Source organism: Serratia sp. 4542 (assembly GCF_016805595.1).
GTDB classification, from domain to species: domain Bacteria; phylum Pseudomonadota; class Gammaproteobacteria; order Enterobacterales; family Enterobacteriaceae; genus Serratia; species Serratia nevei.
On record NZ_RXKV01000018.1, the window covers coordinates 1 to 57,671 of the forward strand.

Annotated in this window: 41 protein-coding genes, 1 tRNA gene, 1 rRNA gene and 1 riboswitch (1 of these 44 running past the window's edge); of the genes, 24 read left to right on the top strand and 19 right to left on the bottom strand. The window is 62.0% G+C overall.

Features of this window, described 5'->3' with window-relative positions:
* Positions 1-28: 28 nt before the first annotated feature.
* From EKL15_RS22855 to aceK, 6 genes are all read left to right on the top strand, one after another.
* Positions 29-104 (top strand) — tRNA-Thr (locus EKL15_RS22855).
* Between the two features lie 45 nt (positions 105-149).
* Positions 150-265 (top strand): 5S ribosomal RNA (gene rrf, locus EKL15_RS22860).
* Between the two features lie 381 nt (positions 266-646).
* Positions 647-1,576, top strand: coding sequence for a homoserine O-succinyltransferase (metA, locus tag EKL15_RS22865; protein ID WP_203090423.1), 930 nt, complete (start codon positions 647-649; stop codon positions 1,574-1,576).
* A gap of 374 nt (positions 1,577-1,950) precedes the next feature.
* Positions 1,951-3,549, top strand: coding sequence for a malate synthase A (gene aceB / locus EKL15_RS22870; RefSeq protein WP_049201549.1), 1,599 nt, complete (start codon positions 1,951-1,953; stop codon positions 3,547-3,549).
* 41 nt (positions 3,550-3,590) lie between these two features.
* Positions 3,591-4,898, top strand: coding sequence for an isocitrate lyase (gene aceA / locus EKL15_RS22875; RefSeq protein ID WP_004936630.1), 1,308 nt, complete (start codon positions 3,591-3,593; stop codon positions 4,896-4,898).
* Positions 4,899-4,967: 69 nt separating this feature from the next.
* The gene (gene aceK / locus EKL15_RS22880; protein ID WP_060425122.1) at positions 4,968-6,722 is read left to right on the top strand and encodes a bifunctional isocitrate dehydrogenase kinase/phosphatase; all 1,755 of its coding nucleotides are present in this window, start codon (positions 4,968-4,970) and stop codon (positions 6,720-6,722) included.
* Between the two features lies 1 nt (position 6,723).
* On the opposite strand, the gene EKL15_RS22885 is transcribed toward aceK, so the two are convergent.
* The 5 genes from EKL15_RS22885 to iclR all read right to left on the bottom strand — a co-directional run bounded on the left by EKL15_RS22885 (position 6,724) and on the right by iclR (position 12,289).
* Complete coding sequence (locus tag EKL15_RS22885; protein ID WP_100397033.1) at positions 6,724-7,365, bottom strand: bifunctional 4-hydroxy-2-oxoglutarate aldolase/2-dehydro-3-deoxy-phosphogluconate aldolase; 642 nt, start codon at positions 7,363-7,365, stop codon at positions 6,724-6,726.
* A gap of 54 nt (positions 7,366-7,419) precedes the next feature.
* Entirely contained in the window at positions 7,420-9,234 is a 1,815-nt protein-coding gene (gene edd / locus EKL15_RS22890; protein ID WP_087762607.1) for a phosphogluconate dehydratase, read from the bottom strand.
* 98 nt (positions 9,235-9,332) lie between these two features.
* Positions 9,333-10,670: a gluconate transporter gene (gene gntU, locus EKL15_RS22895; protein ID WP_060425180.1), complete on the bottom strand. Its 1,338-nt coding sequence runs from the start codon at positions 10,668-10,670 to the stop codon at positions 9,333-9,335.
* Entirely contained in the window at positions 10,667-11,206 is a 540-nt protein-coding gene (gene gntK / locus EKL15_RS22900) for a gluconokinase (RefSeq protein WP_038874371.1), read from the bottom strand. Before gntK ends, gntU begins: the two co-directional genes overlap by 4 nt.
* Positions 11,207-11,458: 252 nt before the next feature.
* Entirely contained in the window at positions 11,459-12,289 is an 831-nt protein-coding gene (gene iclR, locus EKL15_RS22905) for a glyoxylate bypass operon transcriptional repressor IclR (protein WP_004936648.1), read from the bottom strand.
* 196 nt (positions 12,290-12,485) lie between these two features.
* Here iclR and metH point away from each other — a divergent pair, with 196 nt between their 5' ends.
* The gene (metH, locus tag EKL15_RS22910; RefSeq protein WP_100397034.1) at positions 12,486-16,181 is read left to right on the top strand and encodes a methionine synthase; all 3,696 of its coding nucleotides are present in this window, start codon (positions 12,486-12,488) and stop codon (positions 16,179-16,181) included.
* A 37-nt stretch (positions 16,182-16,218) separates the two neighbouring features.
* On the opposite strand, the gene EKL15_RS22915 is transcribed toward metH, so the two are convergent.
* Positions 16,219-16,929 carry a UTRA domain-containing protein gene (locus EKL15_RS22915; protein ID WP_089186521.1) on the bottom strand — a complete coding sequence of 237 codons (711 nt, stop codon included), beginning with the start codon at positions 16,927-16,929 and terminating at the stop codon, positions 16,219-16,221.
* A 193-nt stretch (positions 16,930-17,122) separates the two neighbouring features.
* Between EKL15_RS22915 and EKL15_RS22920 the strand changes: the two genes are divergently transcribed.
* The 6 genes from EKL15_RS22920 to EKL15_RS22945 all read left to right on the top strand — a co-directional run bounded on the left by EKL15_RS22920 (position 17,123) and on the right by EKL15_RS22945 (position 23,537).
* Positions 17,123-18,184 carry an ABC transporter substrate-binding protein gene (locus EKL15_RS22920; protein WP_100397035.1) on the top strand — a complete coding sequence of 354 codons (1,062 nt, stop codon included), beginning with the start codon at positions 17,123-17,125 and terminating at the stop codon, positions 18,182-18,184.
* Positions 18,185-18,195: 11 nt separating this feature from the next.
* Positions 18,196-19,005: an alkaline phosphatase family protein gene (locus EKL15_RS22925; RefSeq protein ID WP_100397036.1), complete on the top strand. Its 810-nt coding sequence runs from the start codon at positions 18,196-18,198 to the stop codon at positions 19,003-19,005.
* Positions 19,002-19,847 (top strand): ABC transporter permease subunit, encoded by an 846-nt coding sequence (locus EKL15_RS22930; RefSeq protein ID WP_039569690.1) that lies wholly within the window; start codon positions 19,002-19,004, stop codon positions 19,845-19,847. The genes EKL15_RS22925 and EKL15_RS22930 overlap by 4 nt, the downstream gene beginning before the upstream one ends.
* Before the next feature lie 17 nt (positions 19,848-19,864).
* A complete protein-coding gene (locus tag EKL15_RS22935; protein ID WP_049201534.1) occupies positions 19,865-20,650 on the top strand; it encodes an ABC transporter permease in 786 nt (261 codons plus the stop codon).
* A gap of 4 nt (positions 20,651-20,654) precedes the next feature.
* Positions 20,655-21,647, top strand: a complete 993-nt coding sequence (locus EKL15_RS22940; protein WP_087762604.1) for an ABC transporter ATP-binding protein — start codon at positions 20,655-20,657, stop codon at positions 21,645-21,647.
* A 240-nt stretch (positions 21,648-21,887) separates the two neighbouring features.
* Positions 21,888-23,537 (top strand): Na/Pi cotransporter family protein, encoded by a 1,650-nt coding sequence (locus EKL15_RS22945; protein WP_049201530.1) that lies wholly within the window; start codon positions 21,888-21,890, stop codon positions 23,535-23,537.
* A 47-nt stretch (positions 23,538-23,584) separates the two neighbouring features.
* Here EKL15_RS22945 and EKL15_RS22950 read toward each other — a convergent pair whose 3' ends face one another.
* The 5 genes from EKL15_RS22950 to EKL15_RS22970 all read right to left on the bottom strand — a co-directional run bounded on the left by EKL15_RS22950 (position 23,585) and on the right by EKL15_RS22970 (position 35,117).
* Positions 23,585-28,411: a hemagglutinin repeat-containing protein gene (locus EKL15_RS22950; RefSeq protein ID WP_100397037.1), complete on the bottom strand. Its 4,827-nt coding sequence runs from the start codon at positions 28,409-28,411 to the stop codon at positions 23,585-23,587.
* Positions 28,412-28,460: 49 nt separating this feature from the next.
* Positions 28,461-30,140 (bottom strand): ShlB/FhaC/HecB family hemolysin secretion/activation protein, encoded by a 1,680-nt coding sequence (locus EKL15_RS22955; RefSeq protein WP_100397038.1) that lies wholly within the window; start codon positions 30,138-30,140, stop codon positions 28,461-28,463.
* Positions 30,141-30,525: 385 nt separating this feature from the next.
* Complete coding sequence (panS, locus tag EKL15_RS22960; protein ID WP_049201525.1) at positions 30,526-31,443, bottom strand: ketopantoate/pantoate/pantothenate transporter PanS; 918 nt, start codon at positions 31,441-31,443, stop codon at positions 30,526-30,528.
* A 142-nt stretch (positions 31,444-31,585) separates the two neighbouring features.
* The gene (gene lysC / locus EKL15_RS22965; protein ID WP_100397039.1) at positions 31,586-32,953 is read right to left on the bottom strand and encodes a lysine-sensitive aspartokinase 3; all 1,368 of its coding nucleotides are present in this window, start codon (positions 32,951-32,953) and stop codon (positions 31,586-31,588) included.
* A gap of 108 nt (positions 32,954-33,061) precedes the next feature.
* A riboswitch (Lysine riboswitch) is annotated at positions 33,062-33,256 on the bottom strand.
* Between the two features lie 52 nt (positions 33,257-33,308).
* A complete protein-coding gene (locus EKL15_RS22970; RefSeq protein ID WP_089186514.1) occupies positions 33,309-35,117 on the bottom strand; it encodes a sodium:proton antiporter in 1,809 nt (602 codons plus the stop codon).
* Between the two features lie 229 nt (positions 35,118-35,346).
* Between EKL15_RS22970 and pgi the strand changes: the two genes are divergently transcribed.
* Entirely contained in the window at positions 35,347-36,993 is a 1,647-nt protein-coding gene (pgi, locus tag EKL15_RS22975; RefSeq protein WP_033639258.1) for a glucose-6-phosphate isomerase, read from the top strand.
* 62 nt (positions 36,994-37,055) lie between these two features.
* On the opposite strand, the gene EKL15_RS22980 is transcribed toward pgi, so the two are convergent.
* Positions 37,056-38,492 carry a capsule assembly Wzi family protein gene (locus EKL15_RS22980; RefSeq protein ID WP_049201520.1) on the bottom strand — a complete coding sequence of 479 codons (1,437 nt, stop codon included), beginning with the start codon at positions 38,490-38,492 and terminating at the stop codon, positions 37,056-37,058.
* Between the two features lie 225 nt (positions 38,493-38,717).
* Between EKL15_RS22980 and psiE the strand changes: the two genes are divergently transcribed.
* A complete protein-coding gene (gene psiE / locus EKL15_RS22985; protein WP_004936694.1) occupies positions 38,718-39,125 on the top strand; it encodes a phosphate-starvation-inducible protein PsiE in 408 nt (135 codons plus the stop codon).
* A 155-nt stretch (positions 39,126-39,280) separates the two neighbouring features.
* Here the strand turns inward: psiE and malG are convergent, their stop codons facing one another.
* The 3 genes from malG to malE all read right to left on the bottom strand — a co-directional run bounded on the left by malG (position 39,281) and on the right by malE (position 43,136).
* Entirely contained in the window at positions 39,281-40,171 is an 891-nt protein-coding gene (gene malG, locus EKL15_RS22990) for a maltose ABC transporter permease MalG (RefSeq protein ID WP_100397040.1), read from the bottom strand.
* Positions 40,172-40,182: 11 nt separating this feature from the next.
* Positions 40,183-41,760, bottom strand: a complete 1,578-nt coding sequence (gene malF / locus EKL15_RS22995) for a maltose ABC transporter permease MalF (RefSeq protein ID WP_038874341.1) — start codon at positions 41,758-41,760, stop codon at positions 40,183-40,185.
* A gap of 182 nt (positions 41,761-41,942) precedes the next feature.
* The gene (malE, locus tag EKL15_RS23000; protein ID WP_100397041.1) at positions 41,943-43,136 is read right to left on the bottom strand and encodes a maltose/maltodextrin ABC transporter substrate-binding protein MalE; all 1,194 of its coding nucleotides are present in this window, start codon (positions 43,134-43,136) and stop codon (positions 41,943-41,945) included.
* A 358-nt stretch (positions 43,137-43,494) separates the two neighbouring features.
* On the opposite strand from malE, the gene EKL15_RS23005 reads away from it, so the two are divergent.
* The 4 genes from EKL15_RS23005 (at position 43,495) to malM (ending at position 47,896) form a co-directional block, all read left to right on the top strand.
* Positions 43,495-44,466 carry an alpha-amylase family glycosyl hydrolase gene (locus EKL15_RS23005; protein WP_060425181.1) on the top strand — a complete coding sequence of 324 codons (972 nt, stop codon included), beginning with the start codon at positions 43,495-43,497 and terminating at the stop codon, positions 44,464-44,466.
* Positions 44,459-45,568, top strand: coding sequence for a maltose/maltodextrin ABC transporter ATP-binding protein MalK (malK, locus tag EKL15_RS23010; RefSeq protein WP_038874339.1), 1,110 nt, complete (start codon positions 44,459-44,461; stop codon positions 45,566-45,568). Before EKL15_RS23005 ends, malK begins: the two co-directional genes overlap by 8 nt.
* Positions 45,569-45,597: 29 nt before the next feature.
* Positions 45,598-46,890 carry a maltoporin gene (locus EKL15_RS23015; RefSeq protein ID WP_049288181.1) on the top strand — a complete coding sequence of 431 codons (1,293 nt, stop codon included), beginning with the start codon at positions 45,598-45,600 and terminating at the stop codon, positions 46,888-46,890.
* 100 nt (positions 46,891-46,990) lie between these two features.
* Positions 46,991-47,896, top strand: coding sequence for a maltose operon protein MalM (gene malM / locus EKL15_RS23020; RefSeq protein ID WP_038874335.1), 906 nt, complete (start codon positions 46,991-46,993; stop codon positions 47,894-47,896).
* Positions 47,897-47,951: 55 nt separating this feature from the next.
* On the opposite strand, the gene EKL15_RS23025 is transcribed toward malM, so the two are convergent.
* Genes EKL15_RS23025 through EKL15_RS23035 form a run of 3 tightly spaced genes read right to left on the bottom strand, consistent with a single transcriptional unit; the run spans position 47,952 to position 51,369 of the window.
* A complete protein-coding gene (locus EKL15_RS23025; RefSeq protein ID WP_203090425.1) occupies positions 47,952-48,935 on the bottom strand; it encodes a nucleoside hydrolase in 984 nt (327 codons plus the stop codon).
* Positions 48,936-48,960: 25 nt separating this feature from the next.
* Positions 48,961-49,962 (bottom strand): LacI family DNA-binding transcriptional regulator, encoded by a 1,002-nt coding sequence (locus EKL15_RS23030; RefSeq protein ID WP_197786790.1) that lies wholly within the window; start codon positions 49,960-49,962, stop codon positions 48,961-48,963.
* 24 nt (positions 49,963-49,986) lie between these two features.
* The gene (locus EKL15_RS23035; RefSeq protein ID WP_089186511.1) at positions 49,987-51,369 is read right to left on the bottom strand and encodes an MFS transporter; all 1,383 of its coding nucleotides are present in this window, start codon (positions 51,367-51,369) and stop codon (positions 49,987-49,989) included.
* Positions 51,370-51,761: 392 nt separating this feature from the next.
* Between EKL15_RS23035 and ubiC the strand changes: the two genes are divergently transcribed.
* Both ubiC and ubiA read left to right on the top strand, forming a co-directional pair.
* Positions 51,762-52,277: a chorismate lyase gene (gene ubiC / locus EKL15_RS23040; RefSeq protein WP_038874327.1), complete on the top strand. Its 516-nt coding sequence runs from the start codon at positions 51,762-51,764 to the stop codon at positions 52,275-52,277.
* 17 nt (positions 52,278-52,294) lie between these two features.
* The gene (gene ubiA, locus EKL15_RS23045; RefSeq protein WP_203090427.1) at positions 52,295-53,167 is read left to right on the top strand and encodes a 4-hydroxybenzoate octaprenyltransferase; all 873 of its coding nucleotides are present in this window, start codon (positions 52,295-52,297) and stop codon (positions 53,165-53,167) included.
* A gap of 66 nt (positions 53,168-53,233) precedes the next feature.
* On the opposite strand, the gene plsB is transcribed toward ubiA, so the two are convergent.
* The gene (gene plsB / locus EKL15_RS23050) at positions 53,234-55,699 is read right to left on the bottom strand and encodes a glycerol-3-phosphate 1-O-acyltransferase PlsB (RefSeq protein ID WP_060425184.1); all 2,466 of its coding nucleotides are present in this window, start codon (positions 55,697-55,699) and stop codon (positions 53,234-53,236) included.
* Between the two features lie 149 nt (positions 55,700-55,848).
* On the opposite strand from plsB, the gene EKL15_RS23055 reads away from it, so the two are divergent.
* From EKL15_RS23055 to dinF, 3 genes are all read left to right on the top strand, one after another.
* Positions 55,849-56,217: a diacylglycerol kinase gene (locus EKL15_RS23055; RefSeq protein WP_015379225.1), complete on the top strand. Its 369-nt coding sequence runs from the start codon at positions 55,849-55,851 to the stop codon at positions 56,215-56,217.
* Between the two features lie 102 nt (positions 56,218-56,319).
* Positions 56,320-56,928: a transcriptional repressor LexA gene (gene lexA, locus EKL15_RS23060; protein WP_025160136.1), complete on the top strand. Its 609-nt coding sequence runs from the start codon at positions 56,320-56,322 to the stop codon at positions 56,926-56,928.
* Between the two features lie 101 nt (positions 56,929-57,029).
* Positions 57,030-57,671, top strand: the start of a protein-coding gene (gene dinF, locus EKL15_RS23065; protein WP_203090429.1) for an MATE family efflux transporter DinF. Its footprint extends 696 nt past the window's final position; only the first 642 of its 1,338 coding nucleotides appear in the window; it begins with the start codon at positions 57,030-57,032; its stop codon lies off the right edge, out of view.

Below are 57,671 nucleotides of genomic sequence, written 5' to 3' on the forward strand. Positions count from 1 at the left end.
GGACACTGCCAGGCATCAAATTAAGCGTGCTGATATGGCTCAGTTGGTAGAGCGCACCCTTGGTAAGGGTGAGGTCCCCAGTTCGACTCTGGGTATCAGCACCACTTTATTTAAAGTGGGTTTAGAAGTTCGGCAGAAAAAAGAATTTGCTTGGCGGCAATAGCGCGGTGGTCCCACCTGACCCCATGCCGAACTCAGAAGTGAAACGCCGTAGCGCCGATGGTAGTGTGGGGTCTCCCCATGCGAGAGTAGGACACTGCCAAGCATCAAATAAAACAACAAGCCTCATGCGAAAGCATGGGGCTTTTTGTTTTGTCTGTTATTTGGTGTTCTGCTCGAGCATGGGCATGCGAAAGGCCCGTCGGGAACGGGCCTTAACGCCGCGTGCGGCGGCCCCGCAGGGGAGAGTCTCAGGATGAGACGAATACTGTAGGACACTGCCAAGCATCAAATAAGCCAAGAGGCCATCCGAAAGGATGGCCTTTTTGCTTTTCAGTCCCTTTACTCCCCCTCCTCATATCTTGGCGCAGAGCGCGCAATGAAACATTTTCACCTTTCCGCCGAATGCTCGACATCGACGGAAAAAAACGCTATCTTCGGGCATCTAGAAGTCTAAACGTATAAATGGATGTGTGAGGGTTAAGCAATGCCGATTCGTGTTCCTGATGAGTTACCTGCGGTCAATTTCTTGCGCGGTGAGAATGTCTTCGTGATGACATCCTCGCGGGCAAAAACACAGGAAATCAGGCCACTGAAAATGCTGATCCTCAACCTGATGCCAAAGAAGATCGAAACGGAAAACCAGTTTTTGCGCCTGCTGTCCAACTCGCCGCTGCAGATTGATATCCAGCTGCTGCGTATCGATAGCCGCGAATCGAAGAACACGCCGGCCGAGCATCTGAATAACTTCTACTGCGACTTCGAGGATATCCAGAACGAGAACTTCGATGGTTTGATCGTTACCGGCGCGCCGTTGGGGCTGGTCGATTTCTGCGATGTTGCCTACTGGCCGCAGATCGAGCGCGTGATCGACTGGGCCAAGCACCACGTTACCTCCACGCTGTTCGTGTGCTGGGCGGTACAGGCGGCGTTGAATATTCTGTATGGCATTCCCAAGATGACGCGCGAGGTGAAGCTCTCCGGCGTTTATCCGCACCAAACGCTGCAGCAGCATGCGTTGCTGACACGCGGCTTCGACGAAAGCTTCCTGGCGCCGCATTCACGCTATGCCGATTTCCCGACCGAGGTGATTCGTCAATATACCGACCTGGATGTTCTGGCCGAATCCGAGCAGGCCGGCGCCTACCTGTTTGCCAGCAAGGACAAGCGCCTGGCGTTTGTCACCGGCCATCCGGAATACGATACGCTGACCCTGGCAGGAGAGTATTGTCGCGATAACGAAGCCGGCCTCGATCCCGCCGTTCCACTCAACTACTTCCCCGATGACAACCCCGCACTGACACCGAAAGCCACCTGGCGCAGCCATGGCCATCTGCTGTTCTCCAACTGGCTCAACTATTACGTCTACCAGATCACGCCGTATGATCTGCGCCATATGAATCCGACGCTCGACTGATTTTTTCTGCTCGCCGGCGGCTGAATCGAGGCCGCCGCGCCGTTGATCCTCTGAACGATCCTCTTTTTCTCCGTCACACCTCCTTAAAGTCCATTGTTAAACAAGGCGTTAGCGCATCTTTATCACTCTGATGGAAGCGATTTCCTTACCTGTCATTATTGTTATTTTATCTAACCAATTGATAATAAAGTGTTAATAAAATATTTAATAATAAAATGGAAATGGTTTTTGATTTTTATTTTTTGTTGAGTATTCTTAGAGCTATCGGGATGAGATCTGACCAGTTGAGGATCGTTTCATCCACCCTGATCCACAGTGATTTCTGATGAAAATGCGCCGGTCGCGCGAGCGCAACGATGGGAAGGAGCAAGGTCATGACACAACAGATAGCAGGCACGGAGTTAAGGTTTACGCAGGGTTTCGCCGCAGCGGAGCGCCAGGTGTTGACCGATGAAGCAGTTGAATTCCTGGCGGAACTGGTGGGGAAATTCACGCCGCGGCGCAACGAGCTGCTGGCGGCGCGTGTCCGCTGGCAGCAAAATATCGATCGCGGCGAACTGCCGGGATTTATTTCGGAAACCACTTCCATTCGCGAAGGTGATTGGCAGATCCGCGGCATTCCACAAGATCTGCGTGACCGCCGGGTCGAGATCACCGGGCCGGTTGAGCGCAAGATGGTGATCAATGCGCTTAATGCCAACGTAAAAGTGTTCATGGCAGACTTCGAAGACTCGCTGGCGCCAAGCTGGGACAAAGTCATCGACGGCCAAATTAACCTGCACGATGCGGTTAACGGCACCATTTCCTACACCAATGAAGCAGGCAAAATCTACCAGCTGAAACCGAACCCGGCGGTATTGATCGCTCGCGTGCGCGGCCTGCATTTGCCGGAAAAACACGTGCTGTGGCGTGATGAAGCCATTCCCGGCGGCCTGTTCGATTTCGCGCTGTACTTCTACCACAACTATCGCCAGCTGCTGGCCAAGGGCAGCGGGCCGTATTTCTATCTGCCGAAAACCCAGTCCTGGGAAGAGGCGGCCTGGTGGAGTGATGTCTTCAGCTTTACCGAGGATCGTTTCGATCTGCCGCGCGGCACCATCAAAGCGACCGTGCTGATCGAAACCCTGCCGGCGGTGTTCCAGATGGACGAAATTCTCTACCACCTGCGCGACCACATCGTCGGCCTGAACTGCGGCCGCTGGGATTACATCTTCAGCTACATCAAAACGCTGAAGAATCATGGCGATCGCGTGCTGCCGGATCGTCAGTCGGTGACCATGGAGAAACCTTTCCTCAGCGCCTATTCGCGTCTGTTGATCAAAACCTGTCACAAGCGCGGCGCGTTCGCCATGGGCGGTATGGCGGCGTTTATCCCGAGCAAAGACGCCGAGAAAAATGACTGGGTGTTGAATAAGGTACGGGCGGACAAAGAGCTGGAGGCCAGCAACGGCCACGACGGCACCTGGGTGGCGCACCCGGGGCTGGCGGATACGGTGATGGAGGTATTTGGCAAAGCATTGGGCGATCGCCAAAACCAGCTGGAGGTGCTGCGTGAGCAAGACGCGCCGATCAGCGCCGCACAGCTGCTGGCACCGTGCGACGGCGAACGCACCGAGGCGGGGATGCGCGCCAATATCCGCGTGGCGGTACAGTACATCGAAGCCTGGATCTCCGGCAACGGTTGCGTGCCGATTTACGGTTTGATGGAAGATGCGGCGACGGCGGAAATCTCCCGTACGTCAATCTGGCAGTGGATCCACCACGAGAAGAGCCTGAGCGACGGGCGCCCGGTCACCAAGGCGCTGTTCCGCCAGATGCTGCAAGAAGAGATGTTGGTGGTGCGTGAAGAAGTGGGGGAAGCGCGCTTTAACGCCGGCCGGTTCGAAGAGGCGGCGCGCCTGATGGAGCGCATCACCACGCAAGATGAATTAATCGATTTCCTGACGCTGCCCGGCTATGAGCTGCTGGCCTGAGTTTTCCCAATTAACCCTACACGACTGAAAGGATAAAAATTATGTCTACCTCTCGCTCTCAACAGATCCAGCAGCTGGAACAGGAATGGAAATCGGCCCGTTGGGAAGGCATCACTCGCCCTTACAGCGCCGAAGACGTGATCAACCTGCGCGGTTCGGTCAACCCGGAATGCACCCTGGCGCAAAACGGCGCCGCCAAACTGTGGGCATTGTTGAACGGCAAGGCGCGCAAAGGCTACGTGAACTGCCTGGGCGCGCTGACCGGCGGCCAGGCGCTGCAGCAGGCCAAAGCCGGCGTCGAGGCTATCTACCTGTCCGGTTGGCAGGTGGCGGCGGACGCCAACAGCGCGGCGGCCATGTACCCTGACCAGTCGCTGTATCCGGTGGACTCGGTGCCGAAGGTCGTCGAGCGCATCAACAATACCTTCCGCCGCGCCGATCAGATCCAATGGGCTAACCAGATTGAGCCGGGCAGCAAAGGCTACACCGATTATTTCCTGCCGATCGTCGCCGATGCGGAAGCCGGCTTCGGCGGCGTGCTGAACGCCTTCGAGCTGATGAAAGCGATGATCACCGCCGGCGCCGCCGGGGTGCACTTTGAAGACCAGCTGGCGGCGGTGAAGAAATGCGGCCATATGGGCGGTAAAGTGCTGGTGCCCACGCAAGAAGCGATCCAGAAACTGGTCGCCGCGCGCCTGGCGGCCGACGTGCTCGGCGTGCCGACGCTGGTGATCGCCCGCACCGACGCCGATGCGGCCGACCTGCTGACTTCCGATTGCGATCCGTATGACAGCGCCTTCGTCACCGGCGAGCGCACGGCGGAAGGCTTCTTCCGTACCCATGCCGGCGTCGAGCAGGCGATCAGCCGCGGCCTGGCTTACGCCCCTTACGCGGATATGGTGTGGTGCGAAACCTCAACGCCGGATCTGGATGCCGCTCAGCGCTTCGCCGACGCCATCCACGCCAAATACCCGGGCAAGCTGCTGGCCTACAACTGCTCGCCGTCGTTCAACTGGAAGAAGAACCTCGACGACCAGACCATCGCCCGCTTCCAGCAGGCGCTGTCGGACATGGGCTACAAATATCAGTTCATCACGCTGGCGGGCATCCACAGCATGTGGTTCAACATGTTCGACCTGGCGCACGCCTATGCGCAGGGCGAGGGCATGAAACACTACGTCGAGAAGGTGCAGCAGGCGGAGTTCGCCGCGGTGGATCGCGGCTACACCTTCGCGTCGCACCAGCAAGAGGTGGGTACCGGCTACTTCGACAAGGTCACCACCATCATTCAGGGCGGCGCCTCTTCGGTCACCGCGCTGACCGGTTCGACGGAAGAACAGCAGTTCTGATGCGGCAAGCTTGAAGACGTTTCACCCGGAGCCTGCATGCGCAGGCTTCTTTTTCTGGCGGGGGTAAGGATGGCGGCAAAACTGGAGTTGTTGATCGCACAGACGATCCTGCAGGGCTTCGATGCGCAGTACGGCCGCTTTCTGGAAGTGACCGCCGGCGCGCAGCAGCGCTTCGAGCAGGCGGACTGGCCGGCGGTGCAGCAGGCGATGAAAAAGCGCATCCATCTGTACGACCATCACGTCGGCCTGGTGGTGGAGCAGCTCAAATGCATCACCGGGCAGAAATACTTCGACGCCGACTTCCCCAGCCGGGTCAAAGCGGTCTATATCGACCTGCTACCGGACTATCCGCGTTTCGAAATCGCCGAAAGCTTCTTTAACTCGGTCTACTGCCGGCTGTTCAAGCACCGCGATCTGACGCCGGACAAGCTGTTCGTCTTCAGTTCGCAGCCGGAGCGGCGCTTTCGCGATATTCCGCGTCCGCTGGCGCGCGATTTCACGCCCAATGGCGATCTGCCGGCGATGCTGCGCAGCGTACTGAGCGATCTGCCGCTGCGGCTGCCGTGGGAGGATTTGACGCGCGATATTCGCTACATCACTCAGGCGCTGCAACGCGCCTTCAGCGCACAGCAGCTGGCGGGGGCAACCTTCCAGATCGCCAACGAACTGTTCTACCGCAACAAGGCCGCCTGGCTGGTCGGCAAGCTGCGCCTGGCCGACGGCGTTTATCCGTTCTTGCTGCCTATCCACCACAGCGAATCGGGCGCGCTGTTTATCGACGCCTGCCTGACCGGTAAGGCTGAGGCCAGCATCGTCTTCGGCTTCGCCCGTTCTTATTTCATGGTCTACGCGCCGCTGCCGGCGGCGATGGTGGAGTGGCTGCGTGAGATCCTGCCGGGCAAAACCACCGCCGAGCTGTACATGGCGATCGGCTGCCAGAAGCATGGCAAAACCGAATGCTATCGCGAATACCTGACCTTTATGGCGCAGTCGCAGGAGCAATTTATCATCGCGCCGGGGGTGAAGGGCATGGTGATGCTGGTGTTCACCTTGCCGTCTTTCGACCGGGTATTCAAAGTGATCAAGGACGAGTTCGCCCCGCAAAAAGAGGTGACGCAGGCGCAGGTGATGGCCTGCTATCAGCTGGTGAAAGAGCACGATCGCGTCGGGCGCATGGCGGATACCCAGGAGTACGAGAATTTCGTCGTCGACAAGGCGCGCCTCAGCCCGGCGCTGTTGGCGGAACTGCAGCGCGAAGTGCCGGGCAAACTGGAAGATCTCGGCGATCGCATCGTGATCAAGCACCTGTATATGGAACGGCGCATGACGCCGCTGAACCTGTATCTGGAGCAGGCCAACGATCAGCAGATGCGCGATGCGATCGAAGAGTACGGCAATGCCATCAAGCAGCTGGCCGCCGCCAATATCTTCCCCGGCGACATGCTGTTCAAGAACTTTGGCGTGACGCGCCACGGGCGGGTGGTGTTCTACGACTACGACGAAATTTGCTACATGACCGAGGTTAACTTCCGCGACATTCCGCCGCCGCGTTATCCGGAGGACGAGCTGGCCAGTGAGCCGTGGTACAGCATCGCGCCCAATGACGTGTTCCCGGAGGAGTTCCGCCACTTCCTGTGCGGCGATCGGCGCATTCGGCAGGTGTTTGAGGAGTTGCACAGCGATCTGTTTACCGCTGAGTATTGGCGCGGGTTGCAGCAGCGCATCCGCGAGGGGCACGTGGAAGACGTGTTCGCTTACCGCAAGAAGCAGCGGTTCAGCCAGCGCAGCGGGGCGGCGCTGCCGGCCGCCACCGCTGCGATGTAAATCAGGACTGGGCGCCCGCGACGGCGGCGCGCGCCAGTTCGGTGATGCGGGCGTAGTCGCCGCTTTCCAGCGCGTCCGCCGGCACCAGCCAAGAGCCGCCGATGCACAGCACGCTTTTCAGCGCCAGATAGCTGCGGTAATTGTCCGGTGAGATGCCGCCGGTCGGGCAGAAGCGCACCTGCGGGAACGGGCCGCCGATCGCCTGCAGTGCTTTTACGCCGCCGTTGGCTTCCGCCGGGAAGAATTTAAACTCGCGCAGGCCGTAATCCATGCCCAGCATCAGCTCGGAAACGGTGCTGATGCCCGGAATAAGCGGAATGGACCCGGCGGTGGCCGCCTTGAGCAGCTCGTCGGTCAGCCCCGGGCTGATGGCGAACTGCGCACCGGCCTCGGTCACTTCACGCAGCTGCTGGGGATTGATCACGGTACCGGCGCCGATGATCGCTTCCGGCACTTCTTGGGCGATGGCGCGAATGGCGTCCATGGCGCAGGCGGTGCGCAGCGTCACTTCCAGCACCCGCACGCCGCCGGCGACCAGCGCTTTCGCCAGCGGTACCGCATGTTCCAGCTTGTTGATCACGATGACCGGCACCACCGGCCCCGCCGTCAGGATCTGCTCGGCGCTTGTTTTCCATTGGTTCATGATGACGTTCTCCTCTGTGGCCGCCGCCAGGCGGCGATGCGGCCAGGCTATCGATTAAAATTTGATGCAGCAGGCGCCCTGCTCGGCGCCGGACAGCTGGCTGCGCAGCGCGCCGAACAGCTCGCGGCCGCAGCCGATGTGTTCTGCGCTCAGATCGGGCTGGCATGGCGCGCGCTGGGCCAGTTCGTCGGCGTCGACCAGCACCTGCAGCTCGCCGCTGCGGCCGTTGACGCGGATCGGATCGCCGTCGCGCACTTTCGCCAGCAGGCCGCCGGTATAGGCTTCCGGGGTGACGTGGATGGCGGAAGGCACCTTGCCGGAGGCGCCTGACAGGCGGCCGTCGGTCACCAGCGCCACTTTGAAGCCGCGATCCATCAGCACGCCCAGCGGCGGCATCAGCTTGTGCAGCTCCGGCATGCCGTTGGCTTGTGGCCCCTGGAAGCGCACCACCACCACGCAATCGCGATCCAGCTTGCCGGCTTCGAACGCCGGCACGATGTCGTGCTGGCTGTCGAACACCACCGCCGGCGCTTCGATAATCTGGTTGTCGGCGGGCACCGCCGAGGTTTTCATCACCGCACGGCCCAGATTGCCGGTCATCACTTTGGTGCCGCCGTGATGCTCAAACGGCTGAGCGACGCTGGCGATCACGCTGGCGTCGAGCGAGCCGGCCACGCCTTCACGCCACACCAGCTGGCCATTATCCAGCCAGGGTTCCTGGGTGTAGCGGTGCAGGCCGAAACCGGCCACGGTGTGCACGTCTTCGTGCAGCAGCCCGTGTTGCAGCAGCTCGCGCACCACCAGCGGCACGCCGCCGGCGGCCTGGAACTGGTTGATGTCGGCCGGGCCGTTCGGATAGATGCGGCACAGCAGCGGCACCGCTTCCGACAGCTCCGAGAAATCGTCCCAGGTAATGATGATGCCTGCTGCGCGCGCCATCGCCACCAGATGCATGGTCAGGTTGGTGGAGCCGCCGGTGGCCAGCAGCGAGACGATGCCGTTTACCACCACTTTCTCGTCCACCAGGCGGCCGATCGGCAGGTAGTTGCCGGCGGTGTCGGTCAGTCGCGTCACCTGGCGCGCGGCGGCGTCGTTCAGCGCGTCGCGCAGCGGCGTGTCCGGATGTACGAAAGAGGCGCCCGGCAGGTGCAGGCCCATCACTTCCATCACCATCTGGTTGGTGTTGGCGGTGCCGTAGAAGGTGCAGGTGCCGATGCCGTGATAGGACGCGGCCTCGGCTTCCAGCAGCGCCAGGCGGTCGGCCTTGCCCTCGGCGTACAGCTGGCGCACGCGCACCTTTTCCTTGTTGGGTAAACCGCTGCTCATCGGGCCGGCCGGCACGAACAGCGCGGGCAGGTGGCCGAAGGAGAGGGCGGCCATCACCAGCCCGGGCACGATCTTGTCGCAGATGCCGAGGAACAGCGCGCCGTCGAACATGTTGTGCGACAGGCCGACGGCGGCCGACATGGCGATCACGTCACGGCTCATCAGCGACAGCTCCATGCCGTCCTGCCCCTGCGTCACGCCGTCGCACATCGCCGGCACGCCGCCGGCTACCTGGCCCACGGCGCCCACCGCCTGCAGCGCCTGTTTCAGCCGCTGCGGGTAGTGTTCGTACGGCTGGTGGGCCGACAGCATGTCGTTATAGGCGGTGATGATGGCGATATCGCTGCGCACCATGTTTTTCAGCGCCGTCTTGTCATCGGGCTGACAGGCGGCGAAGCCGTGGGCCAGGTTGCCGCAGGCCAGCTGCGCGCGGTGGACGGTTTGGGAACGGGCCGCTTCGATACGCGCCAGATAGGCGGCACGGCTGGCCTGGGAACGGTGGGTGATGCGCTGTGTGACACGGGACAAGGTTGGGTTAATCATGCCTTCCTCACATTGCTGTTGTTATAGTCGCCGCCTGTGGCGGTGCCCCCGGTGGTGATTTGCAGCCCTGGTGTGCAAGGCCGGGGGCGATTTGGGATTTAAAACATCGTGAATGCCATCATGCCGATAGCGCCGCCGACGCTGCCCAGAATCGTTTCCATCACCGTCCAGGTTTTCAGCGTTTGCAGTTCGTTGGCGCCGGTGAACTTGCCGAACAGCCAGAAACCGGCGTCGTTGACGTGGCTCAGCACGATGGAGCCGCCGGCGATACAGATAGCCAGCGCGGCCAGCTGCCCGCCGTTCAATCCGAGCTGGCTGGTGACCGGCAGCACCAGGCCGACGGTGGTCAGGCAGGCGACGGTGGCCGAGCCCTGAATCACCCGCACCATGGCGGAGAGCGCAAAGGCGGCCACGGCGATCGGCAGGCCGGCGCCGATCATAGCGTCACCCAGCGCTGGCCCTACGCCGGAATCCACCAGGATCTGTTTGAACACCCCGCCGGCGCCGGTCATCAGCAGGATGATCCCGGCCGGTTGCACCGCGGCGGAGCAGATGGCCAGCGTCTGTTCGTTGCTCATGCCGCGCGGTTTCGCCAGGCCGTAAATCACGATCAGGCAGGCCAGCAGGATGGCGGTGAACGGGTGGCCGATAAACTCCAGCCACTGCTGCAGCTGTGAACCCGGAGTGACCAGCCGCGCGCCGATGGTTTTCATGCCGACCAGCACCAGCGGGCACAGCACCAGCGCCAGGCTGAAGCCGAATGACGGCAGATTGCCCTTGGTCAGCGTCGGCTCGTTCTCTTCCGGCGGCATTGGCCAGTTGACGAAACGGCTGATAAAGCTGCCGTACAGCGGGCCGGCGATCAGCATGCCGATCACCGCCGCCACCAGGCCGATGGCGATCATCCAGCCGAAGTCGGCCTTCATCTGCGAAGCCAGCAGCATCGGCACCGGCCCCGGCAGCAGGAAGGAGGCGGCGGCGGCCACGCCGGCGAACAGCGGGATCGCCAGCTTGACGATATTGCCGTCGGTGCGGCGCGCCACGGCGAACACGATGCCGATCAGCAGCACCACCGCCACGTCGAAGAACAGCGGCAGCGCGCAGATCAGGCCGGCGATGCCGAGCGCATAGTGCGCCTTGCTTTGTCCGAATCGTTTCAGCAATTGCGCCGCAATTTGATCGAGCGCGCCGACCTCATGCAGGATCTTGCCGAACATCGCCCCCAGCGCCACCACGATCGCCAGAAAGCCCAGCGTGTCGCCCATGCCTTTTTGCATGGTGTCGGCGATATGGTCCAGCGGCATGCCGGAGAAAATGCCGGCGGCGATGGACACCAGCATCAGCGCGACGAAGGCGTGCATGCGCGCCTTCATCACCAGGAATAACAGCAGTAAAACCGAGCCGACTGCGGTACCGACCAGCGTAACGGTACTCACGCGCACACGTCCTGCGGCAGGAAGCTCTGGATATGGCGCACGGTATCGGCGATCACCGCGTCCAGCGGCTGGTTGATGTCGATCGCCATCACGTCGCTTTCGTCGGCGCCCGGTTGCTCCAGCGCGGCGAACTGGGTGACCAGCATCTGCGGTTTGAAGAAGTGGCCGTTACGCGCCGCCAGGCGGGATTCGATCACCGGGAACTCGCCGTGCAGGTAGATAAACGACAGGTTGCCGTTGCCGGCGCGCAGGCGGTCGCGATACTGCTTTTTCAGCGCCGAGCAGACGATGATCGACACGTTGTTGGTGCGCTGCATGGCGAAGGCGGCATCGTTGAGCGCGGCCAGCCACGGGGCGCGATCGTCGTCGTTCAACGCGTCGCCGGCGGCCATTTTCAGGATGTTGCTGCGCGGATGCAGGAAGTCGCCGTCGAGGAAGCCGGCGGAGAGTTGGCGGGCCGCGGCGGCGGCGACGGCGGACTTACCGCTGCCGGAAACGCCCATAACGACGTAAATGCGATTTTGATTGTTGGTCATGGCTTGGCTCCAAAACACCGGGTGACGTTACCTTCGTTCAGCTTGATTGTTACCGGTAACATGTTATCGGTAACATTGTCGAAGGAAGTGTGAGCGGTTGCAATGGGCTTTCGCCGTGAGGATCGTTAACTGTGATCGGCTTCAAGCTTTTTTCCCGTGTGCTAAACAGGATGCCGATAGCCTGTTACATGCTGACAACAGAGCAAGGAATCGGGAGAGAGGGCGCGCAGGGGCGCCCTCGGAGGGGTAGGATCAGCGCACGCCGCCGTAGGCCAGGCTGATCTCTTTCGCCGCGTGGATCACCAGCGCCCCCAGTTCGATCACGCGATCGTCGGTGATGCGCGACACCGGGCCGGAGATGGAGATGGCGGCGAAGGCTTCACGGTGCTCGTCGAAGATACAGGCCGCCACGCAGCGCAGGCCGAGCGCGTGCTCTTCGTCGTCAAAGGAGAAGCCCTGTTTGCGGATCTGCGCCAGCCCCTCTTTCAGGTTGTGCGGCGTCAGGGTGTGCGGCGTGTAGGTATGCATGCCTTTCTTGTGCAGCAGTTTGGTCACCTGATCGTCCGGCAGGGTGGCGAGGAACGCCTTGCCGGCGCCGGAGGCGTGCATCGGCAGTTTACCGCCGATCGGCGCCGACATGCGCATCAGCGCCGTACACTGCACCTGATCGATGATGATTGCCTGGTACTCGCTGGTATCCAGCACCGCCAGGTTGACGGTTTCGCCGGACTCTTCCATCAGGCGCCGCAGCGTCGGATGCACCATCGCCAGCAGGTTGCGGCTTTGCAGGAAGCTGCTGCCGACCACAAAGGCGTGCGAGCCGATGGTCCACAGGCCGAGATCGCCGACCTGGCGCACGAATCCCTGCTGCTGCATGGTGGTGAGCAGGCGGTGGGTGGTGGAATTCGGCAGGCCGGCCTGCTGCGCCAGATCGGTCAGCGCCACGTTGCCCTGGGCTTCCGAAATGTATTCCAACAGCTTCAGGCCACGGGTCAACGATTGTACCTGGCCGGTCGCCGCACTGGCGGCCGGGGCTGCTGCGCGGGGCTTCTTGCCGCGTTTGGCGGGAGCAGGGGTGGCCATGGGTGAGATTCCTTTTTCCGTATGATGGAATTCATTTTCGTTTTTTGTCGATGAATTGCAAGTCGCCGCCAGCTCATCGGAGGTGTTGGCGCACAACCTGAAAAACTCTCAATTGTCGCCCGGCCCTTTGTCCCTACAAGCTGTGCTAGGATGACTCGTTGGTTTTTGCGGCAGTTGAGCGATGGGCTGGATGGCAATGGAAGGGGTTACAGTGACGAATCGAGTAGAACAACTGCGCCGCCAGTTAGCGCAGCGCATTTTGGTGTTGGACGGCGGCATGGGCACCATGATCCAGAGCTACCGTCTGGACGAGCGCGATTTCCGCGGTGAGCGTTTCGCCGACTGGCGCAGCGATCTGAAAGGCAATAACGATCTGCTGGTGCTGACCAAGCCGGAAGTGATCACCGCCATTCATTACGCCTATCTCGAGGCGGGCGCCGATATCCTTGAGACCAATACTTTCAACTCCACCTCCATCGCCATGGCCGACTACCACATGGAGTCGCTGTCCGCCGAGATTAACTATCAGGCCGCCTGTCTGGCGCGCGCCTGCGCCGATGAGTGGACGGCGCGCACGCCGGAAAAACCGCGCTACGTCGCCGGGGTGCTGGGGCCGACCAACCGCACTGCGTCCATCTCGCCGAACGTCAACGATCCGGCGTTCCGCAACATCTCGTTCGATGAGCTGGTGGCGGCTTACCGCGAATCGACCCGCGCGCTGGTGGAGGGCGGCGTCGATCTGATCATGATCGAAACCATCTTCGACACCCTGAATGCCAAGGCCGCCGCTTTTGCAGTGGAAACCGAATTCGAAGCGCTGGGGGTGGAACTGCCGATCATGATTTCCGGCACCATCACCGACGCCTCCGGCCGCACCTTGTCCGGCCAGACGACCGAAGCGTTTTACAATTCGCTGCGCCACGTTAAGCCGCTGACCTTCGGCCTGAACTGCGCCCTGGGCCCGGACGAACTGCGTCAGTACGTCGCCGAGCTGGCGCGCATTTCGGAGACCTACGTCACCGCGCACCCGAACGCCGGTTTGCCGAACGCCTTCGGCGAGTACGATCTGGATGCAGCCGAGATGGCGCGCCAGGTCGGGGAGTGGGCGCAGGCCGGCTTCCTCAATATCATCGGCGGCTGCTGCGGCACCACGCCGGAACATATCGCCGCGATGGCCAACGCGGTGGAGGGCGTGCCGCCGCGCCGGTTGCCGGAGATCCCGGTCGCCTGCCGCCTGGCGGGCCTGGAGCCGCTGACCATCGACGCCAACACCCTGTTCGTCAACGTCGGCGAGCGCACCAACGTCACCGGTTCGGCGCGATTCAAGCGCCTGATCAAAGAAGAGAAATACAACGAGGCGCTCGACGTGGCGCGCCAGCAGGTCGAGAGCGGCGCGCAGATCATCGACATCAACATGGACGAGGGGATGCTCGACGCCGAAGCGGCGATGGTGCGCTTCCTTAACCTGATCGCCGGCGAGCCGGATATCGCCCGGGTGCCGATCATGATCGACTCCTCCAAGTGGTCCGTTATCGAGAAAGGCCTGAAGTGCATTCAGGGCAAGGGCATCGTCAACTCGATCTCGATGAAGGAGGGCGAAGAGGCCTTTATCCATCACGCCAAACTGGTGCGCCGCTACGGTGCCGCGGTGGTAGTGATGGCGTTCGACGAAGTGGGGCAGGCGGACACCCGCGAGCGCAAGTTCGAGATCTGCCGCCGCGCCTATAACATTCTGACCGAGCGCGTCGGCTTCCCGCCGGAAGACATCATTTTCGACCCGAACATTTTCGCCGTCGCTACCGGCATTGAAGAGCACAACAACTACGCCGTCGACTTTATCGAAGCCTGCGCCGATATCAAAACCCACCTGCCGCACGCGATGATCTCCGGTGGCGTGTCTAACGTGTCGTTCTCGTTCCGTGGCAACGATCCGGTGCGTGAAGCGATCCACGCGGTGTTCCTGTATCACGCCATTCGCAACGGCATGGACATGGGCATCGTCAACGCCGGGCAGCTGGCGATTTATGACGATCTGCCTACCGAGCTGCGCGAGGCGGTAGAGGACGTGATCCTCAACCGTCGCGAAGACGGCACCGAACGCCTGCTGGAGCTGGCGGAAAAGTACCGCGGCAGCAAAGACGGCGAAGCGGCGGTACAGCAGGCGGAGTGGCGCGGCTGGCCGGTGGAGAAACGGCTCGAGTATTCGCTGGTGAAGGGCATCACCGAGTTTATCGAGCTGGACACCGAAGAAGCGCGGCAGCAGGCCGAACGCCCGATCGAAGTGATCGAAGGGCCGCTGATGGCGGGGATGAACGTGGTTGGCGATCTGTTCGGCGAGGGCAAGATGTTCCTGCCGCAGGTGGTGAAATCCGCCCGCGTGATGAAGCAGGCGGTGGCCTACCTGGAACCGTACATCGAGGCCAGCAAGCAACAGGGCACCTCTGCGGGGAAAATCCTGCTGGCGACGGTGAAGGGCGACGTGCATGACATCGGCAAGAACATCGTCGGCGTGGTGCTGCAGTGCAACAACTATGAAATCGTCGATCTGGGTGTGATGGTGCCGACGGAGAAAATCCTGCGCACCGCGCGCGAGGAGAACGTGGACATCATCGGCCTGTCGGGGCTGATCACGCCGTCGCTCGACGAGATGGTCAACGTGGCGAAAGAGATGGAGCGCCAGGGCTTTAGGTTGCCGCTGCTGATCGGCGGTGCCACCACTTCCAAGGCGCACACCGCGGTGAAAATCGAGCAGAACTACAGCGGCCCGACCACCTACGTGCAGAATGCTTCGCGCACCGTGGGCGTGGTGTCGGCGCTGCTGTCCGCCACCCAGCGCGACGAGTTTGTGGCGCGCACCCGCAAAGAGTATGAAACGGTGCGCATTCAGCACGCGCGTAAAAAGCCGCGCACGCCGCCGGTCGATTTGCAGAAGGCGCGCGCCAACGCCATGGCGCTGGACTGGGCCGATTATCAGCCGCCGGCGCCGCGGCAGCTCGGCGTGTTCCCGGTGGCGGCCGGCATCGAGACGCTGCGCCACTACATCGACTGGACGCCGTTCTTCATGACCTGGTCGCTGGCGGGCAAATACCCGCGCATCCTGGAAGACGAGGTGGTGGGGGAAGAGGCCAAGCGCCTGTTCCACGACGCCAATCAGATGCTGGATCGGCTGGCCGCCGAGCGCAGCCTCAACCCGCGCGGCGTTTACGGCCTGTTCCCGGCCAACCGCGTCGGCGACGACGTGGAAGTATACCGCGACGAACGGCGTGACGAGGTGCTGGCGGCGAGCCGCCATCTGCGTCAGCAGACGGAAAAAACCGACTTCCCGAACTACTGCCTGGCGGACTTCGTGGCGCCGAAAAGCAGCGGCAAGGCCGACTACTTCGGCGCCTTCGCGGTGACCGGCGGGCTGGAGGAGGACGCGTTGGCGGCGGCCTACGACGCGCAGCACGACGATTACAACAAAATCATGGTCAAAGCGCTGGCGGATCGCTTGGCGGAGGCCTTCGCCGAATACCTGCATGAGCAGGTGCGCAAGCTGCACTGGGGCTATGCCGCCGACGAGAGCCTGAGCAACGAAGAGCTGATCCGCGAAAACTATCAGGGCATCCGGCCGGCACCGGGTTACCCGGCCTGCCCGGAGCACACCGAAAAAGCGACCATCTGGCAGCTGCTGGACGTCAACCGCCACACCGGCATGGAGCTGACGGAGTCCTTCGCCATGTGGCCGGGGGCGGCGGTGTCCGGGTGGTACTTCAGCCATCCTGAAAGCAAGTACTTCGCGGTGGCGCAGATCCAGCGCGATCAGGTGGAAGACTACGCGGTGCGTAAAGGGATGAGCGTGAGCGAGGTCGAGCGCTGGCTGGCGCCTAACCTCGGCTACGACGCCGACTGATTTCCTCTTTAAGGGCGCAGCGATGCGCCCTTGTCATTTACTGCGCTTCCACGTCGATGTGCAGCGCATCGTAACGCCAATACTCCAGGTCGCAATCGATCACCCGGTCGTGCTGATCGCGGTTCACCCGCGTAATGAACAGCGCCGGGCTGCCGTAGGTCACCTTCAGCATGGCGGCGGCCTGCTGCGGCAGCAGGGTGGGCAGCATGTCGAAACGCACCCGCCCGTAGTGGATGCCGTAGCGCGCGGCGTACAGCGCGGTCAGCGACTGGGTCAGGTCTTCCTCCAGAATGCCGGGGAAATAGGCCGGGTTGAGGTAGTGCTCGCAGTACAGCACCGCGCGCCCGTCGATATAGCGCAGCCGGCGAATGCGATAGGCCTCGGCGCCGGGGGGCAGCGCCAGGCGGGCGGCCAGCGGCGCGTCGAGCGTGACTAGCGCGCTGTCGATCGCCTCGGTATGGGCGGCGCGCCCCTGCTGCTGCGCCATGGCGTGAAAATGGCTGCGCTGCAGCGGGTTGTAGATAAGACGCGGGGGCGAGATGAACCAGCCGCGCCGCACCTGGCGGTAGATGACGCCCTGCGCCTCCAGCTGACCGAGCGCCTCCTGCAAGGTAATGCGGGTCGTGGCGAACTGTTCGCTCAGGGCGCGTTCGGAAGGCAGCTTGCCGCCCACGGCAAACTCGCCTGCGGTGATGCGGGCGTTCAGCGTTTGGCAGATGGTCGCTACGGTCGTCGGTGCTTCACTCATACAGCGGGTGTCCCGTTTCAGTGCGTTTGGCCTCCCTTAAGGTAGACCAGCGTCGCGTTTTCGCCGTTGCAATGGGTGATAAAACTGTCGCTTTTTTAAGCTGACATATAATTATCACATTCGTCCGTTAGATTGGTTTGGTCCTTGCTGGACTAGTCCAGCCATCCCCACACTACCACCTGGAGCATCAGTTATGAAACGTTTGTGCGCTTCTGTGTTAACCAGTGCCATCGTGTTATCCAGCCAGATGAGCTGGGCCGCGGATACCGATCTGGCGGCGCTGGAGCAGGCCGCTAAAAAAGAAGGCGAAGTCAACAGCGTCGGCATGCCGGACAGCTGGGCCAACTGGAAAGGCACCTGGCAAGATCTGTTGAGCAAATATGGCCTGAAGCATGTCGATACCGACATGAGCTCCGCACAGGAGATCGCCAAATTCGATGCGGAAAAGAACAACGCCACGGCGGACATCGGTGACGTCGGCGCGGCCTTCGGCCCGGTGGCGGTGCAGAAGGGCGTAACGCAGCCGTACAAACCCTCCACCTGGGATCAGGTGCCGGACTGGGCGAAAGACAAAGACGGCCACTGGGCGCTGGCTTACACCGGCACCATCGCCTTCATCATCAATAAACAGCAGGTGAAAGATATCCCGCACAGCTGGGCCGATCTGCTGAAGGGCAGCTATCAGGTCACCATCGGCGACGTCGGCACTGCGTCGCAGGCGGCCAGCGGCGTGCTGGCGGCCACCTACGCCATGGGCGGTAACGAGAAAAACCTCAAGCCGGGCCTGGAATTCTTCGGCAAGCTGGCCAAGGCCGGCCGCCTGAGCCTGAGTAACCCGGTGATCGCATCGCTGGAGAAAGGGGAAGTGCAGGTCGGCGTGGTGTGGGACTTCAACGGCCTGAACTACCGCGACCAGATCGACAAAACCCGCTTTGAAGTGCTGATCCCGGCGGACGGCTCGATCACCTCCGGCTACACCACCATCATCAACAAATACGCCAAGCACCCGAACGCCGCCAAGCTGGCGCGCGAATACATCTTCTCCGACGCTGGCCAGATCAACCTGGCGCGCGGCTATGCCCGCCCGATCCGCGCCGAACATCTGACGCTGCCGGACGACGTCAAAGCCAAGCTGCTGCCGGCCGAGCAGTACAAGAACGCGCACCCGATCGCCGATCCGGCGGCCTGGGAACAGAGCGCCAAAGCGCTGCCGCGTCTGTGGCAGGAAAACGTCATTATGTTTATGCAGCAGTGAGTTAACGCACCATGAAAACGATCCTCGTGCTGCTGGACGGCCTCAACTACCGGGTGGCGCACGACGCCATGGGCTATCTGCAGGCCGAATGCGCGGCGGGACGCGGACGGTTGTACCTGCTGGAGAGCGAGCTGCCCTCGCTCTCCCGGCCGCTGTATGAATGCATCCTCACCGGCGTCACGCCGGTGGAGAGCGGCGTGGTGCACAACCACGTCTCGCGCCTTTCTCATCAACAAAGCGTGTTTCATTACGCGCGCGCCGCCGGGCTGACCACCGCCGCCGCCGCGTATCATTGGTTCAGCGAATTGTATAACCGCACGCCGTTCGACGCCGCGCGCGACCGCCATACCGACGCGCCTGAGCTGCCGATCCAGCACGGGCATTTCTATTACGACGACGGCTATCCCGACAGCCATCTGTTCGACGACGCCGAAAGCTTGCGCCAGCGTCATCAGCCGGACTTCCTGCTGATCCACCCGATGAACATCGACGACGCCGGGCACCGCTTCGGCCTCTCTTCGCCGCAGTACCGCAATGCGGCACGCCGCGCCGACGGTTCGCTGTCGCGCTATCTGCCCGAGTGGCTGGCCGCCGGTTATCAGGTGCTGGTCACTGCCGACCATGGCATGAACGACGATCGCAGCCACGGCGGTGTGTTGCCGGAAGAGCGCCAGGTGCCGCTGTTCGTGTTCGGCACGGGCTTCAGCCTGGACGACGCCGATCCGCAGCAAACCGAGCTGTGCGGCACGATTTGCGATCTGCTGCAGGCACCGCACGACAAGCCGCGCTGCCGGGCGCTGCTGGCGCAGGATGCGCGATGAACGGCAAAACCAAATGGATCGCCGCGTTGTGCCTGCTGCCGTTTATCGTGCTGTTCGGCGCGTTTCAGATCGCCCCGCTGGTGTGGATCGCCGTTCACAGCTTTTTCAGTGAGAGCAGCGGCTGGGGATGGGGCAACTATGTCGATATCCTCACCTCGCCGTTCTACCTGCAGGCCTTTCAGTTCTCGCTGGAGATCTCGCTGTGGTCGAGCGTCTACGGCTTGCTGATTGCGTTAGTGGGCAGTTACTCGCTGCGCCAGCTCGGCCAGACCCGATTTCATGACTTCGTGATGTCGTTCACCAACATGACCAGCAACTTCGCCGGGGTGCCGCTGGCGTTTGCCTTCGTCATCCTGCTGGGGCTGAACGGTTGCCTGACGCTGCTGCTGCGCAAATACGGTCTGATGGAGAGTTTCAACCTCTATTCGAAGAGCGGCCTGATCGTGCTGTATACCTACTTCCAGATCCCACTGGGGGTGCTGTTGCTGTATCCGGCGTTCGACGCGCTGCGCGCCGATTGGCGCGAGTCGGCGGCGCTGCTCGGCGCTGGCCCCTGGCGCTACTGGCGGCATATCGGCCTGCCGGTGCTGGCGCCGGCGCTGATGGGCACCTTCGTCATTCTGCTGGCTAACGCGCTGGGCGCCTACGCTACGGTCTACGCGCTGACCACCGGCAACTTCAACGTGATCCCGATCCGTATCTCGGCGCTGGTGGCGGGGGACATCTCCCTCGATCCGAACCTGGCCAGCGCGCTGGCGATGCTACTGGTGGTGATGATGGCGTTTATCACGGTGATCCACCAATGGATGCTGCGCAGGAGCTACCTCAATGCGCGCTCATAATCGGATGGAGAATGCTCATGTCGCGTGCTGAACGCTTGTACCATCGCACGGTGACCGGCCTGCTGCTGCTGATCCTGCTGTTGCCGCTGGCGGCGACGCTGATTTATGCGCTGGCCACCCAGTGGGGCGCCACCATTTTGCCGGACGGTTTTACCCTGAAGTGGCTGACGGCGCTGTGGAGCGACCCGCGCTTTTTGCAGGCGCTGTGGCACTCGCTGTTGATCTGCTTCGGCACGCTGCTGCTGTCGGTGGTGGTGATCCTGCCGGCGATGTTTGTGATCGCTTACTACTTTCCCAAGCTGGACGCGGTGATGAACGTGCTGATTCTGCTGCCGTTCGCCGTGCCGCCGGTGGTGTCGGCGGTGGGGCTGATGCAGCTGTTCGCCGCCGATCCGCTGCCGCTGCTCGGCACTCCGTGGATTTTGGTGGGCTGCTATTTCACCATCGCGCTGCCGTTTATCTACCGCGCCATCAGCAATAACATGCAGGCGATCAACCTGCGCGATCTGATGGACGCCGCGCACCTGCTCGGCGCCAGCACCTGGCAGGCGGCGCTGCTGGTGGTGCTGCCGAACCTGCGCAAGGGCGGAACGATCGCCGTGCTGCTGTCGTTCTCGTTTCTGATCGGCGAGTTCGTGTTCGCCAACCTGCTGGTGGGCAGCCAGTATGAAACGCTGCAGGTCTACCTGTTCAACATGCGCAACGGCAGCGGGCATTTCACCAGCGCGCTGGTCATCTCCTATTTCGCCGTGGTGCTGCTCGTCACCTGGCTGGCGAACCTGCTGAATAAAAACAAGGGTTAACCCGATGGCTTATCTCAACGTCACCCGCCTGAACAAACACTATGGCCAGACCCAGGTGTTTCAGGATATCGATTTCACCGCCGAAGAGGGGGAGTTCGTCACCCTGCTGGGGCCGAGCGGCTGCGGCAAATCGACGCTGCTGCGCTGCCTGGCCGGCCTGACCCCGGTCGACAGCGGGCACATTTTGCTGCAGGGCCAGGATCTGGTGCCGCTGGCGCCGCAAAAGCGCGGCATCGGCATGGTGTTCCAAAGCTATGCGCTGTTTCCCAATATGACGGTGGAAGGCAACGTGGCCTTCGGGTTGAAAATGCAGAAGCTGGCGGCCGGGCAGATCGGCCAGCGGGTGCAGGAGGTGCTGGCGCTGGTGGAGCTGAGCGATCTGGCGAAGCGCTATCCGCATCAGCTGTCGGGCGGCCAGTGTCAGCGCGTGGCGCTGGCGCGATCGCTGGTCACCCGCCCGCGGCTGCTGCTGCTCGACGAACCGCTGTCGGCGCTGGACGCGCGTATCCGCAAACACCTGCGCGAGCAGATCCGGCGCATTCAACGCGAGCTGAACCTGACGGCGATCTTCGTCACCCACGATCAGGAAGAGGCGTTGACCCTGTCGGATCGCATCGTGCTGATGAACCAGGGGCAGATCGTGCAGAGCGGCGATGCGGAAACCCTGTATACCCAGCCGGCGGACGCCTTCGCCGCCGGGTTTATCGGCAACTATAACCTGCTGACCGCCGAACAGGCCGCCCAGCTGACCGGGCGCAGCTATGCCGGCAAGGTGGCGATCCGGCCCGAGTCTATCGGCCTGTTGCCGGCCGGGCAGGGGATCGGCGGGGTGATCCTGGGCCACAGTTTGCTCGGGAATGTGGTACGCTATCGGATTCAGGTTCGCGGTGTAGAATTGCTGGTTGACGTGCTCAACCGGTCGGTGGCCGACCTGCGGCCCGACGGCGCGGAAATTGGGCTACACTTGGAACCTGTTGTATTGCGGGAAGTTGCATGACTTCGCAGCGCGGCGCCGGGGCCTTTCCGCCGCCGCATTAACCCTTCTTTTCTGCGGTCTGCCGCCCGCCCGCTGTCCTGCCAGACCTACGCCCGGCAGGCGGGACCGCGCGCTGTATCCGTCATCTTTTGGCCTACCGGCTGTGGCTAAGGCGAACAGAACCGTTCCGTCCGTCCGCACCGCCTGACAGGCATCGGGTATCAGCCTCCTTTGGCCGGGCGTTAATGGAGCGTATCTTCCGTGCTGACCCTTCTTCACCTGCTTTCCTCCGTGGCGCTGTTGGTGTGGGGTACCCACATCGTGCGCACCGGGATCATGCGGGTTTACGGCGCCAATCTGCGGCGCGTGTTGAGCGACAGCGTTGAGAAAAAGCCGCTGGCGTTCGTTTCCGGCATTGGCGTGACCGCGCTGGTGCAAAGCAGCAACGCCACGGCGCTGCTGGTGACCTCTTTCGTCGCTCAGGGGCTGGTGGGGCTGGCGCCTGCGCTGGTGATCATGCTCGGCGCCGACGTCGGCACCGCGCTGATGGCGCGCGTGCTGACCTTCGATCTTTCCTGGCTGTCGCCGCTGCTGATCCTGGTCGGCGTCTTCCTGTTCCTCAGCCGCAAACAGATGCGGATCGGCCAGATCGGGCGCGTCCTGATCGGCCTTGGGCTGATCGTGTTGGCGCTGGAGCTGATCGTGGCCGCCGCCACGCCGATCACCCAGGCGGCCGGGGTCAAAGTGCTGTTCTCGTCGCTGACCGGCGACGTGATGCTGGACGCCCTGACTGGCGCGCTGTTCGCCATCGTCAGTTATTCCAGCCTGGCGGCGGTGCTGCTGACCGCCACCCTGACCGCGTCCGGCGTGATTTCGCTGAAGGTGGCGCTCTGCCTGGTGATCGGCGCCAACCTCGGCAGCGGCCTGCTGGCGATGATCAACGCCAGCGGCCAGAACGCCGCCGGACGGCGCGTAGCGCTCGGCAGCCTGCTGTTCAAGCTGGTGGGGTGCGTGCTGGTGCTGCCGTTCGTCGCCTATCTGGCGGATGTGATGGCTCAGTTGCCTGGCGGCAGCGAAGAACTGGTGATCTATTTCCACGTGTTCTACAACCTGATCCGCTGCCTGGTGATGATCCCGCTGGCCGGGCCGATGGCGACGCTGTGCGAGCGGCTGATCGTCGACGTGGCGGCCGACGATCCGCGCATGAGGCCGCGCCATCTGGACGCCAGCGCGCTGGACACGCCGACGCTGGCGCTGGCCAACGCGGCGCGCGAAACGCTGCGGATGGGCGACGTGGTGGAACACATGATGATCCTGCAGCGCGAAGTGCTGCACGGCAAGCAAGGGGTGGATAAAGAGGTGCGGCGTCTGGACGACGACGTCGACGTGCTGTACACCGCCATCAAGCTGTATCTGGCGCAGATCCAGAAGGAGGATCTGGGCGAGGAAGATTCGCGCCGCTGGGCGGAGATCATCGAAATGGCGCTCAACCTGGAACAGGCGGGCGACATTATCGAACGCATGGCCGGCGACGTGGGCGCCAAGTCGCACGCCGCGCGCCGGGCCTTCTCGACGGAAGGGCTGGCGGAGCTGGATGGGCTGCACGAGCGGCTGATCGGCAACCTGCGTCTGGGGCTGTCGGTGTTCCTGTCCGGCGACGTTACCAGCGCCAAGCGCCTGCGCCGTTCCAAGCACCGCTTCCGCATTCTGGATCGCCGCTACGCGCACGCGCACGTCGATCGCCTGCACCAGCAAAACGTGCAGAGCATCGAGACCAGTTCGCTGCATTTGGGGTTGTTGGGGGACATGAAGCGCCTGAACTCGCTGTTTTGCGCGGTGGCTTACAACGTGTTGGATCAGGATGCGAAGGACGACGATCGCGACTGGGAAGACACCCCAAGCACGCTGTAAAAAAATGCCCCCGGTTTTCACCGGGGGCATTGCCTAGGAGAGGCGCGTTATTTGCCGCTGAACACGCCGGCTTTGGCGTCCGCCTGTTTCGTTGAGGCATGGCCGCTGGCGAACGGCACGTTGCCGTCAACGCCCTGTTTCGCCGCACCGGCGGCCAGGCCGCCTACCGTGGCCGCCACATCGACGCGGCCGCCGCCCTGATAACGTTGGCCGCTGACGTCCTGCTGGCTGACCTGGCTACCGCCCAGTTCCACCTTGCCCTGCTGGCTGCGGATCTCGCCGCCGGTGAGTTGGGTTTGGCCGCCGACCTGCAGCGCCACGCCGTGCTTACCGGCAATCGCCGATTGCTCGCCGACCGCATTGTTGTTCACCACCTCGGCATTGACCTTGAGCTGCCCCTGGCGGCCCGCCGGCCCGGTGACGCTGTCTTTCACCGCGCCGCCGACGGTGCGTGCACCGCGATCCCACAGCGGGCCCTGCGGTTTCTCGCCGGCCGGCGTTTCCGGCAGCGTCACTTTACCGTCGGCTTTGCTGAAGCTGACCGCGCCGGTGGTGTCCTGCTGCGGATCGAGGCGACGCGCCACGCTGTTGTATTTGTCGGTGGTGGCGTCGGCCACTTTGTTCACCCCGGCGTCCAGTTTCTCTTTCACTTTCCCGGCGTAGCGCGGCGTGCCCACCTTCGACAGCTTGGAGGTGATACTGCTGCCCGGATCGTTGCTGTGGCTCAGACCGGCATCCACATCCACCTTCACGCCTTTCTCGACGTCTTTGCGGCTTTCAACGTGCAGATCGCCGCCCACCTTGCCCTGTACGCTGTCGGCATCGACGCGCGCCCCGGCGAGGCGGGTGTCCTTGCCGCTGTTGAGCGCCACATCGCCCGCGGTGATGCCGGTGTTGGCGTGGGTGGTTTTATCCTGCTGTTCCACGCCGACCTTCAGACCGGCGCCCAGCGTATGGGTGTCTTTGCCGGTGTTCGGATCGACCTTGCCGGCGGCGTCCTTGTTGAACGTTTGGCCGCCTTTGGCGTTGGCTTTAATGCCCAGGCTCCAGTTGTCCTTATGCTGCTCGTTCTTGGCGGACTCCAGCAGGATACCGCCGTTTTTCGCCTCGAGCGCGGCGCTGCCGCCGCTGACCTTGGCGCCCTGCAGATGCAGCGCGTCATCGCCTTTGCCGCCGGCGGACAGGGTGACCTTGCCGTCTGAGGCGAGCTTAGCGCCCTGGCGTTCGGTCGCGGACTCATTCACCTTGGCGATGTCGAACGCGCCGCCGGCGGAGAGACTGCCACCGGTTTTTTCCTTGCTGTCGCTGCTGCCGGCGCCCAGATCGAGATTGCCGGACAGCTGGCTTTCCTTGCGCGTTTGGGTCGATTCCGCCGCCTGCAGCGCGACCTTGTTGCCCGCGCTCAGGGTGATGTCGCCCTGGCTTTTGACGTCGGTGCCTTTAAGCGTCAGATCGCGGCCCGCCTTCAGTTCAACGCCCTGTTGGCCGCTGACGTTGCCGACCTGTGCGGTACTGCCGCTGCTTTCGCCTTTGTTGGTACCGCCGCCGAAGCCGGCGCCGAAGTTTTTACTGTCGGCGGTGAAGCCGCCCTTCGCCGAGGCCTTGACGTTAAAGCCGCTGTGGTTCTCACTCTGTTTGTCGCTGGCCTGATCAAAGCGGATATCGCCGCCGGCGTCGACGGTGGTTTTACCGCTGCCGCCGTTCAGCGCGGTACCCTGATAGACCGCGTCTTTTTTCACGTTGACGTTGATGCCGTTGGCCGCGTCGATCGAGCCGGTCACCGCCTGGCTGGCGCTGCTGTTGCTGCGCTGGGTGCCGCCTTCGCCCTTGGCGTCTACGGTCAGATCGCTGCCGGTGGAGGTGTAGACGCGCACGCCGGCGCTGCCGCGGGTATCGCGGTTCTGCTCTTCCTGGCGGTTCGTTGCAGCTTCGCTGCGGTGGCTGTCCGCCGTCAGCGTGACCGCGCCTTTGCTTGCCTGATATTGCGTGCCCTGATCGCGCACTTCGCCTTTGGCGTTGATGTCGATGCTGCCGGCTTTCACCGAGCTGACCACCGCCTGCGAGCTGCTGCTGCGTTTTTCGCTGCTGCCGCCCTGTGCGCCGATATCCAGGCCGACGTTAGGCGCGCCGATGCCGCCGATGTCGTTGATGACGCCGGTGGCGTCCAGCTTGGCCGCCTTGCCGACCGCGCGCTCGACCGGGCGGGTCACGGCGCTGTAATCGACGTTGGCGCCGATGTTCACGCCGACGTCGGTTTTGGTGGTGGTGCTGCTGGCGGTGTCGGCGGCGGCCAAATGATCGACGCCGGCGGCGTTCTCTTGGTAGGTGCCGCCGACGCTGTGCTGCGCGCCTTGCTGGGTCAGCTTGTCGCGGGCGTTGACAGTCAGGTTGCCTTTGACGTCGCTGCCGGAGGTGACCGCCTTGCTGCTCTGCGCCTGCGTTTTGCTGTTCTCGTAGCCGGCTTCCACGCCGCTGCCGAGCTTGTCGATGCCGCCGGTGTAGTAGAAACCGCCGCCGATCTTGGTCTGCTCGGTGTTCGAGGTGGTTTTATCGTCGGCCGCCAGGAACGAGACCTTGTTGCCGCTGACGCTGGCGTCGCCTTTGTCGGCGACCAGTTTGGAGCCGCTGAAGGTCACGTCCTTCTCCGCCTCGAGCTTCACGCTACCGCCGCTGAGGGTCGAGGCGCGGTTTTCGGTGCGGGTGGTTTTTTCGTTGTCGCGGGTGTGTTCGATGCGCAAACCGGCACGGTATTGCTTGTCGCCGGCTTCTTTGGCGTAGCCATTGACGGTCAGCGCGGTCTTCTGCTCATCGATTTTTTGCTGCTGTTCGGCGGCCTTGACGTTGATGTTGCCGGTCTGCGACGTCACGCTCAGCTCACCGCCGCTGGTGACCTGGCTGCCGATGACGTCGGTATCCTTACGGCTGACCAGCTTCAGGTTGGTATCAGACTTCAGCTCGCTGGCGGTGCTGCTCTGGTAGCTGTTGTCGGCCTTGTGTGAACTGCTGGTGATGTTGAAGGCGGTGCCGGTGCGCGCGTCGATTTTGTCCACGGTGGTGCTCAGCGCGTTGTCGATGCGCAGGCCACCTTGCGTGGCGGTGACCAGGCCGCCTTCCTTGCCGCGCGCCTTGCTGCCGGTGATGGTGACGCCCTGCTGGCCGTTCAGGCGCAGGGTGCCGTCGCTGGTCAGTTCGGAGGCGTGGCTGACCTCGCGACGGTTGCTGTTGTTTTTGTTGTCGCCGCCGCCGATGCCGCCCCAGGAGGTTTTGTCATCGCGCACCGCTTTGGCGTTGGCGGTTTTCTGCACCCCGATCTGGATTTGGTTGCCGGCATTGACCGTCAAATCGCGGCCGGCGTGCAGCTTGGCGCCCTGGGTCGCGACGTTGTTGCCGGCCTCCAGCGTCAGCGCCCCCTGGCTGTGCAGTTCGCTGGCCTTCAGGCTTTCGCTTTCGTCGCTGCTGCTCCAGCTGCCGGTGCGCAGGCTGGAAGTGTGATTGCGCTGGTAGCCGCGTTCGGTGGACTTATCCTTCTCCACCAGTCCGGCGAGGTGCACGTTGCGCGCCGCCTTGACGCTCAGCGCCCGATCGGCGCTGACGTTGGCGCCCAACAGGTTCACGTCTTCCCGGGTACTGACGAGTTTGGCGCTGCCGCTGGCGGCGACGGTGCTGCCTGCCTGCTGCTGCTGCTCGCGCTCACGGGTGACGTCGTATTGCCAGGAGTAGAACCAGCGGTCGTCGGTGTGGCCCTGGGTCTGTTTCAGCTGCTGGCCGTCGAGCGTCAGCTTGCCGCCCTGCAGCGTGATGTCTTCGCCGCGAATATCGGTAGCGGTGAGGTGCGCGTGGTTATCCGCCACCAGGCTGATGTTCTTGCCTTTCAGCTCGGTGCGGGTCAGCTTCTGGCTGCTGCTGCGGTCGTTGACGTAAATGCCGCCGCGGTAGTTCTGGTAGTTGTCGCCGCCGTTGCGGTTGCTGCTGGCGTCGTCAACGCGGCTTTCGCTGCGAATATCGTAGGCCTTCACCTTGAGATCGTCGCGGGCGGCCAGCGTGCCCGCCAGCTTCACGCCGCTGCCCTGCGCGGTGTTGATGATGTTGATGCGTCCGGCCTGCATGCTGCCGAGGTAGTAGCTGTCCAGCGCGGTGGTCGGCTGTACGCTGGCCAGCACCTTGCCGTCGCGCGCCACGCGGTTATGGCCGCTGATGGCGTTGATCGCCGCCGGCGTTACGCTGCCGTTGCGGTGGGTGAAGTCTTGTACGATCACGTCACCGCGGCTGTCTATCTTCGGTGCGATCAGATCCAGCACGCCGCCGGCGTTCAGGGTACCGTTGAGGCTCAGGGTATTGCGGTTGTCCAGGGTGCTGTAGCCCTGCAGCAGGCCGTTCTCCACCAGCGGGTTGCCGACCACCAGCGAGGAGCGGCTGGTATTGATGAACCCGCAGCCCTGGCAGCTGATGCCGTTCGGGTTGGCCAGCACGTAGTCGGCCGCCATGCCGAAGATCTCTTGCTGGCCGTGCAGCAGAGAAGGGTTACGGCCGATCACTTCGTTGAGGATGACGCTGGCTTCGCGCCCGCCCAGATTGGGGTTGGCGCCCAGTTGGCCGGCCAGCTGCGACAGCCCTGCCTCGCGGGAGTTGTTCAGCACCGCGCCGGGCTGGTTGACGTTGAAGTCCTGATACTGGTTGTGCGACAGCCCGTTACCGTTCGGCGCGACGATGTCGACCACCTGCGCGCCGGTTGCGGCGGTGGAAACGCCGGGGCCGTTGGCGCCGTTGGCCGCCACGATCTCCGCGGCATAGGCGCCGGCGGAAGCGGCGAGAATAATCGCCAGCGCGGCGGCCAGTTTGCCCGCTGCTGAAAGCCTGAAGTTATTATTTTTCATCCATGTCTCTCCGTATATTGCCGTGGGGTCCTGCAAAACTGCTGATTAATTAAAAGGTGTAAGAAAAGCGCGCCAGTACCTGAACGGGATCTTCCGGCGTGGCGTGATTTGACAAGATCCAGCCGCGGCTGACCTCGAGATCGACCAGCGCCTGCCGATAGCGCAACGTGGCGCCGCTGCTCAGGCCGGTGCTGCTGCGCCACCCCGAGTTGTCCTGGCGCGGCAAAATGCGGCCGACGTCGGCGCCGAGGCGCGGCGTCAGCGTGGTGGCGCCCAGATTGAAGCTGCGCGACAGCGTGTTCTGCAGATACCAGCCGTTGTCGCCGGACTGGGTGCTGCGGCTAAAGCCGCGCACGGCGCTGCGATCGGTAAGGCTCAGCCATTCCACGCCGGGCAGCGGGTCGCGGCTGTACTGGCCATAGAACAGGTTGTTGAGCTGATAGGTCGCCTCGCCCAGGTGAAGGCGCTGGCTGAGGTTGGCGAACAGCTTGCCCTTGGTGAACTGGCTGTCGAGGTGCACCGAGCTCGGGTGGCGATCGGCCCCCAACCACGGCAGACCCTGTTCGACGCTGAGATTGGCGCTGAACACGCCGTTGGGCAGAATCTGCAGGTGGCTGGCGCTCAGCTCGGCCAGGGTCAGCGTGGGGCTGCTGACTTCGAGGCGCACGCTTTCGAAGTAGTTGTCGATGCGCTTGTAGGTCAACTGGCCGCTCAGGCTGTCTATCTGATCGTGATCGCGGTAAAACACATAGTCGCTGCGCAGCCCGTACTGTTGGGTCTGGCCGTGCAGTTTGACCACGTTGTGCGGCAGCTGCTGGTGGTTCTCATAGGACGAGAAGCTGGCGAACCCGCTGAAGGTGAACGCGCCGTACGGCAGCGAATAGAGCAGGGTATAGGCGCGGTTATAGCGATGAGCCGGGTTTTCCAGCGTGCTGCTGGCGTTCAGGCTGACGAAGTCCGACAGGCCGAACGGGCTGTCCAGCGTGGCGGTGGCGCGCGCCAGCCACTGGCCGGTGCTTTTTTGGCCGTAATTATCCGTGCCGGCGGTAATCAGCCAGGGCTTGGCATGTTGATTGCGCAAACGAATGACCGAACCGCCAACCTGGTGGCCGGGCAATATATCCAGCTTGGTGGTATTCGATTGCAAACGGTTGGCCTGATCCAATCCCTGGTCGAGCTCGGTTAATTTCAACGGCTTGCCTTCCAGCCCCGGAAATAATAAACGGCTGTTGACCCAGCGATCGCCGCCTTCTATTTTCTCGATAAATCCTTCGGTGACGCTTAACCCCAATTCTCCCTGTGAATTAGGGCGAACAATTTGCACGCGCGCGGTGATATAGCCTTTTTGCACATAAAGGCGCGTTAATTCGCGGGTCAGGCGATTGATATCATTGCTGCTGATGCAGTTTTCCGGCAGCGCGCTCAGGGCGGATAAATCGGTCGGCGAGAGCAGGGTGACGCCCTGCAGATAAACGCCGGCGATCGGCAGGCACTGCGCGGACTGCGGCAGGGCGGGCGCGGGCGGTTCCGGCTCCGCCAGCAAGCGTTGCTGCTTCAGCTGCTGGTAGCGGCGTTGCTCAATCAACTGGTTGACTTCACGCGTGCTGTCTTGCAACGCACGGCGCGACTCCCCCATCGACATATCCCGCATCATGTGGGCGTCCGGCAGGGTTTCGGCGGAAAGGGCCGTGCTGACCAACAGCGTCAAGGCGGTTATTTTTTTTATCATTGTAATCCATTATGAGAGGCCGCCGGGGCAGCCCGCCCAATCCATGAGGTTAACCACGGGCGGCCGACGGCCGGCCCGAAATAATGAGCGACGTGCACATTGCGAGGTATCTTGATTTGCCGCGGCAAATAAGACGGTGGGTATAGATCTAAATAATAATTAGGCTGCTTCTTTTATGGTGGGCAACCCTGGTGACTTAATTAATTAAAAAAAGTAGAACGTCTCTTCCTCTTGCCAACATTATCGGCATGGTTAGGAAGAATCTGAATTTTTATTTTTCACGGATGATAGGGGATGAGAGGAATTATGACAATCCGACCAGTGGGAAATACGAAATTTCGCAGAGAAGAACGGGGACGCAATTGTTTGCGTCCCTACAGGCGGTTTATTTTTTCTTGATAGGGCGGCCGGACCAATACCCCGCCAGCAGCGAACCGGAGAGGTTGTGCCAGACCGAGAACAGCGCGCCCGGCAGAGCGGCCAGCGGTGAGAAGTAGATTTTACCCAGCGTGGCTGCCAGCCCGGAGTTCTGCATGCCGACTTCGATCGCCAGCGTGCGGCAGGTGGATTCGTCGAAGCCGAACAGCTTGCCGCCCCAGTAGCCGCTGAGCAAACCGATGCCGTTGTGCAGGATCACCGCGACGATCACCACCAAACCGACCGAGGCGATGTGGCTTTGGCTGCCCGCCACCACCGCGCTGATGATCGCAAGGATACACACCATCGACAGCGCCGGCAGCAGCGGCTCAATGCGTTTCACCGCCTTGGTCAGGGTGTGGTGGACGATCAGGCCCAGGCCGATCGGGATCACCACGATCTGCAGAATGCTCAGCAGCATGCCCATGATATCGACGCTGATCTTGGCGTCGACATACAGGCGGGTCAGCAGCGGCGTGGCGAACACCCCCACCAGCGTCGAGACCGCCGAGATGGTCACCGACAGCGCCACGTCACCCTTGGCCAGGTAGATCATTACGTTGGACGCGGTACCGCTGGCCACGCTGCCCACCAGCACCATGCCGGCGGACAGATCCGGCGGCATGCGGAACAGCATCGCCAGGATCCAGGCCGCCAGCGGCATGATCAGATAGTGCAGGAAGATGCCGGCCGCCACCGGGCCGGGGCGCGCCAGCACGCGTTTGAAGTCGTCCAGCCGCAGCGTGACGCCCATGGCGAACATGATCAGCATCAGCAGCGGGCTGACGTAGGGGCCGATGCCGGTAAAGGAGGTCGGCGTGTAATAGGCGGTGACGGACAGCAGTATCGCCCACAGGGGGAATAAGCGCGTGAAGAGTGCCAACATGCAGGTTTTCCTTAGCCAGATTGAGAACGGTGGGTGTGGTTGTGTTTTTTGCGGGTTCAACATGCTGAACCCCTGCAGGTTTTGAACGAATTTTTTAGACGCAGGGGCGCAGCGTGCTGCGCCCGCAATCAGGGATAATGACTTATTCGAACAGGTTGTGGTGCAGGGCGCGCACCACCTGCTCGGCTTCTTCGCCCGGTACCAGGAAGCACAGGTTATAGCTGCTGGCGCCGTAGCAGATCATGCGGATATTGAACGGATCGAGCACGCCGAACACCTCTTTGCCTACGCCGCAGGCCCGCGACAGCTGGTTGCCGATGATCGCCACCAGCGCCAGGTTCTCTTCCACTTCCACCCGGCACAGCGACGACAGCTCGGTCAGCAGCGAGGTGGTCAGCAGGCTGCCGCCGACGGAGGTGGCACCGGTGGTGTCCATGGTCAGCGCAATGCTGACCTCCGAGGTGGTGATCAGATCGACGGAGATGTTGTGGCGCGCCAGAATATTGAACACCTCGGCCAGGAAACCGCGCGCGTGCAGCATGTTCAGGCTGTGCAGCGTCAGCAGCGTTTGCTTGCGGCGCAGCGCCAGCGCACGGAACAGCGGCGGGTTTTCGGTGGTGTTGCACACCAGCGTGCCGCCGGCCGCCGGATCCTTGCTGGAGCCGACGAATACCGGAATATCGCTGCGCACCGCCGGCAGCAGGGTGGCGGGGTGCAGGACTTTAGCGCCGAAGGTGGCCATTTCCGCCGCCTCTTCGAAACCGATTTTGTCGATGCGCTTGGCCGCCGGTACCACGCGCGGATCGGTGGTGTAAATGCCCGGCACGTCGGTCCAGATATCCACCCGGCCAACGCCGAGCGCCTCGCCGAGCAGCGCGGCGGTATAGTCGCTGCCGCCGCGGCCGAGCGTGGTGGTGCGGCCTTTCGGCTCGCTGCCGATAAAGCCCTGGGTGACCACCAGCGCTTCCTGCAGGCGCGGCTGCAACTGCGCTCGGGCCAGTTCGCTGAGCGCGGCGCTGTCCGGCACGGCGCGGCCGAAGTGATCGTCGGTGCGCATCACTTTGCGCACGTCGAACCATTCGGCCTGCACGTTGCGGGCGCGCAGGATTTCAACGAACAGCAGGGTGGACATCAGCTCCCCATGGCTGACCAGCTCGTCGGTCAACGCCGTCGAGGTGGCCAGCGACGCGGCCTCCGACAGCATGGCGATGTTTTCCAGCAGCCGGTCGATCTCTTCGCGGATCACCGCCGGCGCCGTGAGGCGATCGAGGATGGCGTACTGGATGCGGCGAATTTCATCAAGCTGGTAATTGCGCTTGTCGGCCTCGCAACCCTCGGCCAGGGCGACCAACAGGTTGGTGACGCCCGCCGAAGCGGACAACACCACCAGGCGGACCTGCGGGTTGGCCAGCACGACGTCGGCGCTGCGGTTCATGGCTTCAAAGTCGGCGACGCTGGTGCCGCCGAACTTGGCTACCACGGTGGAATGCTGGGGTGCTGCTTGGTTCATCTAGAAACCTCGTGTCAGGGATGCCCGTTTGGGGGCACTGTAATTCCATAGCCTTGGCACAAGGGGAGAGCGGTAAACAGGGGGCAGGCGTAGAGGTCAGGCTACGATACACCCAGAAGCGCCCCACCTTGTCGATCGCCCTGTGGGCGATCCCCTGGTGACAACCCAGGGGATTCAGCCCCTGTAGTCGATACGATAATGGCCGGCCATTATCGTACCTCGGCGTCGCTCCCCCTCGGGTGCCGTCAACGGAGAAACGGCTCCTCTGACACTCTACCTGGGCGACGCGCCTCTTCTGGCTTGCGCACCGGGTGCGCAAGTAGGCTGTTAGGAATAGCCGGTTATCGCCATTCTGTCAACGTACAGACGGTGAGGGATTTTCATCTTGTACCAGCGCGATAAGCGTACAGGGCATCGCGGGCGTGGAACCGGCGCCAATCGGTTGCAGAGAACCGTCTTCCTTTTGGCTGAATAACGGGATAACGCCCTGATGTTTCTCCAAATACTCCAGCCAACCGAAATTTTCGTTCAATTTGGTCGCCTTGATGGTGGCCCCCTTGGCGAGCAGGCTGCTCAGGCGGCCGTAGGTGGCTTCCTGATTAAATAAAATTTCATGCCGGCGGAAACGCGAACTTTCCGCGCTGGCGCCGCGCCCTTTCAGCGGCGCCCCCGAACGGATGGCAAACACGTGATCCTCGCCGAAGAGATGGCCGAAGTGGTAGACCGCCAGCGCGTTCTGGTGGCGATTGGGCGACAGCGCCAACACCTGGGCGATATTGCTCAGGTCGAGATAGTTCTCGGCGTGTTCGGAGTAGGCGTGGCCATAGTAGGCCGGAATGCCGTCCATGCGCGCCTGGCGGTAGTATTCCCAACTGCTGTCGGTGACGATCACCGGCACGTTCAGCTTGATCAGCGCCTGCGCCAGCATGCGCGCCACGCTGTTGGCGCCGACGATCAGCACGCCGCGCGGCTTTTGCTGCTGTACCCGCAGCCAGCGCGCCATCATGCCGCTGGTCAGGCTTTGCAGCACCACGGTGCCGATGATGATGGCGAACACCACGGTGACCAGCCGGTCGGCGCCCTGATAGCCGCTGCGCTGCAGCGTCAGCGCGAACAGCGAGCTGACCGCCGCGGCGACGATGCCGCGCGGGGCGATCCAGCACAGCAGCAGCCGATCGCGCCAGTGCAGGGAAGAGCGCCAGGTCGATACCGCGATGCACAGCGGCCGGGCGATGAACTGCACCGCCAGCAGCAGCAGGAGCAGCGGCCAGCCCATGTTCCACAGCGCCTGGATGTCGAGCCGCGCCGCCAGAATGATGAACAGCGCCGAGATCAGGATCGCCGACAGCTCCTCTTTGAACGCCAGAATATCGCTGGTATCGACGTCGCGCATGTTGGCCAGCCAGATGCCCATCACCGTGACGGTCAGCAGGCCGGATTCGTCGGCGATGGCGTTGGAAACGCCGAAGGCGGCCAGCATGATCGCCAGCACCGCCAGGTTCTGCAGGTAGCGCGGCAGCCAGACGCGGCGCAGCGCCAGGCCGAGCAGGTAGCCGAACAGCGCGCCGGCGATCAGGCCGACGGCGGCGGTCACGCCCAGCGTCCAAAACAGGTGGGTATAGGACTCCGCATTCTGTTTCAGCACGATGAATTCGAACACCAGCAGAGTGAAGATGGCGCCGACCGGATCGATGACGATCCCTTCCCAGCGCAGCACTTGGTTAATGTTGGCGTTCGGCCGCACCACGCGCATCAGCGGGGCGATCACCGTCGGCCCGGTCACCACCGTCACCGCGCCGATCAGCGCCGCCAGTTCCGGCGGGAAATCCAGCAGCCACCAGCTGGCGAGGCTGATGACCAGAAAGGTAACCAGCATGCCGACGGTGACCAGATTGCGTACCACGCCGCCGAGGCCGCGTATCTCCTCGAAACGCAGCGTCAACGCCCCCTCGAACAGGATGATCGCCACCGACAGCGACACCAGCGGAAACAGCAGATCGCCGAACAGCAGATCCGGCTGCACCAGATGCACCGTCGGGCCGAGCACGATGCCGAACAGCAACAGCGGCAAAATGGCCGGCAGGCGCAGCAGCCAGGCCAGCCACTGCGCCAGCAGCGACGCCAGGCCGATAAGCACCAACATGAGCGGGGCGGATAATTCCATAAGCGAGATCCCTTTCAAATGACGAAATGAGCAACGATGACACAGCCTGATGACAATTCGGCAACCCCGATAACAGGCCGTTAGCCCAAAGTATAGAGTGAAAGCTGAAACGAGGCGGCAATGCGTTGACAGTTAGCGCCTATCGCAAGAAAAGAGATCATAATCACAGTCGAACAGGCTACAATCGGACAAACGCGTCATTTTTATTCTCAAGCCTAAGAGTGTTGCTATGAAAAATATCAATCCTAGTCAAACCGCTGCTTGGCAAGCCCTGCAGCAACATTATGCACAGATGAAAGACGTACGGATCGCCGACCTGTTCGCCCAGGACAGCGATCGTTTCTCCCGGTTCTCCGCGACCTTCAACGATCAAATGTTGGTGGACTATTCCAAGAACCGTATCACGCAGGAAACCCTGGAGAAGCTGCAGGCGCTGGCGAAAGAAACCGATCTGCAAGGCGCCATCAAATCGATGTTCGCCGGTGAGAAAATCAACCGCACCGAAGATCGCGCGGTGCTGCACATTGCCCTGCGCAACCGCAGCAACAGCCCGATCCTGGTCGACGGCAAAGACGTGATGCCGGAAGTGAACGCGGTATTGGCCAAGATCAAACAGTTCTGCGCGCGCGTCATCGGCGGCGAGTGGAAAGGCTACACCGGCAAGCCGATCACCGACGTGGTGAACATCGGCATCGGCGGTTCGGATCTCGGCCCTTACATGGTGACCGAAGCGCTGCGCCCTTATAAAAATCACCTGAACATGCACTTCGTCTCCAACGTCGACGGCACCCATATCGCCGAAACGCTGCAGCCGCTGAACCCGGAAACCACGCTGTTCCTGGTGGCCTCCAAAACCTTCACCACGCAGGAAACCATGACCAACGCCCACAGCGCGCGCGACTGGTTCCTGAGCAGCGCCGCCGATCAACAGCACGTAGCCAAGCACTTCGCCGCGCTGTCCACCAACGGCAAAGCGGTGGCCGAATTCGGCATCGATACCGACAACATGTTCGAGTTCTGGGACTGGGTAGGGGGCCGTTACTCCCTGTGGTCGGCGATCGGTCTGTCGATCGCGCTGTCCATCGGTTATGACAACTTCGAGCAGCTGCTGAGCGGCGCGCACGCCATGGATAAGCACTTCGCCGAAACGCCGGCGGAGAAAAACCTGCCGGTGCTGCTGGCGCTGATCGGTATCTGGTACAACAACTTCTTCGGCGCCGAAACCGAAGCCATTCTGCCGTACGATCAGTACATGCACCGTTTTGCCGCTTACTTCCAGCAGGGCAACATGGAGTCCAACGGCAAGTACGTCGATCGCAACGGCAATCCGGTGGATTACCAGACCGGCCCGATCATCTGGGGTGAGCCGGGCACCAACGGCCAGCATGCGTTCTACCAGCTGATCCATCAGGGCACCAAGCTGGTGCCGTGCGACTTCATCGCGCCGGCTATCAGCCATAACCCGCTGGGCGATCACCACGCCAAACTGCTGTCCAACTTCTTCGCCCAGACCGAAGCGCTGGCGTTCGGCAAATCGCTGGAAGTGGTGGAGGCCGAGTTCGCGGCGCAGGGTAAAACCCCTGAGCAGGTCAAGCACGTGGCGCCGTTCAAAGTGTTTGAAGGCAACCGTCCGACCAACTCGATCCTGCTGCGCGAAATCACCCCGTTCAGCCTGGGCAGCCTGATCGCGCTGTACGAGCACAAAATCTTCACCCAGGGCGCGATCCTGAACATCTTCACCTTCGATCAGTGGGGCGTGGAGCTGGGCAAACAGCTGGCTAACCGCATCCTGCCTGAGCTAGCGGGCAGCGAGAAAATTAGCAGCCACGACAGCTCGACCAATGCGCTGATCAACCGCTTCAAGGAATGGCGCTAATCGCCTGAGCTGAAGCCAATAAAAAACCCGCCGCGGCGGGTTTTTTTTACGTCTGTAACAAATTACAGGTTGATCGGCACTTCGAAGCTGACGCCCGCGCCCACGTCATCGGCGGTGCTGTGATCGTTATCGGTGTACCACAGGCTGGTATCGAACTTAACCTGAGACGGGAAGGTATAACCCCAGCCGACCTGAATGCCCTTCAGCGTATCGGATTTCGGGAACGCCTGGTTGATGCTTTGGCTCAGCGGGTTCACCTTGGCGTAAACCACGCGGGTGCTCCAGCGTTGGCTGTCGTCCAGCACCAGCTCTACGCGGCCGGACAGCATCTGGCCGTCGCCACCCATGGCGTGGCCCAGCGGGTAACCCTGTTGGTAGTAGCCGCCTTTGTAGACATAGTGGTTATACACATAATTTTTGCGGCTCATATCCGAACGGGTGTCTGACCCTTCGATATACCAGTTGATGGTCGTCGGGCCCCATTCCGGATGGCCTTCCAAACCGAGCAGATAGGTGTTTTGCGATGGCAGATAGCCTGCCTCATCTTCACCCACCAATTGACCATACAGGCTAACCGGCATACCGATCAGCGGCTGCATTTTCAGTTTGAAATCGAAACCGGCGAGCTGGTTGCCCGGATCATCACCTCTGCCGGAATCATCATTATCACGGCCGCTAACGCCTTTCCAGAACGAACTCCAGGACTGTGGTCGGCCCTCACCACCCCACTGCATGACGCGCGACGCACCCAACTCCAGGAAATCGGTCGGCATCATGGTGAAGCGGGCACCGATCAATTTGGTGTGCGGGACGGAACTGTACTGCGAGAGCTGGCCGGCGCTCAGCTGGTATTGCCAGCGGCCGATCCACGACAGCCACGGGGTTTCAAACGGCGATTGGTCTGCGCGCTGCAGCATAAAGCCCGCCACCGGGCGTGCGGCATCGGAGCGGATCAGGCTGCCGTCGTAACCAGGGCCCCACCACTGGGAAACTTCGCCGAAGGAGAGCCACTGGTTCCAGATTTTCACCGCGCCGTAGGAGCCGTTCATATTGAATTTGGAGCCATCGCTGACGCGCTGATCGCCTTCCACCGAACCCTGCAGACGTACGTCCCAGAACTCGCCGTTGGCGCCGGCGCCGATGGTCAGGCGATCGTCGGCGTACTCATTTTGGCCGAAGCCCTGCGGGGTACCGGGTTTATCCGTCGAGGCGTAACCGCTGACGCGGATGTTGGCTTTCAAGGCATCGACACGGCGCTGCACGCGGTCGATGACGTTTTTCTCGGTATTGGTGACCGGCTTGGCCTGCGCGATAACGGAACTGATCTCTTCCTGGCTCAGCGGCCAGGTGGACAGGCTGACGTTGATAACGCCGCGGTCAGACAACCAGGCGAGATCGTTACGCAGATCGTTGTCAGGGGTTACCAGGCCGGCGGCGTGGCCGGACAATGCACAGGTAAACAGGCCCGCAGCGACCAGTCCGTTAAGTTTAGCGCGCATAAAGAATTCCCTTGTTAATTCGAGGTTATTGGTTTTATGTAAAGATCTCTGTGACCCATGATAGTTGACATTTCGATTTGCTACAAATCTATAAGCCAGAAACATCTTATTATAACTTTATGAATTAAATGGGGTTTAAAGTGCTTTCGCGCGGGGCATAATTTTTAAGACAATGCCTATATTGGCACGGTTGAATCATATTAGCGGTATTCAGAGAGAGGTTTTATGGCAAAAACGTCGCGTTCGATCATGATAGCGAAAGGGCTGCAGCGGGTACTGAACGTAGGTTTGCTGCTGCTGGCGGCAATTCTGGTGGTGTTTCTGGTCAAGGAGACCCTCCACTTGGCGAAGGTGTTATTTATCAACAACGAAGAGTCTTCTTCATACCTGTTGATTGAAGGCATCGTGATTTATTTCTTGTACTTTGAATTTATCGCCTTGATCGTCAAGTATTTTGAGTCGGGTTATCATTTCCCGCTGCGCTATTTTATTTATATCGGCATTACCGCGATTATTCGTTTGATTATCGTGGACCACAAGAATCCCATCGATACCCTGATCTACGCCGCGGCGATATTGGTGCTGGTGGTGACGCTCTATCTGGCCAACACCGATCGGCTGAAACGGGAATAGCGGAGATAAAAATGGCGGCCAATGGCCGCCAAAGACACAGGATATCATTACCCGTCGTCTTTCAAGCTACAGCGTTGTTGACTGCACTCGCTGTAACTTGAAATCCATAGGGTAAAAGATAAGGAAAGACATCAAACGCACTGCAGTGGCACAAATTACCCCTTCACGCCGCCGGCCGTCAGGCCGCCCACCAGCCAGCGCTGCGCCAGCAGGAACACGGCGGTAATCGGTATCGCCGACAGCACCGCGGCGGCGGCGAAGTCGCCCCACAGGTAGTTCTGCGGGTTGAGATATTGCTGCATCCCCACCGCCAGCGTGTAGCTGTTCACATCGCGCAGCAGCAGCGACGCTACCGGCACTTCGGTGATGGCGGCGATAAACGACAGAATGAACACCACCGCCAGAATTGGCACCGACAGCGGCAGCAGCACCAGACGGAAAGCCTGCCACGGCGTGGCGCCGTCCAGCGCCGCCGCCTCTTCCAGCGAGTTGTCGATGGTTTCGAAATAGCCCTTGATGGTCCAGACGTGCAGCGCGATGCCGCCCATGTAGGCGAAGATCACGCCGCCGTGGGTGTTCAGGCCGATAAACGGAATGTACTGGCCCAGGCGATCGAACAGCGCGTACAGCGCCACCAGCGACAGCACCGCTGGGAACATCTGGAAGATCAGCATGCTTTTCAGCAGCGGGCTCTTGCCGCGAAAACGCATGCGGGCGAAGGCGTAGGCGCAGGTGGTGGATAGCGTCACGATGCCGATGGCGGTGATTGCCGCTATCTTGATGGAGTTCCACAGCCACAGCAGCACCGGGAACGGCGGCGGCGTCACGCTGCCGTCGGCGTGGGTGACGCTGAAGCCGAGCGCCAGCCGCCAGTGATCCCAGGAGAGGGTTTCCGGTATCAGGCTACCGGTGGCGAAGTTGCCGGAGCGCAGCGAGATGGCCACCACCATCAGAAGCGGGAACATGATCAGGGCGATAAAGCACAACATCAAAATATGGGTGATCCACAGGCGCAGGCGCTGGGACTTGGGTTGAACCATGGCCATCGTTATTCTCCCTAATCGAAGTTCATCTTGCTGGCTTTCAAATTCAGGATCGCCAGCGCGCCCACCAACAGGAAGATCAGCGTGGCGATGGCGGCCGCCAGCCCGAAGTCTTGCCCGCCGCCGCCTTCGAAGGCGATGCGGTAGGTGTAGCTGACCAGCAGATCGGTATAGCCGGCCGGCGTAGTGGTGCCGATCATGTCCGGGCCGCCGTTGGTCAGCAGCTGGATCAGCACGAAGTTGTTAAAGTTGAAGGCGAAGCTGGCGATCATCAGCGGCGTCAGCGGCTTGATCAGCAGCGGTAAGGTGATGCGGAAGAAGTTTTGCCACGGGTTGGCGCCGTCCATCGCCGAGGCCTCGTACAAATCGTCCGGGATGGCCTTCAGCAGCCCCATGCACAGGATCATCATGTACGGGTAGCCGAGCCAGGTGTTGACGATCAGGATCATGCTCTTGGCGGTGAGCGGATCGCTGAACCAGGCCGGTTTGATGCCGAACAGATGGCTGAGCATCATGTTGATCTCGCCGAAACTCTGGTTGAACAAACCTTTGAAGATCAGGATCGAGATGAATGACGGCACCGCATAGGGCAGGATCAGCAGCACGCGGTAGATCGCCTTGCCTTTCAGCGCCTCCCACTGCACCACGCAGGCTAACACCATGCCGACCGCCACGGTGAGGATCACCGTCATCACCGAGAACACGATGGTCCAGATGAAGATCGACACGAACGGTTTCTTGATGCCTTCGTCCTGCAGCACCCGCAGGAAGTTTTTCCAGCCGGTGGTGACGGTATAGCCCGGGCTCAGGGTTTCCTGTGCCCAGCCGCCGTCGGCGTTGATCGCCTGATAGAAGCCGGTGTCGCCGTTCGGCCGGTAGCGCACCTGAGTCTGGTTATTGGTCAGCGTGCTGCCGTCTTTGTCCAGCGCATACAGCGGGCGGGTGCCGGAGAACTGGCGCAGGGAGCTCATGCGCAATTCCCCGCCGTCGGGCAGTTGCGCCACCAGTTGGCTCAGCGCTTGCCGGTTCTGGGTGATCGCCCGCAGCGTGGCGCGTTCGCCCTGCGGCGCGGCGCTCTGTGCCGTCAGCTTCAGGGTTTGCGGCGCGGCGGCGTCGAGGCGGAAAGGTTCGGAGATCAGCGGCTGTTCGCTGTCCGGTGGCGTCAGCTGCAGGCGCCACTGCTGGTTTTCCGCCGGGTAGAGGCCGAAGGTAAAGGTTTTGCCGCTCTGGAACTGGCGCTGCATCAGCACCGATTGCGCGCGTTCAAAAGTCAGCTGGTTGGTGCTGCTGTAGTTGGTAAAGGCGATGGCGATGGTGCAGATCAGCGGGAACAGGACGAACAGCCCCATGCCGGCGACGCCGGGATACACATAGCGCCAGGCATAGGCGCGGCGGTTGGCGAAGACGTAAAGCCCGGCGCTGACCAGGATCAGCGTCAGGATGGCGAACAGGTATTCACCCTGTGCATACATCAACACAATCAGGTAGCAGGTCACCAGGCTGAACAGGCCGACCACCAGCCATTTCAGCGCGTCGCTTTGCCACCACTTCGATTTTTTACGCGCAGGCGTCCCGGCGTGAGCGAATTGCATAGGGCGTTCCTTTCTGTGAAGCAACGGCGGGGCACTTGTCCCCTTCATACTTGAAGCTACACCTTTGTTGGCTGCGTCCGCTCACCCCGGTCACATAGTTATCTATGCTCCCGGGGATGTGCGTACTTGCCGTCGCGGTGTAACTCCAATTATTTCGGGGATGTTAATCCCGCACGACGTCGTTACTTGGTGATACGGGTCTGCACGTCGTCCAGCGCGGCTTTCACCGTCTGACGGCCGCTGACGGCGTTGATCACCGCGCTGCGTTCGGCGTACCAGAAGGCGCTCATCTGCGGGATGTTCGGCATGATTTCCCCGTTTTGCGAGTTCTGCATGGTGGCCGCTATCTTCGGATCTTTGGCCAGCGCTTCCTGATAGGACTTCAGCGCCACCGCGCCCAGCGGCTTGTCTTTGTTGACGTCCGCCAGCCCTTCGTTGGTCAGCAGGTAGTTCTCGAGGAACTCGGTCGCCAGCTCTTTATTCGGGCTGGCGGCATTGATGCCGGCGGTCAGCACGCCGACGAACGGCTTGGACGGTTTGCTTTTGAAGGTTGGCAGCAGCGTCACGCCGTAGTTGATTTTGCTCTGCTCGATGTTGTTCCAGGCCCACGGCCCGTTGATGGTCATCGCGGTCTGGCCTTTGTTGAACGCGGCTTCGGCGATCGAGTAGTCGGTATCGGCGTTGATGTGCTTGTTTTTCACCAGATCGACGATGAACTGCAGACCGGCCTGCGAACCGGCATTGGCGACGCCGACATCCTTGATGTTGTATTTGCCGTTTTCATACTTGAAGGCATAACCGCCGTCGGCGGCGATGATAGGCCAGGTGAAGTAGGGTTCCTGCAGGTTCCACATGATGGCGCTTTTGCCGCTGGCGCGCAGCTGCTTGTCCAGCGCCGGGATCTCTTCCCAGGTCTTCGGCGGCTGTTTGACCAGGTCTTTGTTGTAAATCAGCGACAGCGCTTCGACGGCGATCGGGTAGCCGATTAGCTTGCCGTCATAGCGCACGGCGTCCCAGGTGAACGGGAACAGCTTGTCCTGGAAGGCTTTGGACGGGTGGATTTCGGCCAGCAGGCCGGACTGCGCATAGCCGCCGAAGCGGTCGTGGGCCCAGAAGATGATGTCCGGGCCGTCGCCGGTGGCGGCCACCTGCGGGTATTTTTCTTCCAGCTTGTCCGGGTGCTCGACGGTGACCTTGATGCCGGTGTCTTTTTCGAATTTCTTGCCGACTTCGGCCAGGCCGTTATAGCCCTTGTCGCCGTTGATCCAGATAACCAGTTTGCCTTCCTCGATCTTGGCGAAGGCGGAAGAAGAGAGCACCAGGGTGGCCAGTGCCGAGAGCGCCAGCGTGCGGGCGAGGGTAATGCTGCGAGTCATAATCCAGTCCTTCTTTTTGTGGGCACATAAATCAAGGAGAGACGTTTCGCGGTAATAGTGGGTCACAACGCGACATATTCTCATCCTCCCCCCCTCTACGCCCCTGTGATGAGGAGTGTGATCCAGTTAACGTTGCGCTCTATTCTGTGGCGTCAGGCACAAAATAGGGGGGCGATTTTTGCCAGCCGGATCACAGATTTGCCTTAAGCGCGGAACTTCTCATCGCTGTGGTCGTTCTCTCATCCTCCCGTCTCCTCCCCCATGAAAAATCCTGTTACGGATGATTACCCTTTCCGGCGACTCCCGCACTATCGGCCCATTGATTTTCAACGCCACGCGCAGCAGGGATACCGGATTTATGTCGTCAATGCCTATCGCCACCCAGCCCACCCTGTACCGGATCCATCCGGCCAGTTTCCGTGACGGAAACGGGGACGGCGTGGGCGACGCGCACGGCATGCTGGCGGCGCTGCCGTACCTGAAAGCGCTGTCGATCGACGGCCTGTTGCTGCCGCAGACGCTGGCGCCGGAGACCGAGGCGACGGTGACGGGCGAAGGGCTGACGCTGTGGTACGCCGATGAAGCCAACCGCGTTCGCAATGCGGCCGCGCCGCAGCGGTTCGCCCACGGCGCATTGGCGCTGGACGTGATGCCGTTCAGCGCGGAGAAGCTGGTGGCGGTGCTGCATGCCCGCCGCGCCTCGTTGGCGGACAGCCTGTGGAGCACCGGCGACGCGGATCAGCCCCGAGTGGTCAGCCGCTGGGGGCAGGGCGATTTGCGCTCCGCCGCCGCCTTTCTGACGCTGCTGGCGATGTTGCCGGCGCCGATCTGCCTGTATCAGGGTGAAGAGCTGGGGCTGCCGCACGCCGCCGGCCTGCAGGATCCGCGCGGCGCGCAAACGCCGATGCCGTGGCATGAGGCCCCCGAACAGGTCACCGCCGGCGAAATCAGCTGGTATCAGCAGGTGGCGATCGAACACCGCGCGTTGGCCATCAGCCGCCAACAGCACGACAGCCACTCCACCTTACGTTACTGCCAGGCGCTGTTGGCCCTGCGCCGTTCGCCGCTCATCCAGCGCGGCGAGCTGAGCGCGGTCAGCCAGCGAGACGGCGTGGTGCGCTTACTTATTACCCATCAGGATCAATGCCTTGAAGCGCTGATAAACCTGCAGCCTTATACTCAGGCGGCCGCGCCGTCTGAGGCGACCTTGCCGTTGGCATGGCAGCACGGCGCGCAGCAAGAGGGTCATCAATGGGTTTTGGCGGGCTTTGCCTCCGCCATTTTCACACGACATGTTAACTGCGAAAGCAGGGGAGTAACGCATGGCTAGCGTCACACTGCGCAGCGTTTATAAGGCCTTCGGTGAGGCCGTGATTTCCAAAGACGTCAATCTGACCATCGAAGACGGCGAGTTTGTGGTGTTTGTCGGGCCGTCGGGCTGCGGTAAATCGACGCTGCTGCGCATGATCGCCGGGCTGGAGGACATCACCTCCGGCGAGCTGCTGATCGGCGAGAAACGTATGAATGAGGTGCCGCCTTCCGAGCGCGGCATCGGCATGGTGTTCCAATCCTATGCGCTGTATCCGCACCTGTCGGTGGCGGACAACATGTCGTTCGGCCTGAAGCTGGCCGGCGCCAGGAAAGCGGAAATCAATCAACGGGTGAACCAGGTTTCCGAGGTGCTGCAGCTGGCACACCTGCTCGATCGGCGGCCGAAGGCGCTGTCCGGCGGGCAGCGTCAGCGCGTGGCGATCGGCCGCACGCTGGTCGCTGAGCCGGACGTGTTCCTGCTCGACGAACCGCTGTCCAATCTCGATGCCGCGCTGCGGGTGCAGATGCGCATCGAGATCTCCCGTCTGCACAAGCGCCTGCAGCGCACCATGATTTACGTCACCCACGATCAGGTCGAAGCGATGACGCTGGCCGACAAGATCGTGGTGCTCGACGCCGGTCGCGTGGCCCAGGTCGGCAAGCCGCTGGAACTGTACCACTACCCGGCCAACCGCTTCGTCGCCGGGTTTATCGGCTCGCCGAAGATGAACTTCCTGCCGGTCAAGGTGACCGCGGCGCAGCCGCAACAGGTGCAGGTCGAACTGCCCAACCGCCAGCTGGTCTGGCTGCCGGTGGAAGGCGCGGGCGTTCAGCCCGGCGCCAACCTGTCACTGGGCATTCGCCCTGAACATCTGCTGCCTGGCGAAGCCTCTGAAGTGCGGCTTACCGGCGACGTACAGGTGGTGGAGCAACTCGGCAACGAGACGCAAATCCACATCCAAATCCCGGCTATCCGTCAAAACCTGGTGTACCGCCAGAATGACGTGGTGCTGGTAGAAGAAGGTGCCACATTCGCCATCGGCCTGCCGCCTCACCGCTGCCACCTGTTCCGTGAAGACGGTACGGCATGTAAACGGCTGCACCAGGAGCCGGGCGTTTAAAGCATCAAAGTCGGTATAACAGGAGAATAATGATGACTACTCTGCGCAAACTTCCTCTGGCACTGGCTGTCGCCGCCGGTGTTCTCTCTACCCAGGCGCTGGCCGTGGATTTCCACGGTTACGCCCGTTCCGGCATCGGCTGGACCGGCAGCGGCGGTGAGCAACAGTGCTTCAAGGCCACCGGTGCCGCGAGCAAATACCGTCTCGGCAACGAATGCGAAACCTACGCCGAGCTGAAACTGGGGCAGGAAGTGTGGAAAGAAGGCGACAAGAGCTTCTACTTCGACACCAACCTGGCCTATTCGGTCTCGCAACGTTCCGACTGGGAAGACGTGACTCCGGGCTTCCGCGAAGTCAACGTGCAGGGTAAAAACCTGATCGACTGGCTGCCGGGCTCCACGCTGTGGGCCGGTAAGCGCTTCTATCAGCGTCATGACGTTCACATGATCGACTTCTACTACTGGGATATCTCCGGCCCGGGCGCCGGTCTGGAAAACATCGATCTGGGCTTCGGCAAGCTTTCCGCTGCCGTGACCCGCAACTCGGAGTCCGGCGGCTCTTACGGCTACCTGGATAACGAATGGAAACAGCGTCCGACCGTCAACGACACCTTCGACGTGCGCTTGGCCGGCCTGGAGCTGAACCCGGGCGGCACCCTGGAGCTGGGCGTGGACTACGGCCGCGCCAATGCGCAGGACCACTACCACCTGGCCGACGGCGCCAGCAAAGACGGCTGGATGTTCACCGCGGAACACACCCAAAGCATCCTGAACGGTTACAACAAGTTTGTGGTGCAGTACGCCACCGACTCGATGACCTCGCAGAACAACGGCCGCAACGAAGGCGCCACCATCGATAACAACGGCAAGATGATCCGCGTGCTGGATCACGGCGCCATCGACTTCAACGATCAATGGGCGTTGATGTACGTCGCCATGTTCCAGGACATCGACCGCGACAACAACAACGGCACCACCTGGTACACCGTGGGCGTGCGCCCGATGTACAAATGGACGCCGATCATGAGCACCCTGCTGGAAGCGGGCTACGACAACGTCAAATCCCAGCGCACCGGCGATCGCAACGGCCAGTATAAAGTGACCCTGGCGCAGCAATGGCAGGCCGGCAACAGCATCTGGTCGCGCCCGGCCATCCGTCTGTTCGCCACCTACGCCAAGTGGGATGAGAAGTGGGGCTACGCCACCGGTGACGACACCGGGTATAACGCCGGCACCGCTTACAACGACACCAGCATGCATACCTTCAGCCGCGGCAAGGATGACGAAGTCACCTTCGGCGCCCAGATGGAAATTTGGTGGTAACGACGACAGGGCGGGGAGGGCCAGCGGCTCTCCCCCAACCGCATTCGCCGCGGCCGGATCTCTTGCCTGATCCGCCGCAGCGCTGAAAGAGGATATAACGATGAAAAAGAATCTGCTGTCACTCTGCCTGTCGCTGGCGCTGACCGTCGGCGCGCCTTTGGCGGCCAACGCCGAGACGCCGGCCAACGTTTCCGTCGCGCCGGCCATCAGCGCCGCCACGCTGCAAAGCCTGCCGTGGCAGCCGCTGCAGCCGCCGGTGTCGCAAGAGGTGAAGCTCGACGCCGTCAGCCCGCAGCTCAATCAGGGCGAGATTCAGGGGGCGATCGCCGCCTATACGCTGCCGGCCGATCGCGGTTCGCTGGAAGTGACGCTGAGCAGCCTTGCCAAAAACAATTCGCTTTATGCGCCGAGCGTGCTGGTGCTGGACGAGCATCTGCGCCCGGCGGCGTATTACCCGAGCAGCTACTTCCCGTATCAGCCGCCGGGGGCGATGTCCTCCGATCGCCTCGAAGGCACGCTGAAACTGACGCCGGCGCTCGGCCAAAAACAGATTTACCTGTTGGTGTACACCACTCGTCAGGACTTGGCGAAAACCACGCAGCTGACTAACCCGGCCAAGGCCTATGCGCAGGGCGTGGGCAACGCGGTGCCGGATATCCCGGATCCGATCGCCGGCCACGCGACGACCGGCACGCTGAAGCTTAAGGTCACCGCTGAACAGGGCACCGGCAACGTGATGATCGGCATGCTGCAGCCTGCGCCGACCGTGGCGCCGGTGGTGGTGGGCTCGACCGCCCCTGCCGCCGTGGCGGCACCGGCACCGGCGCCGGAGAAACCGGCGGAGCCGATGCTCAACGATACCGAAAGCTACTTCAATAACGGCATCAAACAGGCGGTGAAGGCGGGCGATATCGACAAGGCGCTGAAACTGATGAATGAGGCCGAGAAACTGGGCTCGACCACCGCGCGTAAAACGTTTATCAGCAGCGTTAAAGGCAAGGGGTAACACCCGGCGCTGCCGATGCTGGCTCGATGATTGGTGCGCTTTGGCGCACCTTTTTTCATCCGCGGGCCAGCGTTGCGCCGATCAACGCCAACAGACGGGCGTTGTCTACCTGCTGCATGACACGCACCGGCTTGCCCTGCGGCGGCGGCATGCCGACCGTCAGGCGCAGACTGTCCGGCCGCCAGCGGCGTGAGCTGCCGCGCGTCAACGCCCCTTCCAGCGCCACATCCACATGGAACATCTCGGTGGTGACCAGCTGCGGCGCCAGCAGCCAGGCGATCACTAACGCATCATGGATCCAGCAGCCCGGCAGGTGCCGCGTATGGCGCGAATAGTCGATCCACGGCCGCGTGGTGGCGCGTAAATAGCGGCACAGCGGGGTATCCGGCTGGGTCAACGCGGCCAGATCCGCCTGGGTCAGCATGGTCTGGGTGGTGACATCCAGCGGTGCCAGCGTGATGGTGGCGCCGCTGTTCAACACCAGCCGCGCCGCTTCCGGATCCAAACCGAAATTGGTGTCCTTGATGTACCCGTCGACGTTGAATACGCCCCCCATGATCACAATCTCTTTCACCGCCTGCGCCATCTGCGGGTAAAGCTGCATGGCGTGCGCAACGTTGGTCAGCGGGCCGATCGCCGCCAGCGTGATCTCGCCGGGATGCCGGCAGATCAGCTTGCCGATGGCGATGGCGGCGTCCGGTGCGGGCGCGTTGGCCAGCGAGGGCGCGGGCAGGTCACGCCACAGCGCCGCCAGCTTCGGATCGGCGATCGGGCGGTCCAGATGTGCGCGCCACGGCTCCGGCGGCTCGCTCAGGGCGCGCGCCGCGCCGAGGGCGACCGGCACCTGATAGCCGCTCTGCGCCAGCAGATCGGTGGCGACGGCGAAGCCCACTTCTCGCGGGGTGTTGCCAGCCACGATGCTGATTAGCTCCAGCTGCAGCTGCGGTTTGGCCGCCAGCGCCAGGGCCAGCGCCAGGCCGTCGTCGACGTTGGCGCCGGGCACGCCGTTGCCGGGATCGCAATCAATGATTAAACGCATATATATAAGGTGTCCTGAAAAACCGCTAACAGCCGCAGGAGCGGCGGATGCGCAGTTGAAAAGCGAATTCATGCAGCTCGGCGGGCGCGGCACCGGCGGCCAGCATGGCGATGGCCCGCTTGGCCATGGCGTCGATCGGCTGCTCGACCGCGCTGAGCGGCGGCACGCTGAATTCGGATTGCTCCGTGCCGTTAAAACAGATCAGCGCCAGATCGTCCGGCGCGCGCAGCCCATGCTCCGCCAACGCCGACAGGCAGCCGAGCGCCTGTTGCTCGTTAGAGGTGAAAACGGCGCGCGGGCGTGGGCCTTGCACCAGGCGCTGGGTGGCCTGGTAACCGCCCTGGCGGGTGTAGGGCACTTCGAAAATCCACTCGTCGCGTGGCGCGATACCCGCCTCCAGCAGCGCATCGCGCCAGCCGTTCAGGCGATCCTGCGCGTTGAGCATGGTCAGCGGGCCGATAAAAATGCCGATATCGCGGTAGCCGTGTTGCAGCAGATGGCGGGTTGCCTGGCAGGCGGCGTCGCGCTCGTCGACGCGAATGGCGCAGACGCCGGCCTGGCTGTCGATGGTGTCTATCATTACGCAGGGCGTGCCGGAAGCGCGGATCAGATCGAACCACGGATGGCGATCGACGCTGGTGTACAGCAGGCCGTCGACCTGGCGGCGCAGCAGGTTGTTGATAAGTTCATACTCGCGCTGACGATCGTCGCCGGCGTCGCCTAGCAGCAGCACACGGCCGCGGCTGAAGGCTTCCTGCTGCAGTGCCCGCGCCAGGGTGGCGAAGAACGGGTTGGAAATATCCGGCACCACCAGCCCGTAGGTTTGTGTGCTGCCGGAGGCCAGCGCCCGCGCGATGTCGTTCGGCCGGTAGCCGGTCTGCTCGATCGCCGCCAGCACGCGCAGCCGGGTGGCTTCCGCCACCGGGCGCGGGCCGTTGTTGATCACATAGCTGACTACGGCGACGGAGGTGCCCGCTACGCGGGCCACGTCGGCGCGGGTAACGCGTCGCGCGGAGTGATTATCCACATTGAGGTCCTGTTCGCCTTCTCGCTACGCGGCATCCTGCGGCAGGTTGAGATCGCGGCCGCGGGTTTCGGGAGCAAAGAAGGTGGTGATTAAGCCGATGCCCGCCATTACAACAAAATAGCAGGCGACAGGCCACCAGTGACCGAAACCGGACAGCAGTGCGGTGGCGATCAGCGGCGCGGTGCCGCCGGAGAGGATCGAGCCGAGCTCCTTGGCGAACGCCATTTTGGAGTAGCGGTTCTTCACGCCGAACAGTTCGACGCCATAGGCCGCCTGCACGCCGAAGATCCCCAGCGACGCGATGCACATGCCGACCACGATCACCGAGATGACGATCGCCGGCTCACGGCTGTCGAGCAGCCAGAACGCCGGGAAGGCGTACAGCACCAGCAGCAGGCAGAACCACCGGTAGGTGACGCGGCGGCCGAAGCGATCGGACAGCCAGCCGGCCAGCGGGATCACCAGAAAACCGCACAGCGAGGCGATCAGCACCGCCAGCGCCGGCACCGATTTATCGACCATCAGCACCTTGGCGACGTAGCCGACGATAAAGCCTTGGCACAGGTAGGAAGGGCCGTTTTCACCGATGCGCAGGCCGAGCATCACCCAGAACGCCTTGGTGCGCTGCAGGTAGCTGCGCGTATCCGGCGCGGCCAGGGCGGCGTCCAGCATGCGCTGGTGGTTTTGCTGCAGCTCGCGCTCGAAGACCGGCGTTTCCCGCACGTGGCGGCGCAGGTACAGCGCCACGCCGGCGATCAGAATGCTGGCGAGGAACGGAATGCGCCAGCCCCAGCTCATCAGGTCTTCCTTGTCGAGCTGCAGCACCAGCAGCCACACCAGCGACGCCAGCAGGGTGCCGCTGTTGGAGCCGATGGCGATGATCGACGCCACCAGCCCGCGCCGTTTGGCCGGCGCGTATTCCGCCAGCATTACCGCGCCGCCGGACAGCTCCGCGCCGGCGCCGAACCCCTGCGCGAAGCGCAGGATCACCAGGCAGGTGGGCGCCCAAACGCCGATTTGCGCATAGGACGGGATCAGGCCGATCAGCGTGGTGGAGAGGCCCATCAGCGCCACGGTGGTGATCAGCACCACGCGGCGGCCTTTGCGATCGCCGATCCAGCCGAACACCAGCGCGCCGATCGGCCGCGCGACGAAGCCGACGGAGTAGGTGGCGAAGCTGGCCAGCAGGGCGACCAGCGGCGTGGCCTCGGGGAAGAACACGTCGCCGAACACCATGCCGGCCGCCAGGCCGTACAGCGCGAAATCGACGTATTCCATGGCGGTGCCGAGCCAGCAGGAGAAGGTGGCGCGCCAAAATTGGCTGCGCCCCTCTTTGGTTGCCAGGCGTTCATCGGCCGCCAACGCGGCGTCGGCGGTCTGTGGAGTGGCAAGCGTTGTTTCGCTCATGGCAGTGCTATCCTCTTTTGTTCTGCGCCTGGAGGGGCGCGGTTAAAGATGGTTTCCCTGGTGCCGGCAACAAAGGTGTGCCGACAAATGATGTCGGACGCATGGCGATTCAACGCTGCGATGTCAGAGTATCTACGCGCGTAGATAAAACAACGCGACAAAGATGAAACTTTGCAGGCGATCACAGAATCGTCATCGTGCCGGGGAACGAAGATAGAGAACGCGGATGGCAAAAAGATGACAGGAACCCGGTTTTTCCGGCGGAAGCCACCGCCGTTTTCGCCACGAATCAGCCTGCCGCTTTCGTATTTCTGCGCTACAATGGGGGCCTGTTAACAGTTTGTATCGTCTGGCGCGCCGTACCGGCCGCGGTTCAGGCGAGGAGTAAAGCAATGTCTGGCATCAGGGATTCCATCCTGCCGCCGCTGGAGTGGTTGTCCGAACAGGATCCTCCGGCGCCCGCCGCCGTCAGCGACTGGCTGATGGAGTTAGGCTCCATGACCCGCCGATTTGAACGCCATTGCGCCCAGGTGCGCGTCGAACCGCAGCGCGAATGCTTCGTCACGCGCGAGGCGCTGGGCGACGAGGCGAATCACCTGCCCGACAGCCCGCGCTACTGGCTGCGCGAAGTGGTGCTGCTGGGCGACGACCAGCCCTGGCTGCTGGGGCGCACGGTGATCCCGGAAAATACGCTGACCGGCCCCGACCAGGCGCTGGTGGATCTGGGCACGCTGCCGCTGGGGCGCTACCTGTTCAGCAGCGGCGATCTGACCCGCGACTATATCCATATCGGCCGACAGGATGCGCTGTGGGCGCGCCGTTCACGGCTGCGGCTGGCGGGCAAACCGCTGTTGCTGACCGAATTGTTTTTACCGGCTTCGCCGCTGTATTCAGCGGTTCCTGCATAAGAGAGGAGAGCAAGACCTTGGAGGGAAGCGTGACTCAAAGTAAATGGCGGGCTTACAGCCATTTGATGCGCATTGATAAACCGATCGGCACGCTGTTGCTGCTGTGGCCGACGCTGTGGGCGCTGTGGCTGGCCGGGAAAGGTGTGCCGCCGCTGTCGATTTTGCTGGTGTTCGTGCTCGGCGTGTTCCTGATGCGCGCCGCCGGCTGCGTGGTGAATGACTACGCCGATCGCGCGGTGGACGGCTACGTGAAACGCACCTCCGGGCGGCCGATGCCGAGCGGTCGGGTGAGCGCGAAAGAGGCCAAGGTGCTGTTTGCGGTGCTGGTGCTGATCTCGTTCTGCCTGGTGTTGACGCTCAATGCGATGACCATCTGGCTGTCGCTGGCGGCGCTGGCGCTGGCCTGGGTGTATCCGTTCATGAAGCGGGTGACCAACCTGCCGCAGTTCGTGCTGGGCGCCGCGTTCGGCTGGGGCATTCCGATGGGGTATGCGGCGGTCAGCGAATCGCTGCCGCTCAGCTGCTGGCTGCTGCTGCTGGCCAACATCTGCTGGACGGTGGCCTACGACACGCTGTATGCGATGGTCGATCGCGACGATGACTTGAAGATCGGCATCAAATCCACCGCTATCCTGTTCGGCCGTTATGACAAGCTGATCGTCGGGCTGCTGCAGTTCGCGACGCTGCTGCTGCTGGTGTGGGTCGGTTATCTGGCGCAGCTCGGCGGGGCGTTTTACTGGTCGCTGTTGCTGGCGGGCGCGCTGTTCATTCACCAGCAAAAACAGATCGCCGGCCGCGAGCGCGAAGCCTGCTTCAAGGCCTTCCTGCAGAACAACTATGTCGGCTTGGTGGTATTTATCGGCATCGCGCTGAGCTATCTGCCGGCGTAACGGTTTCGCAAAGCAAGAAAAAAGGCACCCCAGGGGGTGCCTTTTGTGTTTCGGTGCCGGACGACATCACTCGTCCTGCTCTTCTTCCGCGTCGGCTTGCGGCAGGGCGTTGGTCTCTGCCGGCATGTTGACGCTTTCGATGGTCAGCTTGATTTCCGGCGTGATCAGATCGCTCAGCATGTTGTACACCTCAAGGGTGTGCTCGCGGATCGCATCCCCGCTGTCGTTGATATAGCCTTCTTCGCGCAGCGTCGCCACCAGGGTGGAGAACACCGCCTTGTCGAAGAACTCCGGCGCGTTGATGCCGTGCAGCACCGACAGACGCTGCGCCATGATGCGGCTCTCTTTCTCCAGCGCGCCGCGGTTGATGCTCGGGTTGGCGCTGAGGATCGACATGGTGATGGCGTAGCGTTGCAGGGTTTCGCGCACCCCGGCGGCCAGCAGCTGCAGCGGGCGAATGCGCGCCGGGTTCAGCACCAGCTCGTCGCCTTTGTCGCAGATCAGCTGTTGGCGGATCAGCTCGTCGATCACCGGCTGCAGCACCTCCGGCAGCTGTTCCTTGTCGTTATGCAGGAACAGCTCGGCTTTCAGCATCGGGTAGATCATGCCGATTTGACGCAGCAGTTCGGCGCGCGATACCCGGCGATGATGCATCACGATGCTGGCGATCAGCGACGGCAGCACCAGCAGGTGGTGGATGTTGTTGCGGTAATAGGTCATCAGCACCGCCTGCTCGCGCGGCAGGATGATGATGTCGCCGATGTTGTCCTTCTCCACCTCGAACTTGTTCATGTTCAGCGCGTGATCCAGCAGCTCGTCCGGTGTCTGCGTCGGCACGGTGACGTCATGCGCGTAAGGCGCGTTGCGCATCAGCTGCAGGTAACACTCGAGCTGTTCGACCAGCTGTTCGCGGGTTAGCGAACGCTGGCGCGAAGCCAGCAGCGCGGTGGAACACAGGTTCATGGCGTTGGCCGCAGCGGCGTTGTTGATGCGCACCATGATCTGGCCGGCCAGATCGTTGACCGTCGGCGTCAGCCAGCTTGGGCGCTGAGCTTCGATCGGATCGATCGACTCGCGCCACTGCGGCACGTGCTGGTTGAGGTAAGCGGTCAACGGCAGCGGCTCGCCGAAGTTGACATAACCCTGGCCCAGATTGCGCAGCTTGCGCAGGCCGCGCAGCATCTGCGGCAGGCTCTCTTTTTCCTTGGTGGCGCCGCGCAGCTCTTTGGCGTAGGTGCCCACTTCCATCACGTGTTCGTAACCGATGTAAATCGGCACCAGCGTGATCGGACGGGTGCCGCCGCGCAGCATCGCCTGGATGGTCATCGACAGGGTGCCGGTCTTCGGCTCCAGCAGACGCCCGGTGCGGGAACGGCCACCTTCCACGAAGTATTCCACCGAGTAGCCGCGGGTGAACAGCTCGCCGAGGTATTCGCGGAACACCGTCGAGTACAGCTTGTTGCCCTTGAAGGTGCGGCGGATGAAGAACGCGCCCAGGCGGCGGAAGATCGGGCCGGCCGGCCAGAAGTTGAGGTTGATGCCGGCGGCGATGTGCGGCGGCACCAGGCCCTGGTGATACAGCACGTAGGACAGCAGCAGGTAGTCCATGTGGCTGCGGTGGCAGGGCACGTAGACGATCTCGTGGCCGTCCTGCGCCAGCTGGCGCACGCGCTCGGCGTTGGTGACATTGATGCCCTGATACAGCCGGTTCCAGGTCCAGCTCAGCACGCGGTCGGACAGGCGCACGGTTTCGTAGGAGAAATCGGCGGCGATCTCTTCCATCAGCGCGATGGCGTTCTGCTGGGCCTTTTCGTGCGAGATCTTCTTGCTGCGCGCTTCGTCCTCGACCGCTTTTTCGATCGCTTTGGACGCCAACAGCTTGTTGAACAGATCCTGGCGGGCCGGCAGGCTCGGGCCTACCGCGGCCAGGCGCTGACGCGAGAAGTGCATGCGCGCCACGCGCGCCAGTTTCTGCGCGATGGTTTTATCCGTGCCGTGCTCGGTGGCCATGCGGCGCAGCGAAACGGTGTTGGAGAAACGCACGAAGCTGTCGCGGCCGAGCCACAGCACGGCGAAGAATTTCTGCACGCCGTTCAACAGACGCAGGTGCGGCGTGCCGTGGCCTTCGCGGCCCGGCGAGCGGCCGAACATCACCGAAACCGGCAGCATCTGAATGTCGAGATCCGGATTGCTGCGGTGCAGATCCAGATAGTCGTGGAACAGCTTTACCGACTCTTCTTTCGGGGTGTAGTAGCGGAACACGCGCGGGCCGTCGTGAATGAACACGTAGCTCGGCAGCACGGTGCCGTCGATCTCCAGCGAGTTGAGCGGATCGGGCAGATCCTGCGCCAGGCACTGGGTGCGCAGCGTCAGCAAATCCGCCTTGGAATTGTAAGGTAAAACATACAAAATCGGCCGTGAGGGATCCAACCCTAGCTCGGTAACCGGATCTGAAGGGATGACCTTACTTCTTACCAACAATTTAAGTGGTAAATTCAATATTTTATAATAAATTTTACGCCAACCTGACATAAACAACGTGAAGCCTCTTGTTAGCAATGCGCCGCAAGCATACCAGAAACCGGGTAGCAGATCTGTGGTGTTCGAAAACCGAGAGCCGTCAGCGCGGACTGTTCTAGACTCTTTTTATTATGACCGACCTCTGAGAAAGGCACGAAAACATGGCAAACCAAGCAACCGGACTGACCCGCATCATCAAGGCCGCCGGCTATTCCTATAAAGGGCTTTCCGCCGCCTGGCAGCACGAAGCGGCTTTCCGCCAGGAACTGGTGGTCACCCTGCTGGCTATCATACTGGCTGTCTGGCTGGATGTGGGTGCGATAGCGCGCATTTTATTGATCGGATCGGTAGCGCTGGTGATGATCGTCGAGATCCTGAACAGCGCGATCGAGGCGGTGGTGGATCGCATCGGCAGCGAACATCACGAACTGTCCGGCCGGGCCAAGGACATGGGATCGGCGGCGGTGTCGCTGGCGATCGTGCTGGCGCTGTTCGTTTGGGGCACGGTCTTATGGCAGCATTTTGGCTGACGAAAGGCGCCTACTGACTGATTTTTATTTATTCTTCGGTTCCCAATCCGCGCTTACCTGTATATACTCACAGCAAGACTGTATAAACAAACAGGGGGCGGAATGAAAGCACTAACTACCAGACAGCAAGAGGTCTACGATCTGATTCGCGATCATATTTCGCAAACGGGCATGCCGCCAACGCGTGCCGAGATCGCGATGCGTCTGGGGTTCCGCTCGCCTAACGCCGCCGAAGAACACCTGAAGGCGCTGGCACGCAAAGGCGTGATCGAAATCGTCTCCGGTGCCTCGCGCGGTATCCGCCTGTTGATGGAAGAAGAAGAAGGGCTGCCGCTGATCGGCCGCGTCGCCGCCGGCGAGCCGCTGCTGGCGCAGCAGCACATCGAAGGGCACTACCAGGTGGATCCTTCCCTGTTTAAACCGAGCGCCGATTTCCTGCTGCGGGTGAACGGCATGTCGATGCGTGACATCGGCATTCTGGACGGCGATCTGCTGGCGGTGCACAAAACGCAAGACGTGCGCAACGGCCAGGTCGTGGTGGCGCGCATCGAAGACGAAGTGACGGTCAAGCGCCTGAAAAAACACGGCAACGTGGTCGAGCTGCTGCCGGAGAACAACGAATTCCAACCGATCGTGGTCGATCTGCGCCAGCAGAATTTCACTATCGAAGGGCTGGCGGTCGGCGTGATCCGCAACGGCGACTGGATTTAATCGTCGCACCCTCAGTGCCGCCTCTTGTATCAATCGCCCCTGTTCTGGGGCGTTTTTGTTTCTGACCTTGCCCTTCGCCACTGCTACGGGAACATCTCATCATGCGCTTGATTTCCGCCTTCACCAGCGACACCGATAAAGCCCTGTGGCGCCTGGCTCTGCCGATGATTTTCTCCAATATCACCGTACCGCTGCTCGGGCTGGTGGACACCGCGGTGATCGGCCACCTCGACAGCCCGATCTACCTGGGAGGCGTCGCGATCGGCGCGGTGGCGACCAGCTTCCTGTTCATGCTGCTGTTGTTCCTGCGCATGAGCACCACCGGCCTGGCGGCGCAGGCGCTGGGGGCACAGAACCCGCAGGCGCTGGCGCGCGCCTTTATGCAGCCGCTTCTGCTGGCGCTGCTGGCCGGGGGGGCGATCGTCCTGTTGCGCTATCCGCTGATCGAACTGGCGCTGCGGATCGTCGGTGGCAATGGCGAGGTGCTGGAACAGGCGCGGCGTTTTCTTGAGATTCGTTGGCTGAGCGCGCCGGCGGCGCTGGCTAATCTGGTGCTGCTGGGCTGGCTGCTCGGCGTGCAGTATGTGCGTGCGCCGGTGATCCTGCTGATTGTCGGCAACCTGCTGAACATCCTGCTGGATATCTGGCTGGTGATGGGCCTGGGCTGGAACGTGCGAGGGGCGGCGGCGGCAACCGCCATCGCCGAATACGCCACGCTGCTGCTCGGTCTGTGGCTGGCGTGG

Bases quoted from the DNA above. Each gene is read 5' to 3' on its own strand.
- metH (WP_100397034.1), top strand. From the start codon at position 12,486: ATGGAAGGGGTTACAGTGACGAATCGAGTAGAACAACTGCGCCGCCAG.
- EKL15_RS22935 (WP_049201534.1), top strand. From the start codon at position 19,865: ATGTCGCGTGCTGAACGCTTGTACCATCGCACGGTGACCGGCCTGCTG.
- malM (WP_038874335.1), top strand. From the start codon at position 46,991: ATGAAAAAGAATCTGCTGTCACTCTGCCTGTCGCTGGCGCTGACCGTC.
- panS (WP_049201525.1), bottom strand. From the start codon at position 31,443: ATGTTGGCACTCTTCACGCGCTTATTCCCCCTGTGGGCGATACTGCTG.
- edd (WP_087762607.1), bottom strand. From the start codon at position 9,234: ATGATTAACCCAACCTTGTCCCGTGTCACACAGCGCATCACCCACCGT.
- malE (WP_100397041.1), bottom strand. From the start codon at position 43,136: ATGACTCGCAGCATTACCCTCGCCCGCACGCTGGCGCTCTCGGCACTG.
- EKL15_RS22925 (WP_100397036.1), top strand. From the start codon at position 18,196: ATGAAAACGATCCTCGTGCTGCTGGACGGCCTCAACTACCGGGTGGCG.
- psiE (WP_004936694.1), top strand. From the start codon at position 38,718: ATGGCAAAAACGTCGCGTTCGATCATGATAGCGAAAGGGCTGCAGCGG.
- EKL15_RS22920 (WP_100397035.1), top strand. From the start codon at position 17,123: ATGAAACGTTTGTGCGCTTCTGTGTTAACCAGTGCCATCGTGTTATCC.
- metA (WP_203090423.1), top strand. From the start codon at position 647: ATGCCGATTCGTGTTCCTGATGAGTTACCTGCGGTCAATTTCTTGCGC.
- malG (WP_100397040.1), bottom strand. From the start codon at position 40,171: ATGGCCATGGTTCAACCCAAGTCCCAGCGCCTGCGCCTGTGGATCACC.
- lexA (WP_025160136.1), top strand. From the start codon at position 56,320: ATGAAAGCACTAACTACCAGACAGCAAGAGGTCTACGATCTGATTCGC.
- EKL15_RS22885 (WP_100397033.1), bottom strand. From the start codon at position 7,365: ATGAACCAATGGAAAACAAGCGCCGAGCAGATCCTGACGGCGGGGCCG.
- malF (WP_038874341.1), bottom strand. From the start codon at position 41,760: ATGCAATTCGCTCACGCCGGGACGCCTGCGCGTAAAAAATCGAAGTGG.
- EKL15_RS22930 (WP_039569690.1), top strand. From the start codon at position 19,002: ATGAACGGCAAAACCAAATGGATCGCCGCGTTGTGCCTGCTGCCGTTT.
- aceK (WP_060425122.1), top strand. From the start codon at position 4,968: ATGGCGGCAAAACTGGAGTTGTTGATCGCACAGACGATCCTGCAGGGC.
- EKL15_RS23055 (WP_015379225.1), top strand. From the start codon at position 55,849: ATGGCAAACCAAGCAACCGGACTGACCCGCATCATCAAGGCCGCCGGC.
- EKL15_RS23025 (WP_203090425.1), bottom strand. From the start codon at position 48,935: ATGCGTTTAATCATTGATTGCGATCCCGGCAACGGCGTGCCCGGCGCC.
- aceA (WP_004936630.1), top strand. From the start codon at position 3,591: ATGTCTACCTCTCGCTCTCAACAGATCCAGCAGCTGGAACAGGAATGG.
- pgi (WP_033639258.1), top strand. From the start codon at position 35,347: ATGAAAAATATCAATCCTAGTCAAACCGCTGCTTGGCAAGCCCTGCAG.
- ubiC (WP_038874327.1), top strand. From the start codon at position 51,762: ATGTCTGGCATCAGGGATTCCATCCTGCCGCCGCTGGAGTGGTTGTCC.
- EKL15_RS23015 (WP_049288181.1), top strand. From the start codon at position 45,598: ATGATGACTACTCTGCGCAAACTTCCTCTGGCACTGGCTGTCGCCGCC.
- gntK (WP_038874371.1), bottom strand. From the start codon at position 11,206: ATGACCAACAATCAAAATCGCATTTACGTCGTTATGGGCGTTTCCGGC.
- malK (WP_038874339.1), top strand. From the start codon at position 44,459: ATGGCTAGCGTCACACTGCGCAGCGTTTATAAGGCCTTCGGTGAGGCC.
- iclR (WP_004936648.1), bottom strand. From the start codon at position 12,289: ATGGCCACCCCTGCTCCCGCCAAACGCGGCAAGAAGCCCCGCGCAGCA.
- lysC (WP_100397039.1), bottom strand. From the start codon at position 32,953: ATGAACCAAGCAGCACCCCAGCATTCCACCGTGGTAGCCAAGTTCGGC.
- EKL15_RS22950 (WP_100397037.1), bottom strand. From the start codon at position 28,411: ATGAAAAATAATAACTTCAGGCTTTCAGCAGCGGGCAAACTGGCCGCC.
- EKL15_RS22980 (WP_049201520.1), bottom strand. From the start codon at position 38,492: ATGCGCGCTAAACTTAACGGACTGGTCGCTGCGGGCCTGTTTACCTGT.
- EKL15_RS22970 (WP_089186514.1), bottom strand. From the start codon at position 35,117: ATGGAATTATCCGCCCCGCTCATGTTGGTGCTTATCGGCCTGGCGTCG.
- EKL15_RS22915 (WP_089186521.1), bottom strand. From the start codon at position 16,929: ATGAGTGAAGCACCGACGACCGTAGCGACCATCTGCCAAACGCTGAAC.
- EKL15_RS23035 (WP_089186511.1), bottom strand. From the start codon at position 51,369: ATGAGCGAAACAACGCTTGCCACTCCACAGACCGCCGACGCCGCGTTG.
- plsB (WP_060425184.1), bottom strand. From the start codon at position 55,699: ATGTCAGGTTGGCGTAAAATTTATTATAAAATATTGAATTTACCACTT.
- EKL15_RS23005 (WP_060425181.1), top strand. From the start codon at position 43,495: ATGTCGTCAATGCCTATCGCCACCCAGCCCACCCTGTACCGGATCCAT.
- EKL15_RS22940 (WP_087762604.1), top strand. From the start codon at position 20,655: ATGGCTTATCTCAACGTCACCCGCCTGAACAAACACTATGGCCAGACC.
- aceB (WP_049201549.1), top strand. From the start codon at position 1,951: ATGACACAACAGATAGCAGGCACGGAGTTAAGGTTTACGCAGGGTTTC.
- EKL15_RS22955 (WP_100397038.1), bottom strand. From the start codon at position 30,140: ATGATAAAAAAAATAACCGCCTTGACGCTGTTGGTCAGCACGGCCCTT.